The organism is Vibrio sp. zbq_1 (assembly GCF_043102935.1).
In the GTDB taxonomy this organism is placed as follows: domain Bacteria; phylum Pseudomonadota; class Gammaproteobacteria; order Enterobacterales; family Vibrionaceae; genus Vibrio; species Vibrio parahaemolyticus.
Map to the genome: position 1 here is coordinate 1 of NZ_JBICJH010000041.1, position 57,671 is coordinate 57,671.

50 protein-coding genes and 1 tRNA gene (1 of these 51 running past the window's edge) are annotated in these 57,671 nt (G+C 45.5%); 32 read left to right on the forward strand and 19 right to left on the reverse strand.

Annotated elements, in window-relative coordinates; genetic code table 11:
* Nucleotides 1-128: 128 nt before the first annotated feature.
* The 10 genes from ACF8CV_RS17915 (at nt 129) to luxS (ending at nt 11,343) form a co-directional block, all read left to right on the forward strand.
* A tRNA-Arg gene (locus tag ACF8CV_RS17915) sits at nt 129-205 on the forward strand.
* A gap of 569 nt (nt 206-774) precedes the next feature.
* Nucleotides 775-1,032 carry an oxaloacetate decarboxylase subunit gamma gene (locus ACF8CV_RS17920; protein ID WP_031851885.1) on the forward strand — a complete coding sequence of 86 codons (258 nt, stop codon included), beginning with the start codon at nt 775-777 and terminating at the stop codon, nt 1,030-1,032.
* Nucleotides 1,033-1,064: 32 nt separating this feature from the next.
* Nucleotides 1,065-2,852 (forward strand): sodium-extruding oxaloacetate decarboxylase subunit alpha, encoded by a 1,788-nt coding sequence (oadA, locus tag ACF8CV_RS17925; protein ID WP_025523569.1) that lies wholly within the window; start codon nt 1,065-1,067, stop codon nt 2,850-2,852.
* A 9-nt stretch (nt 2,853-2,861) separates the two neighbouring features.
* The gene (locus ACF8CV_RS17930) at nt 2,862-3,992 is read left to right on the forward strand and encodes a sodium ion-translocating decarboxylase subunit beta (protein WP_005462536.1); all 1,131 of its coding nucleotides are present in this window, start codon (nt 2,862-2,864) and stop codon (nt 3,990-3,992) included.
* 152 nt (nt 3,993-4,144) lie between these two features.
* Nucleotides 4,145-5,095 carry an NADP-dependent oxidoreductase gene (locus ACF8CV_RS17935; protein WP_005480898.1) on the forward strand — a complete coding sequence of 317 codons (951 nt, stop codon included), beginning with the start codon at nt 4,145-4,147 and terminating at the stop codon, nt 5,093-5,095.
* Nucleotides 5,089-5,550: a YqaA family protein gene (locus tag ACF8CV_RS17940; RefSeq protein WP_005462564.1), complete on the forward strand. Its 462-nt coding sequence runs from the start codon at nt 5,089-5,091 to the stop codon at nt 5,548-5,550. The genes ACF8CV_RS17935 and ACF8CV_RS17940 overlap by 7 nt, the downstream gene beginning before the upstream one ends.
* A 9-nt stretch (nt 5,551-5,559) precedes the next feature.
* Entirely contained in the window at nt 5,560-8,403 is a 2,844-nt protein-coding gene (locus ACF8CV_RS17945; protein ID WP_138938309.1) for a pitrilysin family protein, read from the forward strand.
* A gap of 156 nt (nt 8,404-8,559) precedes the next feature.
* Nucleotides 8,560-10,128: a glutamate--cysteine ligase gene (gene gshA, locus ACF8CV_RS17950; protein WP_015297257.1), complete on the forward strand. Its 1,569-nt coding sequence runs from the start codon at nt 8,560-8,562 to the stop codon at nt 10,126-10,128.
* A gap of 24 nt (nt 10,129-10,152) precedes the next feature.
* Nucleotides 10,153-10,758 (forward strand): hypothetical protein, encoded by a 606-nt coding sequence (locus ACF8CV_RS17955; RefSeq protein ID WP_171055965.1) that lies wholly within the window; start codon nt 10,153-10,155, stop codon nt 10,756-10,758.
* 66 nt (nt 10,759-10,824) lie between these two features.
* The gene (gene luxS / locus ACF8CV_RS17960) at nt 10,825-11,343 is read left to right on the forward strand and encodes an S-ribosylhomocysteine lyase (RefSeq protein WP_005462534.1); all 519 of its coding nucleotides are present in this window, start codon (nt 10,825-10,827) and stop codon (nt 11,341-11,343) included.
* A 61-nt stretch (nt 11,344-11,404) separates the two neighbouring features.
* Here the strand turns inward: luxS and ACF8CV_RS17965 are convergent, their stop codons facing one another.
* The gene (locus ACF8CV_RS17965; RefSeq protein WP_005462557.1) at nt 11,405-12,685 is read right to left on the reverse strand and encodes an HlyC/CorC family transporter; all 1,281 of its coding nucleotides are present in this window, start codon (nt 12,683-12,685) and stop codon (nt 11,405-11,407) included.
* A 125-nt stretch (nt 12,686-12,810) separates the two neighbouring features.
* A complete protein-coding gene (locus ACF8CV_RS17970; protein ID WP_005462565.1) occupies nt 12,811-13,605 on the reverse strand; it encodes an inner membrane protein YpjD in 795 nt (264 codons plus the stop codon).
* A gap of 212 nt (nt 13,606-13,817) precedes the next feature.
* Between ACF8CV_RS17970 and ffh the strand changes: the two genes are divergently transcribed.
* From ffh to rplS, 5 genes are all read left to right on the forward strand, one after another.
* Nucleotides 13,818-15,200 carry a signal recognition particle protein gene (gene ffh / locus ACF8CV_RS17975; RefSeq protein WP_005462555.1) on the forward strand — a complete coding sequence of 461 codons (1,383 nt, stop codon included), beginning with the start codon at nt 13,818-13,820 and terminating at the stop codon, nt 15,198-15,200.
* A 209-nt stretch (nt 15,201-15,409) separates the two neighbouring features.
* Nucleotides 15,410-15,658 (forward strand): 30S ribosomal protein S16, encoded by a 249-nt coding sequence (rpsP, locus tag ACF8CV_RS17980; RefSeq protein ID WP_005379962.1) that lies wholly within the window; start codon nt 15,410-15,412, stop codon nt 15,656-15,658.
* A 28-nt stretch (nt 15,659-15,686) separates the two neighbouring features.
* Complete coding sequence (gene rimM / locus ACF8CV_RS17985) at nt 15,687-16,235, forward strand: ribosome maturation factor RimM (RefSeq protein WP_005462552.1); 549 nt, start codon at nt 15,687-15,689, stop codon at nt 16,233-16,235.
* A gap of 27 nt (nt 16,236-16,262) precedes the next feature.
* Nucleotides 16,263-17,006, forward strand: a complete 744-nt coding sequence (gene trmD, locus ACF8CV_RS17990) for a tRNA (guanosine(37)-N1)-methyltransferase TrmD (RefSeq protein ID WP_005462562.1) — start codon at nt 16,263-16,265, stop codon at nt 17,004-17,006.
* Between the two features lie 41 nt (nt 17,007-17,047).
* Nucleotides 17,048-17,401: a 50S ribosomal protein L19 gene (gene rplS / locus ACF8CV_RS17995; RefSeq protein WP_005462554.1), complete on the forward strand. Its 354-nt coding sequence runs from the start codon at nt 17,048-17,050 to the stop codon at nt 17,399-17,401.
* Nucleotides 17,402-17,736: 335 nt separating this feature from the next.
* Here the strand turns inward: rplS and yacG are convergent, their stop codons facing one another.
* The 8 genes from yacG to nadC all read right to left on the reverse strand — a co-directional run bounded on the left by yacG (nt 17,737) and on the right by nadC (nt 24,864).
* Nucleotides 17,737-17,931, reverse strand: a complete 195-nt coding sequence (yacG, locus tag ACF8CV_RS18000) for a DNA gyrase inhibitor YacG (RefSeq protein WP_005462546.1) — start codon at nt 17,929-17,931, stop codon at nt 17,737-17,739.
* 68 nt (nt 17,932-17,999) lie between these two features.
* A complete protein-coding gene (gene zapD, locus ACF8CV_RS18005; protein ID WP_015297254.1) occupies nt 18,000-18,740 on the reverse strand; it encodes a cell division protein ZapD in 741 nt (246 codons plus the stop codon).
* A 27-nt stretch (nt 18,741-18,767) separates the two neighbouring features.
* Entirely contained in the window at nt 18,768-19,382 is a 615-nt protein-coding gene (gene coaE / locus ACF8CV_RS18010) for a dephospho-CoA kinase (RefSeq protein WP_005480887.1), read from the reverse strand.
* A complete protein-coding gene (locus tag ACF8CV_RS18015) occupies nt 19,383-20,252 on the reverse strand; it encodes an A24 family peptidase (protein ID WP_138938307.1) in 870 nt (289 codons plus the stop codon).
* A gap of 64 nt (nt 20,253-20,316) precedes the next feature.
* Entirely contained in the window at nt 20,317-21,540 is a 1,224-nt protein-coding gene (locus ACF8CV_RS18020; RefSeq protein ID WP_005462561.1) for a type II secretion system F family protein, read from the reverse strand.
* A 23-nt stretch (nt 21,541-21,563) separates the two neighbouring features.
* Nucleotides 21,564-23,249 (reverse strand): type IV-A pilus assembly ATPase PilB, encoded by a 1,686-nt coding sequence (pilB, locus tag ACF8CV_RS18025; RefSeq protein WP_021450017.1) that lies wholly within the window; start codon nt 23,247-23,249, stop codon nt 21,564-21,566.
* Nucleotides 23,249-23,713 carry a prepilin-type N-terminal cleavage/methylation domain-containing protein gene (locus ACF8CV_RS18030; protein WP_021450016.1) on the reverse strand — a complete coding sequence of 155 codons (465 nt, stop codon included), beginning with the start codon at nt 23,711-23,713 and terminating at the stop codon, nt 23,249-23,251. Before ACF8CV_RS18030 ends, pilB begins: the two co-directional genes overlap by 1 nt.
* Nucleotides 23,714-23,976: 263 nt before the next feature.
* Entirely contained in the window at nt 23,977-24,864 is an 888-nt protein-coding gene (gene nadC, locus ACF8CV_RS18035) for a carboxylating nicotinate-nucleotide diphosphorylase (protein ID WP_015297249.1), read from the reverse strand.
* Nucleotides 24,865-24,956: 92 nt separating this feature from the next.
* On the opposite strand from nadC, the gene ampD reads away from it, so the two are divergent.
* From ampD to lpdA, 5 genes are all read left to right on the forward strand, one after another.
* The gene (ampD, locus tag ACF8CV_RS18040; RefSeq protein ID WP_005462574.1) at nt 24,957-25,508 is read left to right on the forward strand and encodes a 1,6-anhydro-N-acetylmuramyl-L-alanine amidase AmpD; all 552 of its coding nucleotides are present in this window, start codon (nt 24,957-24,959) and stop codon (nt 25,506-25,508) included.
* A 405-nt stretch (nt 25,509-25,913) separates the two neighbouring features.
* The gene (gene pdhR / locus ACF8CV_RS18045) at nt 25,914-26,681 is read left to right on the forward strand and encodes a pyruvate dehydrogenase complex transcriptional repressor PdhR (protein WP_005462576.1); all 768 of its coding nucleotides are present in this window, start codon (nt 25,914-25,916) and stop codon (nt 26,679-26,681) included.
* A 48-nt stretch (nt 26,682-26,729) separates the two neighbouring features.
* Complete coding sequence (gene aceE, locus ACF8CV_RS18050) at nt 26,730-29,393, forward strand: pyruvate dehydrogenase (acetyl-transferring), homodimeric type (RefSeq protein WP_005462566.1); 2,664 nt, start codon at nt 26,730-26,732, stop codon at nt 29,391-29,393.
* Nucleotides 29,394-29,412: 19 nt separating this feature from the next.
* On the forward strand, nt 29,413-31,299 hold the full coding sequence (gene aceF / locus ACF8CV_RS18055; protein ID WP_031847487.1) for a pyruvate dehydrogenase complex dihydrolipoyllysine-residue acetyltransferase: 1,887 nt from the start codon (nt 29,413-29,415) through the stop codon (nt 31,297-31,299).
* 268 nt (nt 31,300-31,567) lie between these two features.
* Nucleotides 31,568-32,995 carry a dihydrolipoyl dehydrogenase gene (gene lpdA / locus ACF8CV_RS18060; RefSeq protein WP_005479684.1) on the forward strand — a complete coding sequence of 476 codons (1,428 nt, stop codon included), beginning with the start codon at nt 31,568-31,570 and terminating at the stop codon, nt 32,993-32,995.
* Between the two features lie 127 nt (nt 32,996-33,122).
* Here the strand turns inward: lpdA and opaR are convergent, their stop codons facing one another.
* Nucleotides 33,123-33,737 carry a transcriptional regulator OpaR gene (gene opaR, locus ACF8CV_RS18065; RefSeq protein WP_005479697.1) on the reverse strand — a complete coding sequence of 205 codons (615 nt, stop codon included), beginning with the start codon at nt 33,735-33,737 and terminating at the stop codon, nt 33,123-33,125.
* A 318-nt stretch (nt 33,738-34,055) separates the two neighbouring features.
* Between opaR and hpt the strand changes: the two genes are divergently transcribed.
* Nucleotides 34,056-34,586, forward strand: a complete 531-nt coding sequence (gene hpt / locus ACF8CV_RS18070) for a hypoxanthine phosphoribosyltransferase (protein ID WP_005479701.1) — start codon at nt 34,056-34,058, stop codon at nt 34,584-34,586.
* A gap of 73 nt (nt 34,587-34,659) precedes the next feature.
* Here hpt and can read toward each other — a convergent pair whose 3' ends face one another.
* Nucleotides 34,660-35,328, reverse strand: coding sequence for a carbonate dehydratase (gene can / locus ACF8CV_RS18075; protein WP_005462578.1), 669 nt, complete (start codon nt 35,326-35,328; stop codon nt 34,660-34,662).
* A 283-nt stretch (nt 35,329-35,611) separates the two neighbouring features.
* Between can and ACF8CV_RS18080 the strand changes: the two genes are divergently transcribed.
* The 4 genes from ACF8CV_RS18080 (at nt 35,612) to ACF8CV_RS18095 (ending at nt 40,281) form a co-directional block, all read left to right on the forward strand.
* Entirely contained in the window at nt 35,612-37,282 is a 1,671-nt protein-coding gene (locus tag ACF8CV_RS18080; RefSeq protein ID WP_138938306.1) for a SulP family inorganic anion transporter, read from the forward strand.
* A gap of 252 nt (nt 37,283-37,534) precedes the next feature.
* Nucleotides 37,535-38,452, forward strand: coding sequence for an ABC transporter ATP-binding protein (locus ACF8CV_RS18085; protein WP_024702450.1), 918 nt, complete (start codon nt 37,535-37,537; stop codon nt 38,450-38,452).
* Nucleotides 38,453-39,223: an ABC transporter permease gene (locus ACF8CV_RS18090; RefSeq protein ID WP_138938305.1), complete on the forward strand. Its 771-nt coding sequence runs from the start codon at nt 38,453-38,455 to the stop codon at nt 39,221-39,223.
* A gap of 128 nt (nt 39,224-39,351) precedes the next feature.
* Complete coding sequence (locus ACF8CV_RS18095; protein ID WP_138938304.1) at nt 39,352-40,281, forward strand: Kdo(2)-lipid IV(A) acyltransferase; 930 nt, start codon at nt 39,352-39,354, stop codon at nt 40,279-40,281.
* 51 nt (nt 40,282-40,332) lie between these two features.
* Here ACF8CV_RS18095 and panC read toward each other — a convergent pair whose 3' ends face one another.
* The 7 genes from panC to sfsA all read right to left on the reverse strand — a co-directional run bounded on the left by panC (nt 40,333) and on the right by sfsA (nt 46,376).
* The gene (panC, locus tag ACF8CV_RS18100; protein ID WP_138938303.1) at nt 40,333-41,238 is read right to left on the reverse strand and encodes a pantoate--beta-alanine ligase; all 906 of its coding nucleotides are present in this window, start codon (nt 41,236-41,238) and stop codon (nt 40,333-40,335) included.
* Between the two features lie 11 nt (nt 41,239-41,249).
* Complete coding sequence (panB, locus tag ACF8CV_RS18105) at nt 41,250-42,044, reverse strand: 3-methyl-2-oxobutanoate hydroxymethyltransferase (RefSeq protein ID WP_005454450.1); 795 nt, start codon at nt 42,042-42,044, stop codon at nt 41,250-41,252.
* A 24-nt stretch (nt 42,045-42,068) separates the two neighbouring features.
* Complete coding sequence (gene folK / locus ACF8CV_RS18110) at nt 42,069-42,554, reverse strand: 2-amino-4-hydroxy-6-hydroxymethyldihydropteridine diphosphokinase (RefSeq protein ID WP_005494002.1); 486 nt, start codon at nt 42,552-42,554, stop codon at nt 42,069-42,071.
* Nucleotides 42,551-43,918: a polynucleotide adenylyltransferase PcnB gene (gene pcnB, locus ACF8CV_RS18115; protein WP_015297242.1), complete on the reverse strand. Its 1,368-nt coding sequence runs from the start codon at nt 43,916-43,918 to the stop codon at nt 42,551-42,553. Before pcnB ends, folK begins: the two co-directional genes overlap by 4 nt.
* Nucleotides 43,919-43,999: 81 nt before the next feature.
* On the reverse strand, nt 44,000-44,884 hold the full coding sequence (gene gluQRS / locus ACF8CV_RS18120; RefSeq protein ID WP_021450009.1) for a tRNA glutamyl-Q(34) synthetase GluQRS: 885 nt from the start codon (nt 44,882-44,884) through the stop codon (nt 44,000-44,002).
* Nucleotides 44,885-45,076: 192 nt separating this feature from the next.
* Nucleotides 45,077-45,523: an RNA polymerase-binding protein DksA gene (dksA, locus tag ACF8CV_RS18125; protein ID WP_005490361.1), complete on the reverse strand. Its 447-nt coding sequence runs from the start codon at nt 45,521-45,523 to the stop codon at nt 45,077-45,079.
* A 136-nt stretch (nt 45,524-45,659) separates the two neighbouring features.
* Complete coding sequence (sfsA, locus tag ACF8CV_RS18130) at nt 45,660-46,376, reverse strand: DNA/RNA nuclease SfsA (protein WP_017447689.1); 717 nt, start codon at nt 46,374-46,376, stop codon at nt 45,660-45,662.
* A gap of 66 nt (nt 46,377-46,442) precedes the next feature.
* Here sfsA and hrpB point away from each other — a divergent pair, with 66 nt between their 5' ends.
* The 7 genes from hrpB to ACF8CV_RS18165 all read left to right on the forward strand — a co-directional run.
* On the forward strand, nt 46,443-48,911 hold the full coding sequence (gene hrpB / locus ACF8CV_RS18135; RefSeq protein ID WP_392416385.1) for an ATP-dependent helicase HrpB: 2,469 nt from the start codon (nt 46,443-46,445) through the stop codon (nt 48,909-48,911).
* On the forward strand, nt 48,904-51,276 hold the full coding sequence (gene mrcB, locus ACF8CV_RS18140) for a penicillin-binding protein 1B (protein ID WP_005494015.1): 2,373 nt from the start codon (nt 48,904-48,906) through the stop codon (nt 51,274-51,276). The genes hrpB and mrcB overlap by 8 nt, the downstream gene beginning before the upstream one ends.
* A gap of 87 nt (nt 51,277-51,363) precedes the next feature.
* Nucleotides 51,364-53,679, forward strand: a complete 2,316-nt coding sequence (locus ACF8CV_RS18145) for a patatin-like phospholipase family protein (protein ID WP_025504003.1) — start codon at nt 51,364-51,366, stop codon at nt 53,677-53,679.
* A gap of 268 nt (nt 53,680-53,947) precedes the next feature.
* On the forward strand, nt 53,948-56,545 hold the full coding sequence (gene acnB / locus ACF8CV_RS18150; RefSeq protein WP_005480203.1) for a bifunctional aconitate hydratase 2/2-methylisocitrate dehydratase: 2,598 nt from the start codon (nt 53,948-53,950) through the stop codon (nt 56,543-56,545).
* A gap of 98 nt (nt 56,546-56,643) precedes the next feature.
* A complete protein-coding gene (locus tag ACF8CV_RS18155; protein WP_138938300.1) occupies nt 56,644-57,012 on the forward strand; it encodes a YacL family protein in 369 nt (122 codons plus the stop codon).
* Nucleotides 57,013-57,200: 188 nt separating this feature from the next.
* Nucleotides 57,201-57,539 (forward strand): P-II family nitrogen regulator, encoded by a 339-nt coding sequence (locus tag ACF8CV_RS18160; protein ID WP_005386570.1) that lies wholly within the window; start codon nt 57,201-57,203, stop codon nt 57,537-57,539.
* 26 nt (nt 57,540-57,565) lie between these two features.
* Nucleotides 57,566-57,671, forward strand: the 5' end (the start) of a protein-coding gene (locus tag ACF8CV_RS18165) for an ammonium transporter (protein ID WP_005490371.1). It continues 1,124 nt past the right edge of the window; only the first 106 of its 1,230 coding nucleotides appear in the window; the start codon lies at nt 57,566-57,568; its stop codon lies beyond the right edge, outside the window.

The following is a 57,671-nucleotide window of genomic DNA, read 5'->3' on the forward strand; positions in this document are numbered from 1 at the left end:
TTAGCTCAGCTGGATAGAGTACCTGGCTACGAACCAGGCGGTCGGAGGTTCGAATCCTCCAGGACGCGCCACTTTTTAGGGTTTCCTTGTGAACTCCTGATATTGGTAATACTGATATCGAAAACTGCGCGTCCTTAGCTCAGCTGGATAGAGTACCTGGCTACGAACCAGGCGGTCGGAGGTTCGAATCCTCCAGGACGCGCCACTTATCAAAAAGCCTCGCTTATGCGAGGCTTTTTTTGTATCTGAAAAACAAACACTCGCTACTTATTCTCTAGTCTGCGCTGTCAAAGTAGGTTTCTTTTCTTATCTGATTGAACTGCAATGTCACTTTGCGTATCTAGTCAATCATCTCTAATAATTCATCATCGGTGCTCCATGCTTTCTTCGTTTCCAGCAAAATGATGACTAGCGTGATTTAAATAAAATATGTTAATCACATGTTGTAATGGTGTTTTTGTTTTGATCTTTACTCCTATCTTTTTGTTTTAATAGTTCTTTCTTTTAATCTCACTTGTTTTGTTTTGAAATCTTAATCGCAGTTTTCTCGTGCTCTTTGAATTAACCTGTTTATATATTGAGCATTCGTTCTAACTCGATGGTTTAAGTTTGAATTGTGATCTGGGTAGTGAATAAATAATCAATTATGGAGATTATTTAAATCCTTCCTTAAACAAAATTGACAAAATTTGACCAATCGAGATAATCCATTGGTCGGGATTTGACGCTAATAAAGTCCTGCACGTTGTCAGGATGACAAAGAAAGGAAGCAACATGACGAATATAGGAAGCCTGCTAGTAGATGCGGCCACCCTTATGGTTACGGGGATGGCGGTCGTATTTATTTTCCTCACCATTCTTGTTTATCTCGTTCGGCTATTGTCGAAACTGGTACCAGAAGAAGTACCAGAGCCGATCGCAGCACCAAAAAAAAATACCAAAGTTCAATCAACCTCTTCAGCTGTTAGTCCACAAGTAGTGGCAGCGATTTCAGCGGCGATTCATCAACATCGCGCTTCAATCGCGAAGTAGCCGAATATAGGATTAAAAAGGAGTTTAAGAGCATGTCTAAACCACTAGCTATTACCGATGTGGTCCTTCGAGACGCCCATCAATCACTGTTTGCTACGCGTATGCGTATCGAAGATATGCTGCCTATCGCAGCTGAGTTGGATAAGATTGGATACTGGTCCCTAGAAACCTGGGGTGGTGCAACGTTTGATTCGTGTATTCGATTCCTTGGGGAAGACCCTTGGGAGCGTCTACGTGAGTTGAAAAAGGCGATGCCAAATACACCAATGCAAATGCTACTTCGTGGTCAAAACCTTTTAGGATATCGCCATTATGCTGATGACGTAGTAGAGAAGTTCGTTGAGCGTGCTCATGCCAATGGTATGGATGTATTCCGTATCTTTGATGCGATGAACGATGTTCGCAATTTCCAAAAAGCGGTGAAATCGGCGGTAGATGTTGGCGCTCATGCGCAAGGCACCCTGTCATACACAACAAGCCCTGTTCACAATACGGATACTTGGGTTGATTTAGCAAAGCGTTTGGAAGATCTCGGTTGTCATTCTCTGTGTATTAAAGACATGTCTGGCTTGCTAAAGCCTTACGAAGCGCAAGAGCTAATCACACGCATCAAAGCCTCTTGTGATGTACCACTGGCACTCCACTGCCATGCAACCACTGGTCTTTCTACCGCTACGGCAATCAAAGCGGTAGAGGCTGGTATCGACATCCTCGATACGGCTATTTCTTCGATGAGCTGTACTTACGGGCATACCCCGACAGAAACGGTTGTAGCAATGCTGCAAGGTACTGAGCGCGACACCAACCTGAAACTTGATCAACTAGAACCTATTGCAGCTTACTTCCGTGAAGTACGTAAGAAATACGCGAAGTGGGAAGGGCAACTAAAAGGCGTGGATTCTCGTATCCTTATCGCTCAAGTGCCAGGTGGTATGTTGACGAATATGGAAGGTCAGCTAAAAGAGCAAGGTGCAGCGGATCGTATCGACGAGGTGTTAGAAGAAATCCCACGTGTACGTGAAGATCTTGGCTTTATTCCTCTCGTAACACCGACGTCTCAGATCGTTGGTACTCAAGCCGTCATTAACGTACTGACCGGCGAGCGCTACAAGAGCATCACTAAAGAAACCGCTGGTGTTCTCAAAGGTGAGTACGGTGCCGCTCCTGCGGCAGTGAATGCCGATCTACAAGCTAAAGTCCTTGAAGGCAAAGAGCCAATTACGTGTCGCCCTGCTGATTTGTTAGAGTCAGAAATGGAAGCTCTCACGGTGGATTTAATGGATAAGGCTCAGTCTGAAGGTATTAAGCTTGCGAGTGAACGCGTTGATGACGTACTTACCTATGCGTTGTTCCCTCAAGTTGGTCTGAAGTTCCTTAAAAACCGTGGTAAACCTGACGCTTTTGAACCAGCGCCTACATTGGAAAGTGCAAAACCAGTTGCAGCACCTGCTGCTCCAGTCGCATCTGGTAGCGTAGAAACTTACAGTGTTCGCGTTGATGGACAAGTCTACGAAGTTGAAGTGGGGCCAAAAGGACAATTGACTTCTGTGACGCCAAGTTCAGCTTCTGCACCAGTGGCCGCTCCCGTTGCTCCTGTGACGGCAAATGCGGAATCGGTTCCTGCACCGCTTGCAGGAAACATCTTTAAAGTGAACGTTCAGCCGGGTGCTGAAGTCGCGGAAGGTGATGTCCTACTGATCCTTGAAGCAATGAAGATGGAAACGGAAGTTCGTGCAGCTCGCGGTGGTATCGTTCAAGAACTGAACGTTAAAGAGGGTGATGCCGTTACTGTTGGTGCACCTCTTCTCAGCTTGGCGTAAGGGAGTATCATGGACGGATTGATGACCTTATGGTCAGAAACAGGGATCGCTAACTTTGAGTTTGGCCAAATCTGCATGATGCTGGTTGGCTGTACGCTGTTGTTTTTAGCGATTCGTAAAGGCTTTGAACCATTACTTTTATTGCCAATTGGCTTTGGCGCTATCTTAGCTAACATTCCTAATGCAGGCTTTACTGAGCCGGGCGGTTTGTTGTACTACGTCTACTATATCGGGATCGAATCGGGAGTTTTCCCATTGTTGATCTTTATGGGCGTTGGTGCGATGACGGACTTTGGCGCATTGATCGCGAACCCGAAAACACTTTGGTTAGGGGCGGCAGCGCAGTTTGGTATTTTTGCGACCTTGTTTGGGGCGATTTTGCTTAACTTTGTGCCGGGGATGGAATTCTCGATGGCAGATGCATCATCGATCGCCATCATCGGTGGTGCTGATGGTCCAACGGCGATCTTCTTGGCCAGCAAGTTGTCGCCAGACTTATTGGGGGCGATTGCGGTAGCGGCATACAGCTACATGGCATTAGTTCCGATCATTCAACCGCCAATTATGAAAGCGCTGACTACCAAAGAAGAGCGTGAAATCAAAATGGCACAGCTTCGTCATGTTGGTAAGTGGGAAAAAGTGTTCTTCCCGATGGCCGTGCTGTTGATGACAATTCTGTTCCTACCTTCTGCGACACCATTGGTTGGTATGTTTTGTCTCGGTAACCTGATGCGTGAAGCGGGTGTGGTGGATCGTTTATCGAAAACTGCACAAAATGAACTGATCAATATTGTGACTATCTTCTTGGGTTTAGGGGTTGGCTCGAAACTGCAAGCTGACCAGTTCTTAAACTTGGAAACATTAGGCATTCTTGGTCTAGGCGCTGTGGCGTTCAGTATCGGTACAGGCGCAGGTGTTCTCATGGCTAAGCTTCTTAATAAGTTCTCAGAAGAGGACATCAACCCACTCATTGGCGCGGCAGGGGTGTCTGCCGTACCTATGGCTGCGCGTGTGGTGAACAAAGTCGGGCTTGATGCAAACCCTCAAAACTTCTTGTTGATGCATGCGATGGGACCAAACGTAGCTGGTGTACTTGGCTCCGCGGTAGCGGCAGGTATTCTGTTGGCCTTGGTTGGATAAAGACTCTTGTAACACGTAAATATAGTTATCGTGTTGAAGATAAAATTATCAACCAATTTACATGCTTGCCATTAACTTGGTTAAACAAAATGGTTTATAGTCAAAGGGATGCTCCGGCATCCCTTTTTTATTTGTCCCTCAGGGAGTGAGTTATGGAACATAAACAGATTGTTATCACTGAGTTTGGCGACGCCAATGTTCTGGCGATTCAAAGCGCTGAAACTCCGATCCCTAAGTCTGGCGAAGTGTTGGTCAAGGTGCATTATGCTGGCGTTAATCCTATCGATGTCAAAACACGAGCGGGACTTGGCTGGGCTGCTTCCCAGAATAAAGACAAACTGCCTTGGGTGCCAGGTTACGATATTTCTGGGAAAGTCGCCTCTTGTGGTACTAAGACTTCTCGCTTTGCTGTGGGAGATGAAGTGGCCGGTTTTATTGGCTTTCCTCTCCAAGGTGGTGGTTATAGCCAATATGTTTGTGTTCCGGAGTCGGAGCTAAGTCACGTGCCAAGTTCGGTCACGCTAGAAGCGGCGGCGGTTTTACCATTGGCAGGGCAAACCGCTGCTCAAGCATTAAGCAAAGCGAATGTCAGCGAATGCGATAGAGTATTAATTCTCGCAGGAGCGGGTGGCGTAGGGCACTTAGCGGTGCAGATTGCTGTGGCGACAAAAGCCGAAGTGTTTACCACCTGCAGTGAACGAAATTTAGACTACCTCGCCACACTTGGCGCTCATGCAGTGAACTATCAATTTGCACCAGTGTCAGAACGTGTTGAAGGCGTTGATGTTTTAATTGATTTGGTTGGTGGAGATGCGGCTCTAGATGCTCTCAAGTGCCTAAAAGACAATGCCCGCGTGATCACGGTACCAACGATTAGCGCTGAATTAATTTGTGACAAGGCCAAGCTGTTAGGCTTCGAGGCAAGCGGTATGTTGGTTGAGCCAGATCCTTCACAGTTAGACACGTTGTTGTACATGGTAGGTGTGGGATTACTTAAAACAGAAGTGCAACACATTTACCCAATGGCTGAAGTTATCGCCGCACACCAACAAGTGGAATCGGGGCGAACGAGAGGCAAGGTATTACTTGATATGACATGCTAGACGCATTCAATTCAGCTTTTGAACATTTAGCCCTTTGGTTTTCTGATTCAGCATTGTGGGTGCTTTTTTTAACGGGCTTTCTGAGCGCCACCTTACTGCCTGGTGGCTCTGAAGCTGGGCTGATAGCAACTCTCTCACTCAATCAATATGCGGTTTCTTCTATTCTTTTGGTTGCCACAATAGGTAATACGCTTGGTGGCTTAACCAATTACTGGCTTGGGTTATGGATCCCCAATAAAACCCAAGAAGAAAAACATGGTCATACCGCTTTAAAGTGGCTAGCAAAATATGGCTACTGGGGATTGTTTTTCAGTTGGTTACCAATTATTGGTGATCCGTTGTGTCTCGCGGCTGGATGGTTAAGGATGAAATTTCTGCCGTGTGTGATTTTAATATTTTTAGGAAAAGCCGCTCGGTACAGCTTGTTGGCGGCCATTTATCTCGGATTATTTTAAGGAAAGTACATGAGAATGTTTTGGGTTGGCGCGTGCTCACTGTTAGTGATCACGGGCTGTGCATCAAATTTCCCTGTTTCATCGTTGCCAAAAGGGGTGACTTTCGTCGAATCATCGAAAGCAGAAGACGGCAAAGTTAAGATCCCATATCAAAAATACAAACTCGATAACGGCTTGACCGTAATTCTAGCGCCAGAGGGCTCTGATCCATTGGTACACGTTGATGTCACGTATCACGTCGGTTCAGCTCGTGAAGAAATCGGTAAGTCGGGCTTTGCGCACTTCTTTGAACATATGATGTTCCAAGGTTCAGAGAACGTTGGCGATCAAGAGCACTTCAAAATCATCACAGAGGCGGGTGGTACGTTAAACGGTACGACCAATCGCGATCGCACCAATTACTTTGAAACCGTTCCTGCGAATCAGCTGGAAAAAATGCTGTGGCTTGAATCGGATCGTATGGGCTTTTTGCTTGATGCGGTTTCACAGCGCAAATTTGAAATTCAACGATCTACGGTGAAAAATGAGCGTGCGCAACGTTATGACAACCGCCCGTACGGTTTGATTTGGGAACGTATGTCTGAAGCGTTATACCCAGAAGGTCATCCTTACTCATGGCAAACCATTGGTTACGTTGAAGATCTTGACCGTGTTGACGTGAATGATCTTAAAGCGTTTTTCCTGCGTTGGTACGGTCCAAATAACGCGACGATCACGATCGGTGGTGACTTAGATGTCGAGCAAACACTGGAGTGGGTAAACAAATACTTCGGTTCCATTCCTCGCGGTCCAGAGGTTGAAAACGCACCGAAACAACCAGCTAAGTTGCAAGAAGACAAATACATTACGTTGGAAGATCGTATCCAACAACCGATGGTAATGATTGCGTGGCCAACCACATACAGCGGCGAAGAGAGCCAAGCATCTCTGGATACGCTATCGGAAGTATTAGGTGGTGGTACCAACAGCGTGCTGTACCAAGATTTAGTGAAGACGCAAAAAGCGGTTGATGCGGGTTCCTTCCATGACTGTGCAGAGCTTGCGTGTAATTTCTATGTATACGCGATGGGAGATTCTGGAGACAAAGGTGATCTTTCGACCTTGTACGGTGAGCTCATGAAATCGATGAGCAAGTTTGCAGAGAAAGGCGTCACTGACGATCGTCTGGAGCAATTGAAAGGTAAAGCTGAAGCGGATGCGATTTTCGCGCTTGAAAGCGTGAAAGGTAAAGTCACACAGCTAGCGTCGAATGAAACTTTCTTTGGCCAACCTGATTTGATTGAAAAACAATTGGAACAGATTCGCGCCGTGACTCCTCAATCTGTTGAGAAGGTGTACCAAAACTTTATTCAAGGTAAGTCGAAAGTCACCTTGAGCGTGGTACCAAAAGGCAAAACGGATCTTGCTGTTAAGTCTGCGACATTTACAACGCCAGAACGTACCTTGCCAGAGTACAAAAAAATTACCGATGATCAGTTAGCCTATCGCCGCGCAACGGACAATTTTGATCGTTCAGTGCAGCCACCGGTCGGTGAACCAGTGAAAGCAACAATGCCAGAACTGTACAATGTGCACTTTGACAACGGCTCTGAACTACTCGGCACCGTGAGCAACGAAACTCCGACAGTCATGATGCAATTCAGCTTGCCTGCGGGCACGCGTTTTGTGGAAAAAGGCAAAGAAGGCCTAGCGCAACTGACGGCCGCTATGTTGCAAGAAGGAACGACCAAACGTAGCGTGGAACAAATTCAAGCTGAGCTCGATAAACTCGGCAGCATGATCTCTGTCGATGCCACAGGCTACACGACGAACATCAGCGTTTCTTCTTTAGAAAAGAATTTAGAGCCAACACTGAAAATCGTTGAAGAGATGCTGCTATCGCCAGCGTTCAAACAAGAAGATTTTGATCGTGTGAAAATGCAGGCACTCGAAGGGCTTGTGTACGAACATCAAAATCCAAGTTGGATGGCATCTCAAGCAAGTCGACAAGTGCTGTATGGCGATTCTGTTTTTGCACGCCCGAAAGACGGCACGCAGGCTGGTGTCGGTGCGCTAACGCTTGATGATGTGCGTGAGTTCTACGCTAAGCACTACACACCGCAGAGTGCACAAGTCGTGGTGGTGGGTGACATTGCTAAACAAGACATTGAGCAGAAGCTTGCATTTTGGGCTGAATGGAAAGATGAAGCGGCACCACTTTATGCTCCTCAAACAATACCAGCATTAGGTGAGCAGAAAATTCATCTTGTCGACAAACCAGGGGCACCGCAAAGTGTGGTTATGATGGTTCGTCAAGGCATGCCTTATGATGCCACGGGTGACTTTTATCTGAGCCAGCTCGCGAACTTTAACCTAGCGGGTAACTTTAACAGTCGCATCAACCAAAACCTGCGTGAGGACAAAGGCTACACCTACGGTGCTTACGGTTACTTCTCGGGGAATCCTGAAACCGGTTCGGTTGTATTTACCGCGCAAGTTCGTGCCGATTCGACGGTCGCATCGATTATCGAGATGGAAAATGAGCTGAATGAATACGCTCAATCTGGAATGACTGATGAAGAAATGAAATTTATGCGCCAAGCGGTCGGTCAAAAAGATGCACTGAAGTATGAAACGCCGACACAAAAAGCGGAACTCATTAGTGATATTCTCAAATACAACCTCGATCAAGATTACTTGCAGCAAAGAAACGCTATCGTTGAGAAAGTGGATAAGCAAACTTTGAATGCATTAGCTCAAAAATGGTTTGATCCGAATGACTATCAAATCATTGTCGTTGGTGATGCTAAATCACTTCGTCCTCAACTAGAAAAGTTGGGGAAAGACGTAGAAGAGCTTGAAATCATTCGATAGAGTACACATTTAATAGCGGAGAGTGATCTCTCCGCTATTCATCTAGATAAGCGACTTTTAATGGGTTGTTTATCTAGATGCATGAACTATCAATAACTTAGCTTTCACTTGTCCCGAGCGACAAGTGTCCTGCTCCTAATATAAGCGAACCTCATTTTGACTGATTTTGCTGCGCGACTAAAAAAAGTTGCATCAAACCCCGAAGTATTTAAGCAGTTTGGACGCGGTGTTGAGCGAGAAACTTTGCGCTATCGTCAGGATGGACACCTAGCAACAACACCTCATCCAGAGGGTTTGGGCTCAGCGTTCACAAACAAATGGATCACCACCGACTTTTCTGAATCGTTGCTGGAGTTCATCACTCCGGTTTCTCATGACATTCCAGAATTGATGGCGCAACTGAAAGACATTCACCATTTCACTCAAACCAAAATGGGCGAAGAAAAGATGTGGCCACTTTCTATGCCATGTTATGTCGGCAGTGAAGATGATATTCAGCTTGCTCAGTACGGTTCATCGAACTCGGCGAAAATGAAAACATTGTACCGTGAGGGGCTAAAACGCCGTTACGGCAGCTTGATGCAGATTATTTCTGGTGTTCACTTCAACTTTTCATTCCCTGAGTCATTTTGGGATGCGCTTTATGGTGAGCAGGATGAGCAAGCTCGCCAAGACACCAAATCAGCCGCTTACTTTGCTTTGATTCGTAACTATTACCGTTTTGGTTGGATGATCCCTTACTTCTTTGGTGCATCGCCAGCGTTATGTGGTTCGTTCATTCAAGGCCGTGAGACTAAACTCCCGTTTGAAAGCATCGGTGGGACTCTGTATCTCCCTAAAGCGACGTCTCTTCGCTTGAGTGATCTTGGTTATACCAACAGTGCTCAAAGCGTATTGAAAATTGGTTTCAACAGTATTGACCAATATCTTGAAGGTTTAGGTGATGCGATTCGTCGACCATCTGAAGAATTCGCAAAAATTGGAGTAAAAGTGGATGGTGAGTACCGTCAGCTCAATACCAACATTCTCCAGATTGAAAATGAATTGTACGCACCAATTCGTCCGAAACGCGTAGCGAAAAGTGGTGAGAAGCCTTCAGATGCTTTGAGTCGTGCGGGCGTGGAATACATTGAAGTGCGCTCATTAGATGTGAACCCATTCAGTGCCGTTGGTGTTAGCGAAGAGCAAGTTCGTTTCTTAGATCTTTTCCTAACGTGGGCGGCGTTGTCAGATTCTGACCCAATGGATAACTGCGAACTAGAATGCTGGCGTGACAACTGGAACAAAGTGATCATTTCTGGTCGTGAAAAAGGTTTGATGCTGCAGATCGGTTGCCAAGGTGAACGCTTATCTTTGCAAGATTGGGCGAAACGAGTATTCGTTGAGTTGCGCCAAATTGCAGTAGAGATGGATTCTGCGGCTGGTGGCGATGCTTACCAAGCTGTATGTGACAAGTTAGAAGCATGGATTGATAACCCTGAACTGACGATTTCTGGCCAATTGCTTGAGCTAACCAAAGAACTTGGTGGACTTGGCAAAGTAGGTTGTGCTCTTGGCATGAAGTTCCGTGAAGAAAATCTGGCTCACGGTTACCAACATTACTCGCAAGATATAATGGAAACGGAAGTGGCTTCTTCAGTTGAGAAACAGCGACAAGCGGAAGAAAGCGATACGTTATCTTTTGACGAGTTTCTGGAAAACTACTTCGCTTATCTAAAACAATAATCAATAAGTAAGGATTGGGTGGGATTGAACATTAAGCCGTTGGTTGTATCGGTTCTAGGAAGTGTGTTGCTTGCGGGATGTGCGACAGCGCCACCAAAACAGCAAGATAACCTATGTGAGATATTCCGAGAAAAATCTGGTTGGTATGATGATGCGAAAGATATGGAAAAAGAGTGGGGAACGCCCATTCATGTTGCCATGGCCATCATCAAGCAGGAAAGCAGTTTCCGCCATGATGCTAAACCACCCAAAGATTACGTATTGGGTTTCATCCCTTGGGGACGCGTAAGCAGTGCGTATGGCTATGCTCAGGCTCAAGATCCAGCTTGGGATGACTTCCAAGATTCCACCGGACAAGGTGGTTCGCGCACCAATTTTGATGATTCGATAATGTTTGTTGGGTGGTATACCCACGAGACTCGTCGCCAGTTAGGCATTTCATTGTGGGACCCTTATAACCAGTATCTGGCCTATCATGAAGGGCGAGGCGGTTATAAACGTAGAACTTACAAAAGAAAGCCTAGTTTGATGAAAGTGGCTCGGCGCGTTGAGCAAACCGCAAAGACTTATGGCTGGCAGCTGAAACAATGTCGTCAGGAACTGGAAGACAACAGCAGCTGGTTCTTTTAACCCCATTTGGGTATAAAAACCAAACCAATACCTCAAGGTGTTGGAATTACAATCAGGAGAGATGTAATGCCTTTACTCGATAGCTTCACCGTAGACCACACTCGCATGAATGCACCAGCAGTGCGTGTCGCGAAAACCATGCAAACTCCAAAAGGAGATACCATTACGGTTTTCGACTTACGCTTCACTGCGCCTAACAAAGACATTCTTTCAGAGAAAGGCATTCATACACTAGAGCACTTGTACGCAGGTTTCATGCGCAATCACCTAAATGGTGACAGTGTGGAAATCATTGATATCTCACCGATGGGATGTCGCACTGGTTTTTACATGAGTCTCATTGGTACGCCTTCTGAACAGCAAGTCGCAGACGCATGGCTTGCTTCTATGGAAGATGTGCTAAAAGTGGAAAGCCAGAACAAAATCCCTGAGCTAAATGAGTACCAGTGTGGTACTGCAGCGATGCATTCTTTAGAAGAAGCACAGCAAATTGCCAAGAACATTCTAGCCGCAGGTGTGTCTGTTAATAAAAACGACGAGTTGGCTTTGCCAGAATCAATGCTAAAAGAGCTGCGCGTAGACTAAGTTCTTTTGGAACGGCAACACAAAACAAAAAGCCTGACATGAGTCAGGCTTTTTGTTTTGGTTATTTGGACGTTGATTTTTTCTTCTTCGGATAGACTCGAACTAATTTGATTCGGTTTTCTTCGATTTCAACAATTTCCATCGGGTGGCCCGCGACACGGACACTTAAATGACTCTCTGGAATATCTTCTAGGTGTTCCAAAATCAGACCATTCAAGGTTCTAGGGCCATCGGTAGGTAAATCCCATTTCAAACCTTTGTTGATATCGCGGATATTGGTGCTGCCTTCAATTAAGAAACTACCATCGCCTTGTGGGCTGATTTCATCAGACAAACTAGGAGAAATAGACGTCGTGAACTCACCAATGATCTCTTCTAGGATGTCTTCAAGGGTGATTAGACCGATAATATCACCGTACTCGTCTACGATCAGACCGATGCGCTGCTTGTTGCGCTGGAACTTCAACATTTGTACGTTCAGCGGCGTGCCTTCAGGAATGTAATACACTTCATCTGCCGCGCGCAGTAACGTCTCTTTGTTAAACTCGTTCTTTTCTAGCATCAAACGGTACGCTTCACGTAAACGCAGCATACCAACCACTTCATCGATTTGGTCGCGATAAAAAACGATTCGACCGTGTGGCGAGTGTGTTAACTGACGAACAATGGATTTCCAGTCATCGTTAATATCGATACCCGTAATCTCATTACGTGGCACCATAATGTCATTTACAGTAACGTGTTCGAGGTCGAGAATAGACACCAACATGTCTTGGTGACGACGAGGGATAAGTCCGCCAGCTTCATTTACGACCGTGCGTAACTCTTCCGAACTTAGATGGTCCTCTACCGTGTGATCAGCTTTCACGCCAAGCAAACGAATGAAACCATTAGTAATAAAGTTCACCAGCATTACGAGCGGTGATAGCACTTTCATTAGGATAGTGAGCAAGATGCTGCTCGCGTAGGAAACACGCTCTGGATACAGCGCTGCAACGGTTTTTGGTGTGACTTCGGCAAACACCAAGACAACCATAGTTAGCGCACCCGTTGCGATCGCGACACCTAAATCGCCGTATAGGCGCATGCCGATGATGGTCGCAATTGCTGAAGCAAGAATGTTCACGAGGTTGTTGCCGATAAGAATAAGACCAATCAAGCGATCTGGTCGGTCTAATAACTTTTCGACACGTTTGGCGCCCTTATGCCCACTTTTCGCTAAGTGCTTCAAGCGGTAACGGTTCAAAGACATCATCCCTGTTTCTGAACCAGAAAAATAACCTGATATGACGATAAGACACGCGAGTAGCGCAAATAAGATACCCGTAGATATGTCGTCCAAAACGTAGCTGTTCCTTGTATGTTTTTGGCAATTCAACAGCAAAGTGAGCTGCGAATTCAATGAATTAATGCGTACTGTATTTTATCTGTCCGCGAATATAAAGGATTAAGGAGCCCGAGAGCTCCTTAATTCAAGATGATTTCTTTTACAAAACGACTGCCAAAATAGGCCAACGTTAATAACGTCGCACCAGCAACCGCAAACCACGTTACTTTTCGACCGCGCCAACCTTTATGGTAGTGGCCCCAAAGTAAGATGGAATAAACGATCCACGCAATGAAGGAAAGAATACCTTTATGCGCTTTGCCTTGCGCAAACATGTCTTGTACAAACACAAAACCAGTGATGAGTGTGCCTGTCAGCAGTAAGTTACCAATCAGAATGATTTTAAATAGCTGACGTTCAACCATTAAAAGCGGTGGTAAATTAGGGTTAATAGCCAGCGACTTCTTCGCTTTTAATTTGTGATCGAGCCAAGCCAATTGCAGCGCGTACAAAGCGCCGATGGTGAGCGTTGCATAAGAAAATAGTGCAAAAGAGATATGAATAAGTAGCTTCGGGTCATTTTCTAAGTGCTTGACAAACGTGCTTGGTAAAAATGTGGCAGCAGTTAAGTTGATGGCAGCAAAGCTATAAACGACAGGCAATAAAAACCACAGTCGGTTTTTCAACATTGCAATGCTCATGACCAGCGAAATAATAAAACTGATCAAAGACGCGACGTTAAGAATACTCAGGTTTTGACCAGAACCATCAAATATCAGGTCACTCAAAATCCACGCATGAAAAACAAGCGCACAGGCAGCACTGGCAAACACTGTTTTTGCTTTGATTCCTGACTGTTGAGAGAGTCCAGGTATGATGGTCGCAATCGCCAAAACGTAGAGCATGGCGGCCGCGATGGCAATTAAGCTATCCATGAATCCTAAATGTTGTTGTGCACGGTGACGAAATTATACCTTGCATTACTCTTTGGGGCTACGTTATATGCGTCATCAATCATGAGAGATGAGATATTGAAATTAACAAGTTAGCCCTCAACTTAGTTATAAGAGTAGTGTTCGGGTATGACTGTGACGTTGGCTAAGGTATACTCACCCTAATTAATCGCCATTTTAGCGAAGAGACAAAGATGTTTGAGAATTTAACGGATCGATTATCCAAAACGCTGAAAAATATCAGTGGCAAAGGTCGTCTGACCGAAGACAACATTAAAGAAACCCTACGTGAAGTTCGTATGGCCCTTTTAGAGGCTGACGTTGCACTTCCTGTTGTTCGCGAATTCGTAAACCGCGTTAAAGAAAAAGCGGTTGGCGTAGAAGTTTCTAAATCCTTAACTCCGGGCCAAGAATTCATCAAGATCGTTCAAGCAGAGCTTGAAGCGGTAATGGGTGAGTCTAACGAAGCGCTTAACCTAGCAGCACAGCCGCCAGCAGTACTTTTGATGGCAGGTCTACAAGGTGCGGGTAAAACCACATCGGTAGGTAAGCTATCTAAGCTTCTAAAAGAGCGCGATAAGAAGAAAGTGCTTGTGGTGTCTGCCGACGTTTACCGTCCTGCGGCGATCAAACAGTTAGAAACACTAGCATCAGACATCGGTGTCGACTTCTTCCCATCTTCACCAGATCAAAAGCCACTTGATATTGCTAACGCAGCAATCGACCACGCGAAGAAGAAATTCTACGACGTATTAATTGTCGATACCGCGGGTCGTTTGGCTATCGATGAAGAAATGATGGGGGAGATCAAAGATCTTCACTCAGCTATCAATCCTGTTGAGACGCTGTTCGTTGTTGATGCAATGACAGGTCAAGATGCGGCGAACACAGCAAAAGCCTTTGGTGATGCACTACCACTTACTGGTGTGATTCTTACTAAGGTTGATGGTGATGCGCGTGGTGGTGCTGCGCTGTCAGTTCGTCATATCACGGGCAAGCCAATTAAGTTCTTAGGTGTCGGTGAGAAAACTGACGCACTGGAACCATTCCACCCTGATCGTGTTGCATCGCGTATTCTTGGCATGGGCGATGTTCTGTCTTTGATTGAAGACCTACAACGCAATGTTGACCAAGAAAAAGCAGAGAAGCTAGCGAAGAAGTTCAAAGAGAAGAAAGGTTTCGACCTTGAAGACTTCCGTGAACAGCTAGGTCAAATGCAAAACATGGGTGGCATGATGGGCATGCTAGACAAGCTACCAGGTATGTCTCAGCTACCATCTGACGTGAAAGACAAAGTCGATGACAAGATGTTTAAGCAAATGGAAGCGATCATCAGCTCAATGACGATGAAAGAGCGTCAACGTCCTGAAATCATTAAAGGTTCGCGTAAAAAGCGTATCGCTGCAGGTTCAGGTGTACAGGTTCAAGATGTTAACCGTCTACTGAAGCAGTTTACCCAAATGCAGAAGATGATGAAGAAAATGCAGAAGGGCGGCATGAAAGGCATGATGCGTAACATGCAAGGCATGATGGGCGGTATGGGTGGAGGCGGCGGCTTCAATCCATTTGGTCGATAATTCATCGATGTGACTATAGTTTCAGGGTGTTAGCTGCGTCACAAACTTGAATTTCGATTTATGTTGGTGAAAAAGTAACTAAACCCTTGCATTGCTCCGGGATAAGAGTAAAATTCCGGAGCTTTATTTTGGCACGAGACCCCAGATTGTTCAGGTTATTGAACGGTTTTTGGGGTTAATTTTATTTTTGAGAAAGCAAAGAGGACGACATGGTAACCATTCGTTTGGCACGTCACGGCGCTAAGAAGCGTCCATTTTATCAAATCGTAGTAGCGGACAGCCGCAACGCTGCAACTGGCCGTTTCATCGAGAAAGTTGGTTTCTTCAACCCAACTGCTAAAGGTCAAGAAGAAGGTCTACGTCTAGACCTAGACCGCGTTAACCACTGGGTTGGTCAAGGCGCGTCTGTATCTGACCGCGTTGCTAAGCTAGTTAAAGACGCTCAAAAAGCGGCTTAATTTTTACTTCAGAAGTAGAAACTAGTTTATGTCGATGAAAGGTAAAGAAACAATGAGCAACGAAAAGATTGTTGTAGGCAAGTTTGGTGCTACTTACGGCATTCGAGGTTGGCTTAAGGTTTTTTCCTACACAGACAATGCTGAAAGCATTTTCGATTACAGCCCTTGGTATATTAACCAAAAGGGCAAGTGGGTTGAGTACAAAGTAGAAAGCTGGAAGCGCCATAACAAAGGTATGGTGGCTAAGCTGGAAGGCATGGATGTTCGTGAAGACGCGCATCTAATGACTAACTTTGAAATTGCTATTGACCCTGCAGTACTTCCTGAATTGTCAGAAGATGAATTCTACTGGCGTGAATTGTTTGGAATGCACGTAGTAACCACTAAAGGTTACGATCTAGGTGTCGTTACTGACATGCTAGAAACTGGCTCAAACGATGTTCTGGTTGTTAAAGCAAATCTTAAAGATGCTTTCGGGCAAAAGGAACGACTAATTCCGTTCCTTGAAGAGCAAGTGATCATCAAAGTTGATCGCGAAGCTCAACGGATCGAAGTTGACTGGGATCCTGGATTCTAATCTCCAAAATTACAGAGCGAGATAAACATGTGGGTTGGCGTTATTAGCCTTTTTCCTGAAATGTTCCGTTCTGTTACTGATTTTGGAGTAACAGGTCAAGCGGTTAAAAAAGGTCTTTTGTCGATTGAGACATGGAATCCTCGCGATTTCACTCACGACAAACATCGCACTGTCGATGACCGACCTTACGGTGGTGGCCCTGGTATGTTAATGATGGTTCAGCCTTTACGCGATGCCATTCATACCGCTAAGAAAGCCTCACCGGGTAAGACGAAAGTCATTTACCTATCTCCTCAAGGTCGTAAGCTCGACCAAAAAGGAGTCGAAGAACTGGCAACAAATGAGAATTTGCTTCTGATTTGTGGTCGTTATGAAGGGGTAGATGAGCGCATCATTCAATCTGAAGTCGACGAAGAATGGTCGATTGGGGATTTTGTGATGACGGGTGGTGAGATACCAGCCATGACGTTAATTGATTCTGTATCTCGGTTTATTCCGGGCGTATTAGGAGATTTTGCGTCAGCAGAAGAAGATTCTTTTGCTAATGGCTTGCTAGATTGCCCTCACTATACGCGTCCAGAAGTATTGGATGACAAAGAGGTGCCATCGGTACTGATGTCAGGCAATCACAAGGACATTCGTCAATGGCGACTAAAGCAGTCGCTGGGCCGAACTTGGCTTAGAAGACCAGAGCTCCTGGAAAACCTAGCTCTGACTGACGAACAGGAACAATTACTTGCAGAGTTCATTAGTGAGCATAATGCAAAGTAACCTAATTTATTTAGTATCAGTTTATTCTAGGAATTTTAAAAATGAGTAACATCATCAAGGCTCTTGAAGAAGAGCAAATGAAATCAGGCCTACCTAAATTTGCACCAGGTGACACTGTTGTAGTTCAGGTTAAAGTTAAAGAAGGTGACCGTGAGCGTCTACAGGCTTTCGAAGGCGTTGTAATCGCAATCCGTAACCGTGGCCTGCACTCTGCTTTCACTGTACGTAAGATCTCTAACGGTGAAGGTGTTGAGCGTACGTTCCAAACACACTCTCCAATCGTTGATAGCATCGAAGTTAAACGCCGTGGTGCAGTACGTCGTGCCAAGTTGTACTACCTACGTGAGCGTTCTGGTAAGTCAGCTCGTATCAAAGAGAAACTTGCTAAGAAGTAATGCTATAACTAGCGTTCTCATTAAACGGAGTCCTTTTGGGCTCCGTTTTTTTATGTTTGCCTCATAACTGGCTATTTCTCTTTCTACCGTTGTCATCGGTGCTCAGTACTGGCGTAAACTCCGTTCCTTATCCTTGCTATAGTAAAATACACCTTCGCTTAATCCTCTGAAATTAAGTCGAATTGCAGATAGAAAGGCTGTAAACCAAGAGAGAAAGAGAACTGTTTTTCGACAGGCAATAAAAAAGTTGACGCTTTCACGCCAACTTTCTCAACTTTTAGAACCTAGAACCTAGAACCTAGAACCTAGAACCTAGAACCTAGAACCTAGAACCTCTAGTATTGATCTTCTGACCAGCCGTCACTGTCTGACATATCTGGGGCGCCAGCAATGGCATTTTCTTCATCTGCCCATTCACCAAAATCGATCATTTGGCACTTTTTACTACAGAAAGGGCGATGAGGACTTTGTTCTCCCCATTCAACGTCGGTACCACATTGAGGGCATTGAACGATAGTAATTTTAGACATAGTTGAATCGTCCCATTGTAATCTTGGTATTAAAGCGAAGTATTTAGAATAATAGCCTGATGTTTTGATTAGCTACAAACGGCTAATTCAAACTCGACATCTTGTGTGCATGCCTGACCATTTTCAAAAGCCATAAATTTAATCGCAAAACGATTTTTATGACCTGAAATCATAGGGTAGACGCCATACTTCATAGGAATATGAAGTCGGAGGATATTTGCTTCATCTGCGTCACTTTGGAAGAATCCTGCGCGCGCGATTTGGGCTTTAAAATGGCCGGTTTCACGAGCAAGTTTTAGCCACAAGGTGAGCGCATCGGAAAGCGGTTTCAAACTCTTTTGCCATTGGTTGGCATCTTGCTTTTTACGTTCAATAGGCAGATGAAGCCAATAGTGTAATGCAGGTAAATCAAAGCAGCACGAGCCTCCTGGCAGATTGAAACGTTGGCGAATAGAGCTAAGGAAGCGATCTTCTTTTAACGCTTGACCAAAACGCTCCGCACCCATTAATTGACTATGAACCACATCAATTTCATTGAGTAACGAATTGAGGGCTTCTTGATCAACACCTTCTACATTTAGCCAATGGCGATAGGAGAGGCGCTGTTTCTCAAGATCTTTAGCCAATTCACTTTTTAGTTGGATCTGCTCGAAGATCTCTACCATGTCAAAAAGAGCACGGAAAAAAAGTTGATACTGGTGATTATCGGCAAAACCAGAGGCCAAGTGAGCCTGACGCAGCAGAGACTCTACTCTTAGATAAATACGAGTTTTCTCATTTAACGGATGTTCAAATTTGTGCGTGGTCATCGACATAAGCCTTGGTGAGTTTCATTCCTATTTTCGCAGATTTTTCTTACACATGGCTAGGTACTTTTCGTGCAAATCTGTGATTTGAAGCAAAAGATCTGGGTCATTTGGATTGTTTTTAACCACATCGTCAGCGATATCGAGTCTCTGCTGTCTCGAAGCTTGAGAGGCGAGAATCGCATGTGCTTGCTCTTCACTTACGTTGTCGCGTTTAACGGTGCGAGAAATTTGAGTTTCAGGTTCTACATCTACAACGAGGACACGATCGCACAAACTATCGAGGTTGTTTTCAACGAGTAATGGCACGACCAATAACGCATAATCCGACGTGACCTGTTGAAGGTCTTCTATCATTTTTTCTCGAATGATCGGATGTAACAATGCATTGAGCCAAGCTTTTTCTTCTGGATTAGAAAAGATTTTTTCGCGTAACTTGGCACGATCTAAGGTGTTGTCGTCATGCGTAATGTCTTGACCAAAATGTTGAATGATTGCATTTAACCCGGGAGTTCCAGGTTCGACGACTTCTCGTGCGACAATATCTGCATCGACAATATCAATTTTAAACTGCTGCTTGAACAGATTCGCTACGGTAGTTTTACCGCTGGCGATACCACCCGTTAAGCCTATTACCAAAGCCATTTACACCCCTAAAATTGACGTGAAGTACCAACTTAGAATTTGGTCGCCCCAGATTAAGCTTACCCATCCTGCAATCGCTAAATATGGGCCGAAAGGGAAAGCTCTCTCTATACCTTGTTTTTGTAGTCGTAACTGAACGAGCCCGAATATCACACCGACGACGGAAGAAAGTAGGATGATCATTGGTAATGATTGCCATCCTAGCCAAGCGCCAAGGGCAGCCAGCAATTTAAAATCACCGTAACCCATCCCTTCTTTACCAGTAAGCAGTTTGAAACCCCAATATACTGACCAAAGACACAAATAACCGGCAATCGCACCAATTACGGCGTCTTGTAGACTAACAGGGCTTATTTCTGTTAATGCTAACGCAATGCCAGCCCAAGTTAATGGTAATGTTAATTGGTCCGGTAGCAGCATAGTATCGAGATCGATAAAAGTCGCGGCTATTAAGACAAATGTGAAAAAGATTAACGCAACCGTAAAGTAGCTAAAGCCGAAATGATAAGCCACAAAACCAGCGCACGCTGCAGTGAGTAATTCTATCAGCGGATAGCGAGGACTAATTGTGGTATGACAATGATGGCATTTTCCTTTTAACAATAGCCAGCTGATTACTGGAATATTGTCTCGAATACGAATTGGCGTTGCGCAGTTTTGGCACGAAGAGCGAGGCACGCTCAATGTCAAAACTTCTTTAGGTGGCTTAATCTTATATTCAGGGAATGATTCGGCGCATTCACGGCGCCATTCTAATTCCATGATTTTAGGTAGCCGATAAATGACCACATTAAGAAAACTACCCACAATTAAACCGAAGATACTGGCAAACACAACGAATAGCCAAGGGTAGTACTGGAACACTTCCATATTTGTCTCTTGAGCGATAAGTCAAATCAGCAACATGCTGTTTTGAAGGGATTAACGGCTCATTCTAGCCCAATACACTCATTAAGTTAAAGATTGGCAAGTACATTGCTGTGACCAAGCCACCGACAACGATACCTAAAAAAACGATAATTAATGGTTCTAAGATTTTACTGAGGTTATCTACGGTGTTGTCCACTTCAAACTCGTAAATTGTGGCGACTTTATTGAGCATATCGTCAAGTCGGCCGGATTCTTCGCCGATCATAACCATTTGCAGCACCAACTCAGGGAACACGTTGCAATTGCGCATTGCAACATACATCGGCATTCCTGCTGCGGTATCGCGATAAACCTCTTCGATAGCCAATTGATAATGCATATTTCCGGACGTTTTCGAGGTGGTTTTTAAACTGGTTAAAATCGGAATGCCCGCCGTAAAGCTCGTAGCGAGGGTTCGACTAAATTTTGCGATAGCGGCTTTCGATAAAACTGCCCCAAGGACTGGAAACTTAAGTACAGATCGGTTGAGCATTAAACGAAAAGAATCTGAACGTTTAGAGAGTACTCTCGCGGAGATAAATAAACTGATGGAACCAAGTGCGATAAATGGGCTCCAGTTTTGTGTCCAAGCGGAAAGATCTAAGACTTGCCTTGTAAACCATGGCAGTTCAGCACCAAAGCCAACAAACATTTTTTCAAACTCGGGAATGACCTTGGTTAGCATGATAAACGATACTCCCAGTGCAACTAGAATAACCATGGCTGGATATATTAGAGCCTTGATCACTTTGGCTCTAAGCTGCTCATTTTTTTCCCTGTAGGTGGCTAAGCGTTCGAACACTTCGGCTAAGTTGCCCGATTGTTCTCCTGTCGCAATCAGGTCGGTATACAGCGGGTCAAAATGGTTACTGGCGGTACGCATCGCTTTGGACATCGGCGTACCCGCTTCAACAGCCCGAGTTACACTCATCAAAATGGATTTCATTTCCGCCTTTTTGTGGTTATCAGAGACCAATTTCAATGCTTGTACTAGCGGCACACCGGTTACTAGCATCGTTGAGATTTGACGAGTGAAAACCGTGATGTCTTTTCCTTTTACGCGATGGCTAAGTTTGGTCAAAAAAGAGATGCTGCTTTTCTTTAGCTTTTTGATTTTGATGTGCTGGGCATCTAAGCGCTCTCGTACTTCGATTTCGCTCATTGCCAGAGTTTGACCAGAGGTCTTTTTTCCTGAGCTGTTGACGCCTTTCCAACGGAAGTTCTTTAATTGTGGTGTCGTAGTTTTCATAGGGGTAACTGCTGATTAAAGGATTAGAAATAGAGCACGCGTTGTAACTCACTAAAGCTTGTGATGCCTTGTTTGAGTTTTTCTATTCCGGACATTTGCAAGGTGCTCATGCCGTTCGCAATGGCAAGCTTTTCCAGTTCATGTACCGAGGCTCCTTTAATAAGAGCTTCGGATAGAGATTCATCAAAGCGCATGACTTCATAGATACCTGTTCGGCCAGAATAACCATGGGTGCATTCGTTGCAACCATCTGGATTGGCTCTAAAAATGTTGTCAGTTGTTTGAATGCCGAGGTGCTGAAGTTGAACGGTATGCTCTTGCGGTTGTTTACAATATGGACAAAGTTTGCGAGCTAGGCGTTGGGCAATAATCAAACTAAGAGAAGAGGCGAGGTTAAAACTTTCTACGCCCATGTTTGATAAACGAATGATGGTTTCAGCCGCAGAGTTGGTATGCAAAGTAGAGAGCACTAAGTGACCGGTTTGGGAAGCCTTGATGGCGATTTCCGCAGTATCTAGGTCTCGAATTTCACCCACCATGACCACATCGGGATCTTGACGCAGAAAAGAACGTAGTGCTTCTGCAAAGCCAAAACCAATCTTAGGTTGGACTTGAACTTGGTTAATGCCCGATAAGTTAATTTCTACTGGGTCTTCCGCTGTGGAGATGTTGATCTCTGGTTTATTGAGAATATTTAGCCCAGTGTACAACGAAACGGTTTTGCCGCTTCCTGTTGGACCTGTCATCAGAATCATACCTTGTGGACGACGCAGAGCCTCTAAATACAGCTGTTTTTGTTGCTCACTATAACCAAGCTTGTCGATATCCAGTGATGCAGAGCTGCTATCGAGCAGTCGTAGTACGATCTTCTCTCCAAACAAGGTAGGTAGAGTGGATACCCGCATATCAATCGCGGTGTCTTGATTCAGTTTGAGTTTAATTCGCCCATCTTGTGGTAAACGTCGCTCTGCAATATCAAGTTTAGAGAGAATTTTGATACGAGCTGATAAGCGACGACTCAAGTGATTTGGCGGTTGCTGAGTTTCGATCAAAATGCCATCGCAACGTAGACGAACTCGGTACATCTTTTCATAAGGCTCAAAGTGGATATCGGATGCGCCTTTACGCACCGCGTCCAACAGAATTTGGTTGATGTAGCGGCTAACGGGCGACTCGTCTTGGCTCAAGTCTTCGATATTGTCGATTTCATCTGCACCGACATCCACCAGACTCGCTAGCTCTTCTTGGTTGATCTCTTTGAGTTGGGAGCGTTCCTGACCGATGGCACGCCCGTACAAGCGACGAATTGCCGCGCTGAGTTGACGAAAATCCGCCAACACCAATTCAACCTGTAAACCAGTGGCAAAGCGGAAATCATCTTCAGCTTGTTGATTCGTGGGGTCGGCAACCGCTAACAATAACGTTGAAGGAGTACGGCGGAGCGGGAGTGCATTATGTCGTGTGATTAATTCACGTAGGCCGAGCTGTTGGCAAAGCGAAGCATATTCATATTGAGATAACTCGGGCTGACTTAAGCCAAAAATAGAACTTAAGTGCTCTGCCAGTTCGCTTGACGTGAAGAATCCAGAACTGAGTAAAGCCTCCGGCATCGAGATGCCAGAAGCGTTGATTTGTTCTATTAACGATTCTTCCTGGGCTAAGCTAAGCAAGCCTGATTGGCGAAGAACGGTTGATAGATGATTAGACATTAGTTACCTGAACAGTCAATGCCGCGGCCAGGAGTAGTGTCGCTACATCCTGTACCGGCAATATCCCACTGAACGACACCGTTGCCAATAGTTGGAGTAAACTCAAGTTCTAGTAAAGTACCTGCATCATCAACACCTGTAGTTACCATTGTAATAACGCCGTCAGCGACGGTAACCGCATCTACATATGAAATAGTCGCGCCGTCATTACCAGTAGCGATTGTTGCTGGAATATCATTAGTAGCTTGGTCGCAGCCTGTAAGCTGGCCAAGATCCTGTGCGCACATTGCAACTGCTGTTTTGAAACCGCTAATACCAGCCGCGGCTCCGGCTACTCGCGTACGTTGTGTGTAGTCTGAGTATGCTGGGATAGCAAAAGCAGATAATACCCCGATAATCGCCACGACAATCATCAATTCAATCAAGGTAAAACCTTGTTGTTTTTTCTGTTTACTGTGTTTCATTTTCTTTCCTTCTTAATGAAATAAATAATGCCCTTGCATTAGCGAAGGATTATGGAGACTTCATAAAGGTTGAAAATGGGGAAGAGATGGGGTCTCGAGTGAGGTAAAACTCTTTGGTGGAAAGTTGCATATCGTATGCAGAGTTTTGCGAGTAGTGCTATTTTTTTAGTGGATAAAAAGAAAGGGCCTAGTGGCCCTTTTTAATGATGAATTACTCACAACTTACTGAGTTAGTTGAAGTAATTTAAATTTTGTTGCTTGTGTTATTTGAAGCGCATCGAAAGATCCATCGCTTTTAGATGCTTAGTTAGTGCGCCTACCGAAATGTAATCGACTCCGGTTTCTGCGTATTCAGCGATAGTATCTAGAGTGATGTTGCCTGAGTTTTCTAAAGCGGCACGGCCTGCGTTAATCTCTACGGCTTCACGCATCATTTCTTTGGTGAAGTTATCTAGCATGATGATGTCGGCACCTGCGTCGATCGCTTCTTGTAGCTCAGCCAGGCTTTCTGTTTCTACTTCTACTGGTTTGCCAGGATTGAGCTCTTTTGCTGTGGTGATTGCTTGAGTAATTCCGCCACACGCGATGATGTGGTTTTCTTTGATGAGGTAAGCGTCGAACACTCCGATACGATGGTTAAAACCGCCACCACAAGCAACGGCGTACTTCAGCGCACTTCGAAGACCTGGAATGGTTTTGCGAGTGTCTAACAAACGACAATCGGTATGCGCGATTTTTGCTGCATACTCAGCGGTTGTTGTTGCACAGCCAGAAAGGGTTTGAATAAAGTTCATTGCGTTGCGCTCGCCCGTTAATAGGTCACGAGCTGGGCCAGTCAGCGTGCAAAGTGTTTGGTTTGGCTCGACTTTATCACCATCTTTTACATGCCATTCGATAGTGACTTTGCCGCCAAGCTGTTTAAATACTTCATCTGCCCAAGCTTGACCACAAAACACACCGTGTTCACGAGTGATGATGGTTGCGGTATTCATTGCATCAGCAGGAATAAGAGATGCAGTGATATCTTGTGACGCATCCAACGTGCCACCTAGATCTTCTTTTAAGGTATCGGCGACAGAGCGGGTGATTTCTAAAGGAAGTTGTTGCTTGAGGTATTCTAGGCGTTCTTGGCTGTTGTGTGTGTTCTTCATCGCAAATCTAGTCTTGAAAGGGAGATGGCATCGAATGATACTCTCCGGTGTCAATAATTTCAGCAGTTAATTTGCAAACTATAGAGGTTGATATGTCCCCAATTATCGATAATGGATGGTTGACTCACGCAAAGCATGTTCCATCACCATTTTTTGATGCACGCAACAGCGAACACGATATCTCTCTATTAGTTGTTCATAACATCAGTTTGCCACCTGGTCAGTTTGGTGGGCCGTATATTGAAGATTTTTTCAGCGGCAATCTTGATCCTAACGCGCACCCATTTTTTGAGGTAATTCACAAAATGGGCGTTTCAGCGCATTGTTTAATTAAGCGCGACGGTGAGATTGTCCAGTTCGTTTCATTTCTTGATAGAGCATGGCATGCGGGGCAATCAAGCTTTGCCGGGAGAGACCGTTGCAATGATTACTCTATTGGCATTGAGCTAGAGGGAACAGAATTTGTGGCGTATACAGAAGAGCAATATCAATCACTTGCTCGATTAACTCAAGCCATCATGCATCAATATCCTCAAATCACCTTGCCACGAATTACCGGCCATCAATACATTGCTCCCTTGAGAAAAAGTGATCCTGGTCTAAGCTTTGATTGGGTTAAATATAGGCAGCTGGTTCAACGTTGATTTGTAGCAAAACTGTAAATTCAAAAAACGGAAATAAATAAGGCATACGATCAGGTATGCCTTTTTTTGATACGAGAAATATTAATGGTTGTTAAAAATTAACTACATTTTTACGACTAATGAGTTCGTTTTGGTGAATAAATAGACTGATCATTTTGTCATTTTTTGTATTTCTTTTCCAAAACCGCTAGCACGTCGAATTCCCATTTGTTTTGTTAATGTAATTGGTCAGACCAATTTTTTTGCCGTTTTAATAGTCAATTGTTATCAGACTGTTGGTTGCAAGTCCGTTCTATGATTTAGGTCAATTTTTGGCTGGACAGTTGCGTTTTAATTATGTTAATTTCTGCACCAACTTAAAATTGGTATTACCAATTACCTGCAAGAGTAGAAGAACAATAAATTATGGCTTATCAAAGGATTCGTCAGCCAAAGCTCTCTGATGTTATTGAACAAGAGTTAGAAAGGTTGATTGTGGAAGGAACATTGTCTCCGGGGCAACAATTGCCACCTGAGCGCGAACTGGCGAAACAGTTCGATGTGTCTCGTCCTTCAGTCCGTGAAGCCATCCAACGCTTAGAAGCGAAACGTTTGTTAACTCGTCGCCAAGGTGGCGGTACTTTCGTTAGCGAAAACATCTGGAAAAGCTTTTCCGATCCTTTGCTGAATTTGTTGTCTAGCCACTCTGAAACCCAACTTGATTTGCTTGAGTCACGTCATGCAATGGAAGGGATTTCGGCGTATTTTGCAGCTTTGCGTGGTACCGAAGAAGATTTTGCACGCATTCAAGGCTGCCTTGAGCGCATTAGTAAAGAGCAAGCAAACAACGATATCGAAGCGGAATCAGCGGAAGTTATGCAGTTTTTAATTGCCATAACAGAAGCGGCTCATAATGTCGTGTTACTGCACATTGTGCGTAGCTTAGCTCCTCTACTTGAGCAAAACATTCTACAGAATTTTAAATTACTACGTCGCCGCCCAGAGGCGGTCGAGAAAGTGAGTAAACACCGAGCTAACATTGTGGATGCGATTGTTTCTGGTCAGCCTGAAAAGGCTCGTGAGATGTCTCATTCGCACTTGGCTTACATCGAAGAAACATTGTTGGATTTGACTCGAGAAGAGTCTCGACGAGAGCGTTCTCTGCGTCGAATTCAGCAGGGTAACAACTCGTAAGAGTGTTACTTAAATAAGTAGATCCAACCAACAGAAGGATAGATCGCCATGTCTGATATGAAGCATGACGTAGATGCACTGGAAACTCAAGAATGGCTACAAGCACTTGAGTCAGTTGTACGTGAAGAAGGTGTAGAACGCGCTCAGTACCTACTAGAGCAGGTTCTAGACAAAGCACGTCTAGACGGTGTTGATATGCCAACAGGTATCACAACTAACTACATCAACACGATTCCTGCAGACCAAGAGCCAGCTTACCCTGGTGACACAACGCTTGAGCGCCGTATTCGTTCCATCATTCGCTGGAACGCAATCATGATCGTTCTTCGCGCATCTAAGAAAGACCTAGAATTAGGCGGCCACATGGCGTCTTTCCAGTCTTCTGCTGCATTCTACGAAACATGTTTCAACCACTTCTTCCGTGCGCCAAACGAGAAGGACGGTGGTGACCTAGTTTACTACCAAGGTCACATCTCACCGGGTATCTACGCTCGTGCGTTCGTTGAAGGTCGTCTAACTGAAGAGCAGCTAGACAACTTCCGTCAAGAAGTGGATGGTAAAGGTATCCCATCATACCCGCACCCTAAACTAATGCCTGAATTCTGGCAGTTCCCAACCGTATCTATGGGTCTAGGTCCGATCTCTGCGATCTACCAAGCTCGTTTCCTTAAGTACCTTGAAGGCCGCGGCATGAAAGATACTTCTGAGCAGCGCGTTTACGCGTTCCTAGGTGACGGTGAGATGGATGAGCCTGAATCACGTGGTGCTATCTCTTTCGCTGCGCGTGAGAAGCTAGACAACCTATGTTTCCTAATCAACTGTAACCTACAGCGTCTAGACGGCCCTGTAATGGGTAACGGTAAGATCATTCAAGAACTTGAAGGTCTGTTCAAAGGTGCTGGCTGGAACGTAGTGAAAGTGATCTGGGGTAACAACTGGGATTCTCTACTAGCTAAAGACACCACTGGTAAGCTTCTACAGCTTATGAACGAAACAATCGATGGCGATTACCAAACGTTCAAAGCGAAAGATGGCGCATACGTGCGTGAGCACTTCTTCGGTAAGTACCCAGAAACTGCTGCACTAGTTGCTGACATGACTGATGACGAAATCTTCGCACTTAAGCGTGGTGGTCACGAGTCTTCTAAGCTTTACGCTGCTTACAAAAACGCGGCAGAAACTAAAGGCCGTCCAACGGTTATCCTAGCTAAGACTGTTAAAGGTTACGGCATGGGTGAAGCGGCTGAAGGTAAGAACATCGCGCACCAAGTTAAGAAGATGGATATGACTCACGTACTACACCTACGTGATCGTCTAGGTCTACAAGACATCCTAACTGACGAAGCTGTGAAAGAACTTCCGTACCTGAAACTTGAAGAAGGTTCAAAAGAGTACGAATACCTACACGCTCGTCGTAAAGCGCTACACGGCTACACGCCACAGCGTCTACCAAACTTCACTCAAGAACTCATCGTTCCTGAGCTAGAAGAATTCAAGCCACTACTAGAAGAACAGAAGCGTGATATCTCTTCTACTATGGCATTCGTACGTGCACTTAACGTTCTACTTAAGAACAAGAACATTGGTAAGAACATCGTTCCTATCATTGCTGACGAAGCGCGTACATTCGGTATGGAAGGTCTGTTCCGTCAAATCGGTATTTACAACCCGCACGGCCAGAACTACACACCACAAGACCGCGACATCGTATCTTACTACAAAGAAGCAACGTCAGGTCAGGTTCTACAAGAAGGTATCAACGAGCTAGGTGCTATGTCTTCATGGGTTGCTGCTGCGACTTCATACTCGACAAACGACCTACCAATGATCCCGTTCTACATCTACTACTCAATGTTCGGCTTCCAACGTGTTGGCGACATGGCGTGGATGGCGGGCGACCAACAAGCACGTGGTTTCCTACTAGGTGCAACCGCTGGTCGTACAACGCTGAACGGCGAAGGTCTACAGCACGAAGACGGTCACTCGCACATCATGGCGGGTACGGTTCCTAACTGTATCTCTTACGACCCAACATTCGCGTACGAAGTAGCAGTAATCATGCAAGACGGTATCCGTCGCATGTACGGCCCTGATCAAGAGAACGTGTTCTACTACCTAACGCTAATGAACGAAAACTACGCAATGCCAGCAATGCCAGAAGGCGCTGAAGAAGGCATCCGTAAAGGTATCTACAAGCTAGAAACTTACACGGGCGATAAAGCGAAAGTTCAGCTAATGAGCTCAGGTACTATCATGAATGAAGTACGTAAAGCAGCTCAAATCCTAAGCGAAGAGTACGGTGTTGCTTCTGATGTTTACTCTGTAACGTCATTCAACGAACTGACTCGCGACGGTCAAGATGCAGAGCGTTTCAACATGCTTCACCCAGAAGCGGAAGCGAAAGTACCTTACATCCAAACAGTAATGGGTACTGAGCCAGCTATCGCAGCAACTGACTACATGAAGAACTACGCAGAGCAGGTTCGTGCATTCATTCCTGCTGAGTCTTTCAAAGTTCTTGGTACTGATGGCTTCGGTCGTTCAGACAGCCGTGAAAACCTACGTCGTCACTTCGAAGTGAACGCAGGTTACGTAGTAGTAGCAGCACTAACTGAACTAGCGAAACGTGGCGAAGTTGAGAAATCTGTAATTGCTGAAGCAATTAAGAAATTCGACATCGACACTGAGAAAACTAACCCGCTATACGCTTAATTAAGAAGGTAGATAAGAAATGGCAATCGAAATTAATGTACCAGACATCGGTGCGGATGAGGTTGAAGTTACTGAGATTCTTGTAAGCGTTGGCGACAAGGTTGAAGAAGAACAGTCTCTGATCACTGTTGAAGGCGATAAAGCTTCTATGGAAGTTCCTGCTTCTCAAGCGGGTATCGTTAAAGAAATCAAAGTTGCAGAAGGCGACAAGGTTTCTACTGGTTCTCTAATCATGATTTTCGAAGCCGAGGGTGCAGCTGACGCTGCACCTGCTCCTGCGGCAGAAGCGGCTCCAGCAGCGGCTCCAGCTCCAGCAGCAGCGGCAGAACTGAAAGAAGTTCACGTACCAGACATCGGTGGTGACGAAGTTGAAGTTACTGAAATCATGGTAGCAATCGGCGACAGCATCGAAGAAGAGCAATCTCTTATCACTGTAGAAGGCGACAAAGCTTCTATGGAAGTTCCTGCACCATTCGCAGGTACGCTTAAAGAGATCAAAGTAGCAGCAGGCGATAAAGTATCGACTGGCTCTCTAATCATGGTATTCGAAACTGCAGGTTCAGGTGCTCCAGCAGCTCCTGCGGCAGTTGAAGCTCCAGCGGCAGCAGCTCCAGCAGCGTCTGCGGCAAAAGAAGTTAACGTTCCAGATATCGGTGGCGACGAAGTAGAAGTGACTGAAATCATGGTTGCAGTTGGCGACACAGTGGAAGAAGAGCAATCTCTGATCACTGTAGAAGGCGACAAAGCTTCTATGGAAGTTCCTGCACCATTCGCTGGCACAGTTAAAGAAATCAAGATTGCAGCTGGCGACAAAGTGTCTACTGGTTCACTAATCATGGTATTCGAAGTGGCGGGCGCAGCACCTGCTCCGGCAGCGGCTCCAGCTCAAGCGGCAGCACCTGCAGCGGCTCCTGCTCCTAAAGCAGAAGCACCAGCGGCAGCAGCTCCAGCAGCTGGCGACTTCCAAGACAATGATGAGTACGCTCACGCGTCTCCAGTTGTTCGTCGTCTAGCTCGTGAGTTCGGCGTAAACCTTTCTAAGGTTAAAGGTTCTGGTCGTAAGAGCCGTATCCTGAAAGAAGACGTTCAGAACTACGTGAAAGAAGCGCTTAAGCGTCTTGAATCTGGTGCAGCAGCATCTGGCAAAGGCGACGGTGCAGCTCTTGGTCTACTACCATGGCCAAAAGTGGACTTCAGCAAGTTCGGTGAGACAGAAGTACAACCGCTATCTCGCATTAAGAAGATCTCTGGTGCTAACCTACACCGTAACTGGGTAATGATCCCGCACGTTACACAATGGGATAACGCAGACATCACGGCTCTTGAAGCATTCCGTAAAGAGCAAAACGCGATTGAAGCGAAGAAAGACACTGGCATGAAGATCACTCCACTTGTGTTCATCATGAAAGCGGCTGCTAAAGCACTTGAAGCGTTCCCAGCGTTCAACTCTTCTCTATCAGAAGACGGTGAGAGCCTAATTCTGAAGAAATACGTGAACATCGGTATCGCAGTAGATACACCAAACGGTCTAGTTGTTCCTGTATTTAAAGACGTGAACAAGAAAGGCATCTACGAGCTATCTGAAGAGCTAATGGCTGTTTCTAAGAAAGCACGTGCAGGCAAGCTAACTGCTGCTGACATGCAAGGTGGCTGTTTCACTATCTCTAGCCTAGGTGGTATCGGCGGTACGGCGTTTACTCCAATCGTAAACGCGCCAGAAGTTGGTATCCTAGGTGTGTCTAAGTCAGAAATGAAACCTGTATGGAACGGTAAAGAGTTCGAACCGCGTCTACAACTTCCACTGTCTCTATCATACGACCACCGTGTGATCGATGGTGCTGAAGGTGCGCGCTTCATCACTTACCTAAATTCATGTCTATCTGACATTCGTCGTCTAGTTCTTTAATAGAAGTTAGATGAATGAGAGGCGGCAATTTAGCCGCCTCTGCTAATAATAATTACCGGACAATTTGGTTATCTCCCTTATTCTCTACAGGGTTTTCACAATCGAATTGTTGTCTAGCTCACAGGCTAAATTGATTTACTTTTCACACCATTAACATCTCTGTAAACTGTTGGCGGTCTGAAAATAATTGTTTAAAACGAATAACTCTTAAACAGAAAAAATCGATACCCACTCAGCCTGTTAGGGATAATGACTACAAGAGGTCAAAATGAGCAAAGAAATTAAAGCCCAAGTTGTTGTACTTGGTTCTGGTCCTGCTGGTTACTCCGCTGCCTTCCGTTGTGCAGACTTAGGTCTTGAAACTGTACTTGTTGAACGTTACAGCACTCTAGGTGGTGTGTGTCTGAACGTGGGTTGTATCCCATCTAAAGCACTTCTACACGTTTCTAAAGTAATTGAAGAAGCGAAAGCGATGGCTGATCACGGCGTTGTGTTCGGCGAACCGCAAACAGACATCAACAAGATCCGTATCTGGAAAGAAAAAGTTGTTAACCAACTAACTGGCGGCCTAAGCGGCATGGCTAAGATGCGTAACGTAACAGTTGTTAACGGTTACGGTAAGTTCACTGGCCCTAACTCTATCCTTGTAGAAGGTGAAGGCGAGTCAACCGTTGTTAACTTCGACAACGCAATCGTTGCGGCTGGTTCTCGTCCAATCAAACTGCCATTTATCCCGCATGAAGACCCACGTATTTGGGACTCTACTGACGCTCTTGAACTGAAAGAAGTGCCAGAAAAACTGCTTATCATGGGTGGTGGTATCATCGGTCTAGAAATGGGTACGGTTTACCACTCTCTAGGTTCTAAAGTTGAAGTCGTTGAGATGTTTGACCAGGTAATCCCTGCAGCAGACAAAGATATCGTTAAGGTTTACACCAAGCGTATCAAAGACAAGTTCAAGCTAATGCTAGAAACGAAAGTAACAGCAGTTGAAGCGAAAGAAGACGGTATCTACGTTTCAATGGAAGGCAAAAAAGCACCTGCTGAAGCAGAGCGCTACGATGCAGTTCTAGTTGCTATCGGTCGTGTACCAAACGGCAAACTTATCGACGGTGAAAAAGCGGGTCTAGAAATCGACGAGCGCGGCTTCATCAACGTTGATAAGCAAATGCGTACTAACGTTCCTCACATCTTCGCGATCGGTGATATCGTTGGTCAGCCAATGCTTGCTCACAAAGGTGTGCATGAAGGCCACGTAGCGGCTGAAGTTATCTCTGGTAAGAAGCACTACTTTGACCCTAAAGTTATCCCTTCAATCGCGTACACTGAGCCAGAAGTGGCTTGGGTTGGTAAGACAGAGAAAGAAGCGAAAGCAGAAGGCATCAAGTACGAAGTGGCGACATTCCCATGGGCTGCATCAGGTCGTGCAATCGCATCTGACTGTTCAGATGGTATGACTAAGCTGATCTTCGACAAAGAAACTCATCGCGTAATTGGTGGTGCTATCGTTGGTACTAACGGTGGTGAACTACTAGGCGAAATCGGTCTGGCGATCGAGATGGGCTGTGATGCAGAAGATATCGCTCTGACTATCCACGCTCACCCAACTCTACACGAGTCTGTGGGTCTAGCTGCTGAAGTATTTGAAGGTTCAATCACTGACCTTCCAAATAAAAAAGCAGTTAAGAAGAAGTAAGTTCTCTTACTGAAAGAATAATAAAAACCGCTGAACTTCAGCGGTTTTTTTGTATTTGAATGTTCGAAGCGGACAAACATAGAAAAGCCCACCATGTGGTGGGCTTGTTTGTATTCAAATCGGAGCTTTAGTGTTCGCGATTGTAGATGCAAAGCATATCTAGGTAAGCGCTCACGAGCTCTTTCAACTCGGCTTCACCTTTGAAGCGGTTTGCTTGTACGAACAGCGAGTAACAAATACCGTGGAATAGATTTGCCAAGTGTTCTGAATCGTGTTGATCACACACTTCACCGCGTTCAATCGCTTTAATGAACATGTTTTGAACCAATAATTGGTTAGTGCGGTTGGTAGACACAAATAGAGGCCAAACTTCATCACGAGTTGATGCGCTCCACTCGAACCAAACTTTCAGCCAGTGACAATCTTGGCTTACAAGCTCGATCATCGCATTGGTGATGTTTGCGATGTTTTCACGAGCGTGTATGTCTAGGTCGATATTGTCCGAAAGGAAATTCGAGAACTGACGGACAACATGGTTGAGAACTTCATCAACCAAATCTTCGCGAGTTGGGAAGTAGTTAAAAACGGTTGCAACAGACACTTGCGCAATTTCAGCAATATCTGCGTGACCACCACGGCCAATACCACGGCGTGCAAATACTTCTAACGCGATTTCCATGAGTTGTTGCTTACGTTTAAGAGGAGAAAGCCTAGTTCTAGGTCTCTTTGCAATTGAGTCCATATCCATTTTCCTTGCCATTTGAGTTGTTGTTGGGGGTAACCCCCTAATTGATTATTTTAATAATTGCTTTAAGCAGTGATGAGTGTAATGGTGCATATGCACAAGGTCAACATCTGATGGATAATTTATAGACAGTAATGTCATTATTATTGATAAGTTTTGCTGTAAACTTTCGAAAATTTGGCAGCGCTCCCAAGAATTTTCCGCAAAAGGATGTGACTTTCAACCCACTCTTCGTGGTGATACACTACACGCCGTAAGATTAGGTGATCGTTTGCGTGCGACCTACCTCAACCCACAAACTAAATTGAGCACAGTATGAAACATACAATAGAAGTCATGATTTCTGAGCAAGAAGTTCAGGAACGAATTCGTGAATTAGGCAAACAAATTACAGAGCGTTACCAAGGCAGTGAAGACCTAGTTTTGGTTGGCTTGTTGCGTGGTTCTTTTGTATTTATGGCCGACCTAGCGCGTGCTATTGAACTGACTCATCAAGTTGATTTTATGACGGCATCAAGCTACGGCAACACGATGGAAAGCTCACGCGATGTACGCATCTTGAAAGATTTGGATGATGACATTAAAGGCAAAGACGTTTTGCTTGTTGAAGACATCATCGATACAGGTAACACGCTAAATAAAATTCGCGAAATCCTATCGCTACGTGAACCTAAATCTATCGCGATTTGTACGCTACTAGACAAGCCATCTCGCCGTGAAGTAAATGTGCCAGTTGATTGGATTGGTTTCGAGATCCCTGACGAGTTCGTTGTTGGTGTTGGTATCGATTACGCTCAAAAATACCGTCACCTACCATTCATCGGTAAAGTGGTTCCTCAAGAATAATTGAGTTCACTATTCGAAATACAAAAAAACGCCCATATAAATGGGCGTTTTTTATTTATTCAGATTTTATGGCTTAGCGACACAGAAGCTTATTGTCAGGGTTTAAAATCGTCGACAGTGCTTTCTGGTACGATGCTTCAACGGTCTCTTTAGAATTAGAGCGAATACCTAAATATTCAAGGCGACCATCTTCAATTCCGTATACGACACCATGAATTTCGACATCTTGCCCGCGCTCCCATGCGTTTTGCATGATGGTTGAATTGCCTAGGTTATAAACTTGTTCTGCAACGTTAATTTCACCAAGCTTGTCGGCACGATCTTCAACAGGCATTTGATCTAAGTAAGAACGATGCTTGAAGTAAAGATCTCTGATGTGCAGTAGCCAGTTATTGATAAGCCCGAGTTGAGGGTTATCTATCGCTGCGTTAACACCGCCGCAACCGTAGTGACCACACACAATAATGTGCTTCACCTTGAGTACATCAACGGCGTATTGAACAACGGAAAGGCAATTGAGATCTGTGTGAATGACTTGGTTTGCAACATTGCGGTGAACAAATAATTCACCGGAGTAAAGGCCGGTTAATCGTTCTGCGGGTACTCGACTATCGGAGCAGCCAATCCAAAGAAAATCAGGCTTTTGGCCTTCGGCGAGCTTAGCGAAATATTCAGGACGGTCAGATTTGATTTCTTCCGACCATTTTGAATTATTCTCAAATAACTGTTTAATTTCCGGCATCTTGCAAACTACTTCCCTTAAATGACAAAAGCACTCATCGCAATTGAAACATATCAAGCGATCAATGTTGTAACTATACACAATGTTACAATTTCGATCCCGTTAAATATGCGTCAGACAGGACTCATCTGACGTGTTCTTGGAAATAAATTCGTACAATTCAGACCGCTTATTAGATAACGAATTAAGCCATAATTTATTTATGGTTTAATTTTTCACATTCCTCGTTAAAGTAATGACATTTTACTTATTTAATTTTGAAGTTAATGCAGGGAGCTAAACGGTGTTCGGTAGTCGTTTTAAAGATATCAATTTCAAAGGGGATATATTTGGCGGGGTGACCACGGCCATTATTTCTCTCCCTTTGGCGTTGGCGTTCGGGGTTGCTTCGGGGGCGGGTGCAGAAGCTGGCCTTTGGGGCGCCATAATGGTGGGCTTGTTTGCCTCCTTATTTGGTGGCTCAAATACACTTATCTCAGAACCCACGGGGCCGATGACGGTGATCATGACAGCCGTATTGACCAGTATGATGGCGAAGTACCCTGAAACAGGTATGGCGATGACGTTTACTGTTGTCATGATGGCGGGTGCATTTCAGATCTTGCTTGGAACGCTGAAGATGGGTAAATACGTCACCTTAATGCCTTACAGCGTGATCTCCGGCTTTATGTCGGGTATTGGTGTCATACTCATCATTCTTCAATTGTCGCCACTCCTGGGGCACGCTGCGCCTACGGGAGGAGTGCTAGGGACATTGTCCGCGCTGCCTGAAACCATTTCTAATCTAAAATTTAACGAGCTTTTCCTTGGCTTGCTGACATTAGGCATTCTGTTCTTTTTCCCAAAGAAGTATCGCAAATATGTACCCGCCCAATTGGTGGCACTGGTCGCAGTGACCTTATTATCGGTGATGTTGTTTGATACGGAAGATATCCGCCGTATCGGGGAAATTCCGGCTGGCCTGCCATCTTTGGTCGCGCCACATATCGACCCCGATATGTTCGTTGAAATGGTCATCGATGCATTGGTGTTAGGTACGCTCGGTTGTATTGATACCTTGTTAACGGCGGTTATCGGTGACTCACTTACCCGTAAAGAGCACGATTCCGACAAAGAGCTTCGTGGTCAGGGCTTAGCGAATATGATTTCAGGTTTATTCGGCGCACTTCCAGGAGCTGGTGCGACGATGGGCACGGTGACAAACATCCAAGTTGGCGCTCGCTCTCCATTATCTGGTGTGGTGCGAGCCTTAGTACTGGCTCTGGTTGTTTTGGTGGCTGGTGGATTAACCGAACCTATCCCAATGGCAGTGCTAGCAGGCATCGCGGTGTACGTTGGCTTTAACATCTTAGACTGGAGCTTTATCCAGCGCGCGCATAAGGTCAGTTTTTCTGGCATGGCGATCATGTATGGCGTGATGCTACTGACAGTGTTTGTTGATCTCATTGTGGCCGTTGGTTTGGGTGTGTTTGTTTCAAACATCATGATTATTGAGCGCTTGAGTCGCGAACAAGCTCGTCAGGTAAAGGCCATCAGTGATGCCGACGAAGACGATGTGCCACTGACGGACAGTGAACGAGGATTGTTAGATCGCGCCAATGGGCGAGTGTTGTTCTTCTATCTCTCTGGCCCAATGATTTTCAGTGTGTCTAAGGCCATTTCTCGTCAACACACCAGTATTTCAGATTACGACGTGATGATCTTGGATTTGACCGATGTTCCTATGCTGGATGTTACGGTGGGCCTAGCACTCGAAAACGCCATTAAAGACGCGTTAGATGCTCGCTGTGAAGTGTACTTGTTGTGTCCGAATCAGCGTACTCGAGAGCAACTAGAGAAGTTTCATGTCATCGACCTAGTGCCGGATAACAATACGTATCAGTTCCGCTACGAAGCTTTGAATGCGGCTGTCGCGCATGTTGAATCGGATCACTACCAGCGAATGACAGCTTAATTTTCACGTTCTGTATGAAAGCGCTGCTCAGTCTGTTTAGCGGCGCTTTTTTTGTTTCCCCTTAACCCCCTCAATAGAAAACCTTGAAGATTACAAGGTTGATATTTCCAATATTGTCGAAAGGTTTAATTGTAATCATCGTTATTCGACGATAAACTAATGAAACTTTCTCCAGCTTCCTACTAAGCTTCAGGTGATGCTTATCTTGGAACTGGTCATCCCAATTCACTAACAGATGGCAATCATTACGCTATGTACGCATTAGAAATTGAACAATTACGTAAAACGTATGCGGGCGGCTTTGAAGCGTTAAAAGGCATCAGTCTACAAGTTAAAAAAGGTGACTTTTACGCGCTTCTTGGACCTAACGGTGCAGGAAAATCAACCACGATCGGCATCATCTCTTCTTTGGTTAATAAGACCTCTGGAGTGGCAAAAGTTTTTGGTTATGACATTGATACTGACTTAGAACTTGCCAAGCAAAACCTTGGTTTAGTGCCTCAAGAATTCAACTTCAACCAATTTGAAACGGTTGAGCAGATCGTCATTCAACAAGCTGGTTACTATGGTGTTTCTAAAATTCTGGCAAAAGAGCGAGCAGAAAAATACCTGAAGAAGCTCGATTTATGGGAGAAGCGCAAAGAGCGTGCTCGAAACTTATCGGGTGGTATGAAGCGTCGTTTGATGATTGCTCGCGCGCTCATGCACGAGCCAAAACTGCTGATTTTGGATGAGCCGACGGCTGGGGTGGACATTGAGCTACGTCGTTCAATGTGGGATTTCCTCAAAGAAATCAATCAGCAGCAAGGGATCACTATCATTCTTACTACGCACTATTTAGAAGAAGCGGAAATGCTGTGTCGCAACATAGGCATTATCAATCGCGGCGAGTTGATTGAAAACACCACCATGAAAGCGTTGCTCAGCAAGCTCAGCGTAGAAACCTTTATTCTAGATATCGAGACTGACGGTGAAGTGCCTGAGTTGAATGGTGTCAATCGTCAAAGCTTAATTGATGGCTCATTAGAAATTGAGTTAGATAAAAGCCAAGGTCTCAATGCGGTGTTTGCTCAATTAACGGAACATGGCGTGAAAGTGCTGTCGATGCGCAATAAAGCCAACCGATTAGAAGAACTGTTTGTCAGCATTGTCAGAGAGGGGGGCAAGTAAATGTACCAACTGTATTGGACGGCATTTCGTAGTTTGCTGGGTAAAGAGGTGACGCGTTTCTCGCGTATTTGGGTGCAAACCTTGGTACCACCAGCGATTACAATGACGCTGTATTTCATCATCTTTGGTAATCTGATCGGTTCTCGAATTGGTGAAATGAGCGGATTTAGCTATATGGAATACATCGTGCCGGGTTTGATCATGATGTCGGTGATCACCAACTCATATTCAAATGTCGCGTCTTCATTCTTTAGTGCAAAACTGCAAAAGAACATTGAAGAGTTGTTGGTTGCACCTGTGCCAAACTACGTCATCATCGCAGGTTATGTCATGGGTGGTGTAACCCGTGGCTTGCTGGTTGGTGCTATTGTGACGTGCGTGTCGCTGCTGTTTGTGGATCTACAGGTTGAGCACTGGGGTATCATTGTGGCGACGGTATTTATGACGTCGGTGGTGTTTGCTCTTGGTGGATTGATCAATGCGGTTTACGCAAAGACGTTTGATGACATCTCAATCATTCCTACGTTTGTCTTAACGCCGCTTACCTATCTTGGCGGTGTGTTTTATTCGATTAGCCTGTTGCCTGAGTTTTGGGAAGGTGTATCGAAAATCAACCCAATTGTTTACATGGTGAATGCATTCCGTTACGGATTTTTAGGCGTATCGGATGTCGGTATCGTGACTTCATTTAGTGTACTTGGTGTGTTTGTTGTGATGCTGTACGCCATTGCCCACTATTTGGTAACAAAAGGGATTGGGCTACGAAGCTAAGCCATGCTCATAAAGAAAAAGAGCAGCTATTTACGCTGCTCTTTTGCATGCACAACAATACATACCCATACAATCTTCCGGTTTTTATCATGATAGGTTTCAATCATTTGTAATAAATGAGTGATCCTATGAATATTGTCCCGCCGCCGCTTTTTTCCTATCAGTTACTTAAGCCCAAATATTGGTCTGTTTGGCTGGCATTTGGATCTCTAGCAATCATTGTTAATGTACTGCCGTATGTGGTTTTACGAATCTTAGGTAGAAGCATCGGTTGCGTTGCGATGCATTTAATGAAGCGCCGATACATGATCGCTTTGCGTAATCTTCAGCTATGTTTTCCTGATTACACAGATTGGCAATGCAAGGATGTGGTACGAAAAAACTTTCAATACACGGGAATGGCGCTCATCGAAACTGGTATCGCTTGGTTTTGGCCAGACTGGCGAATTAATCGCATAACTTCTATTGTTGGCAAAGATCGTCTGCTCACAGAGGAAAAGAACGGTCGCGGTGTATTAGTGGTGTGTAGTCACCATTTGAACTTGGAAATAACCGCTCGTATCTTCAGCCAATTTGCCAAAGGCTATGGTGTTTACCGTCCAAACTCAAACCCTGCTTATGAATTTATTCAACATCGAGGCCGAACTCGTTTTGGGCATCAAATGATCGATCGAAAAGACGTGAAATCAATGCTCAAAGTTTTGAAAAATGGCCATCGACTTTGGTATTTACCTGATCATGATTATGGTGCCAACCATTCTGTTTTTGCACCGTTTTTTGCCGTTGAACAAGCTGCGAGCACTGTGGGGTCTAGTGTGCTTATTGACGCAACAAAGTGCGCGGTCATATCAGGTGTCACAGTGAGCAGGAATCATCACTACACGTTGTATATTGGGAAGGATCTCAGTGAGTATTTTGAAAAGCGTAATGCGATGAAAGCGGCAAGTATCTTGAACCAAGAACTCGAAAAAATGATAAGACGCGATATTCCTGCGTGGATGTGGTTGCACAAACGGTTTAAAACACGTCCTGAAGGATTTGATTGCGTCTATACGTAGAACATAAAAAAGGTCGACACAAGGTCGACCTTTTTCTTTTGAGCGTTTGGCTTATTCAGCGTTTGCTGTGGTGCCATCATTAGATTCTGTTTCATCTTTCGATTCCACAACCATATCAACGGTTTGGTTGTCGATAAGACGAGCTTGACCTAAGAATGCCGACATCAGAATTACAGCTTGTGTCGTTTCTGGTGTGATCACTTGCAGAGTACGAGCATCACGAATGAAGATCTCATCAGGCTGAAGACCGGCAGCGCGTAGCTGATCATTTGCATCTTCAATGATGGATGCGTAATCATCGCGGCCACCACGAATGGCACTGCTGATCCAACGCATTGTACGAGCAAGCACTGGCGCACGTTGACGTTCATCCAATGTCAGCAGGCCATTACGTGAACTCATTGCTAAACCGTCCATCTCTCGTACGGTTGGTACACCAATGATTTCAATATCCATTGCTAGGTCATCAACCATCTTGCGGATAACAGCAAGTTGTTGGAAGTCCTTCTCGCCGAAGCATGCTACATCCGGTTGTACGATGTTAAATAGCTTATTCACAATGGTCGTCACGCCACGGAAGTGACCTGGGCGAGACGCGCCTTCTAGAATCGTTGAGAGGCCAGGAACATCGACGAAGGTTTGCTTATCCAGACCTTCTGGGTAGATGATTTCTGGAGTTGGCGTGAATACCACATCGACGCCTTCTGCCGTCAACTTGCTTAAGTCTTCTTCAAGCGTACGTGGGTAGTTATTTAAATCGTCTGCACGATCAAATTGCATCGGGTTTACAAAGATGCTTACGACAACGATATCAGCGTATTCGCGTGCTTTACGCACTAAAGTTAAGTGACCTTCGTGAAGGTTGCCCATTGTAGGGACGAAGGCAATTTTACGACCTTCACGTTTAAAGGTTTTAAGGTGTTCACGAACAGCTGAGATTTCCGCAAAAGTTTGCATGCTTTTATCCTCTAGGCAATGGTATGAGCGTCGTCTGGGAATACACCGTTTGCTACATCTTCAATGTATTTTGCAACGGCTTTGCGCATATCACCTGTTTCAGCAAGGAAGTTTTTGGAGAATTTAGGCATGTAGTTGGCAGAGATGCCGAACATATCATGCATTACAAGAATCTGACCATCCGTTACGTTACCCGCACCGATACCGATGACTGGCACGTCGAGTACTTTAGTAATGCGCTCTGCCAGTTCTGCAGGCACACATTCTAGTAGGACGATTTGAGCGCCTGCTTCTTGTAGCGCTAACGCATCTTTTACCATGCGATCCGCTTTTTCTTGATCGCGACCTTGGATTTTGTAACCACCAAAAATGTTAACAGACTGAGGGGTTAAGCCAAGGTGAGCACAGACTGGCACTGCGCGTTCAGTAAGCATCTTAACGGTATCAACTAGCCAGTCGCCGCCTTCGATTTTTACCATGTTTGCGCCTGCGCGCATCAATTTTGCCGCGTTCTCACACGCTTGCTCTGGTGTTGCGTAGCTCATGAATGGCATATCGGCCATTAGCAAGCAATTCGGGCTGCCAGCACGCACACAGCGAGTGTGGTACACGATGTCGTCTACCGTTACTGGTAGCGTATCGTTTTCACCTTGCAATACCATACCAAGTGAATCACCAACTAAAAGAACGGGCATTTCTTGGCTTTCAAAAAGTTGTGCAAAGCTCGCATCGTAAGCGGTTGAAGTAGCAAATTTACGACCTTCTTGCTTCCACTTGATAAGGTCGTTGATGGTCATCTTTTTCATTGTTTTATCCTTACTAGGAGCTGGCTATGACTGCCAAATTCTGAGGCCGTTTCTATCTACTTGTTCCAGTAGTTCAGAGACCTCGGTCCCATCAGGGAGTTGTAAACTTGGTGCAATTTCCGCAAGAGGGTAGAGTACGAATTCGCGCTCTCGCATTCCGTAATGAGGAACAATAAGTCTTTCGGAATTAATCACCTCATTGCCGTAAAGAACGATATCAAGATCCAAGGTTCTTGGTCCCCAACGTTCGTCTTTTCGGACACGCCCTTGCTCTTGCTCAATTGCTTGAGTGCAATCAAGTAGCTCAAGAGGCGTCAAATTTGTTTTGATCGCCACAACCGCATTGATGTAATCCGGCTGATTTTGTGGCCCCATAGGCGTGCTGCTGTATAGCGAAGACGCTTGTACAAACTCAGAGTTTGGTAACGTTTTTAGAGCCTCAATCGCTTGCTGAGCTTGGCTGACAGGATCAGCCAAGTTACTGCCTACCGCAATGTACGCTGTGATCATGATTTCGGCTTACTCTTTTTCTTGCGAAAGGTTTTGCGGCGACGTTGGCCCGATTTTGGTGCTTGACCATCTAGGTCTGCGGCCATCGCTTGGCGCATTTCTCGGCCTGCATTTTGGAAAGTTTCCCACCACTTAGCAAGCTTCAGAGTGTCGCCACCCTCAATTTCACCGCGCATTTCAAGAAAATCAAAGCCAGCTCTAAATTTGTTGAGTTCCATTAGGCGGAACGCACGTTTGCCATTGCGTCGTGGAAGGCGCAATTGCAGCTGCCAAATCTCACGGATGGTCGCAGTATGGCGACGTGGAATTGCGATGGTGCGAACTTGATCATCAAGAATGATGTTGCTCGCTTCCATGATCGCGTCGTAATGACACAAGTTATGTTGATCCATGAGTTTGTCTGCTAGTGCACACAGCGGGTACCACAGCATCGCAGCAAACATAAATGCTGGGTTAATGCGCTTGCCATCTTCAATACGCATGTCTGTGGAATCCAACACAAGATCGAGCATTTGTTCAGTATGCGACGAGTAGTCTTCTGTGAAGTGCTCCGAAATGGCTGGGAACAGCTGTTGGAATAAGTTGTATTCACGTAGCAGGTGGTATGTCTCTAGACCATGGCCTGACTGCAAGAGTTTGAGTGACTCTTCGAAAAGACGAGCGGAAGGAATTTCACGCAGTAGCGGCGCCATCTCTTCGATTGGTGCTGCGGTGTCTTCTTCAATATCAAAGTCCAGTTTCACGGCAAAGCGAACCGCACGCAGCATGCGCACTGGGTCTTCACGGTAGCGTGTTTCTGGATCGCCAATCAGACGAATCAGACGATCTTCTAAATCTTCGATACCGCGCGCGTAGTCGTGGATCGAGTAATCAGCGATGTTGTAGTACATCGAGTTGATCGTAAAGTCACGGCGCTCAGCGTCTTCATCAATGGTGCCGTACACGTTATCGCGTAGCAGCATACCTTCTTTAGATTGCTGAGAGATGTTTTTGTTCTTTTGCTCTTGATGGTGACCGCGGAATGTCGCCACTTCGATGATGTCTCGGCCAAACATAATGTGTGCCAGACGGAAGCGTCGGCCAATCAAGCGGCAGTTTCTAAATAGCTGCTTGATCTGTTCTGGCGTTGCGTTGGTCGCAATATCAAAGTCTTTCGGTTTTTGTCCAAGCAGTAAGTCTCGAACCCCGCCACCCACAAGAAAAGCATCGAAACCAGCACCGTTTAGTCGGTACAGCACTTTCAGTGCGTTGTCACTGATCTGCTTACGCGAAATGTTGTGCTCTTCACGAGTTATTACATTGAGAGCGAGCTCTGGAACTGTGGCAGGTTCGCTTGGTGTATAGTCGTTTGTATTCATGTGCATCTGGCAATAACTGGGTTTAATCCAATCTTGCTTTGGTTAGTTATCTGCGCCTCTAGGGCTGATTTTGCGGCTAATGATAGCCTACACAGTGCCATTTGAGAATCGCGGTGTGATCTCGATCTCTGATGGCAGTTGTTCTAAGCGCCAATTTTCGCAGCCCCAACGAAGAATTTCGTTCATGCTGGCGGCTTTTATTTCTTCAGGCACATCAAAGCCTAAAAACGTCATGGCATGCAATAAAGCTGGCTTAGGGTTTTCGATATCAATAGCTGTCGCGTGATTTTGTTTCGACAATTTGTTGCCGTTGTCATCCATCGCCAATGGTAAATGCAAGTAGCTAACTTCAGGTTGTCCAAGGATTTGGTACAAACTGATTTGGCGTCCTGTTGGTTCAATCAGGTCTGCACCTCGAACCACTTCAGTAACCCCTTGGTCGATGTCGTCCAATACTACCGCAAGATTATAAGCAAATAATCCATCTCGACGTTTAATAATGAAATCTTCATTAACCAATTGCTCTGGAATCTCAATCATTCCATGTTTCTGATCGAGGAAGCGGGCGACGGGTTTGGTCATTTTTAGGCGAATCGCGCCTTCTTTCAAGTTTTTATCTCGGCAAGTTCCCGGATAAAAGCCACCGTGCTCTTTAATTTGCTTGCGAGTGCATTGGCAATAATAGGCGTCACCGTTGTCGAGCCAAGCGTCGATCTGTGCTTGGTAAAGGTCATGACGCTCGCTTTGATACACCACTTCTCCATCCCAATGCAACTGGTAAGCTTTAAGCGCTTCTAGAATCAGTTGCGAAGCGCCGGGCATTTCTCTTGGTGGATCAAGATCTTCAATGCGTACTAACCAAATTCCGTTGTTTGCTTTGGCTTGAAAATAACTGCCAAGCGCAGCAATCAATGAGCCAAAGTGTAATGGGCCAGAAGGGGATGGGGCAAATCGACCTACGTAGCGTGCCATGGGTGTATCTCGAATTTATTAGATGTACAGTTTAGTCATCGTAAGTAACGCTTCAGCTAGGTTTTGTAAACACGAAGTGGCAATAACGTTTTGCCTGCCGTGAGTGTTTGTGGTTCTGAGCGCTTACGTGACTGATATTAGCCAAAACAAAAAGGGAGCCTTAGCTCCCTTCAGTAATCAAATGCGTGGTGATTAACCTTGCATCTGCTTCTCTTTGATTTCTGCAAGTGTTTTACAGTCAATACAAAGGTCTGCAGTTGGACGTGCTTCAAGGCGACGAACGCCAATCTCAACGCCACAAGACTCACAGAAACCAAAATCATCTTCTTTGATTTTGTCTAATGTTTTTTCAATCTTCTTGATCAAACGGCGCTCACGGTCACGATTACGCAGTTCTAGGCTGAACTCTTCCTCTTGAGAGGCGCGGTCAACTGGATCTGGGAAGTTTGCTGCTTCGTCCTGCATGTGGTGAACGGTACGATCTACTTCAGCTCGTAGTTGGTCACGCCAAGCTGTTAAGATTTTCGTAAAGTGTTCAACCTGCGCTGGTGACATGTATTCTTCACCAGGCTTCTCCTGATATGGCTCCACGCCGGCAATGGCTAGGATGCCGATCGTTTTCTTCTTTGCTTCTGGCATACAGCATCTCCTACTTACACCTAGTCAACTGCTACGCAGTCAATTTAAGGCGGGTATCTATAGCAAAAAGAGGCGGTGCAAGCAAACACTGAATCGCAAAGTTGTCGTCAATGTGAAGACGACATCATTTTTTCTCTTAATTGATAAAATCAATAGCGGAAATTAGCTTCATTTCAGTATTGCTCAGTTCGGCTTTATAGCAGAGAACTTCTACTCCGGCGTCTTGTGCTTGTTTGAGTAATAGTGAATATTTCGCGTCTATATGGTGTGCCGCGGATACTTTTTCAATACCTGAATGTAAAACAGTGAATAAAAGTATGGCTCTACTTCCATTTTGTGCCATTTCTGTGAGCTCTCTCAGGTGCTTTTGACCACGAGTCGTGACGGCATCTGGGAAGTATCCTTGTCCAGCAGAGCCTGTCTCATCAAGAAGAGTGACGCTTTTCACTTCTATATAGCACTTTGGCTTGTCGCTTGCGCTGAGCAAGATATCAATTCGACTATTTTCATTGCCATATTTCACTTCAGTTTGAAGTGTGTCATATCCGCAAAGCTCTGAAATGACATTATTTTCAATAGCCTCAACGGCTAATTGGTTGGCGCGGGCAGTATTGATACAAATACGATGCCCTTGCGCGGTTTCACTTAGCTCCCAGCTGTTGGGGTATTTGCGTTTTGGGTTGTCGGACGTTGAAAACCAAACTTTATTACCGGGTGTCGCGCAACCTGTCATCGCACCGGTGTTCGCACAGTGGATGGTGCGCAGCTCACCATTATCAAATTCGATATCAGCAAGGAAGCGTTTGTAGCGTTTAAGTAGAGTGGCTGACTCTAAAGCGGGTTTGAATTGCATTTGCTTATTTAGACGGGAATGTTTTTATGTACAATGTTGCCACCATTACACCACAAGGTATTTCCTTTGTCACAATTGCCGATTGAAGCCGTGATGCCCCAGCTACTTACGGCGGTCAAACATCAACATCAGGTTATTTTAAAAGCCGCGCCTGGTGCGGGTAAATCGACGTACTTCCCTTTACAACTTATCCAGAACCAAGTGGTGACTGGGAAAGTCATCATGCTTGAACCAAGACGATTAGCCGCGCGCAATATCGCGAGATATTTGGCCGAGCAACTTGGCGAGCAAGTTGGCCAGCGAGTTGGGTATCGCGTTCGTGGCGAGACAAAGGTAAGTGCTTCTACTCAGTTAGAAATTGTGACTGAAGGAGTCATGACTCGCATGATCCAAAATGACCCTGAGCTAGATGGCGTCGATTTGCTGATTTTTGATGAGTTCCATGAGCGCAGTATTCATGCCGATACGGCTTTGGCGCTTAGCTTGGAAGTTCAAGAAGCATTGCGAGACGATCTTAAGCTGGTGGTGATGTCGGCAACGTTGGATCAAGAAGCGTTGCAATCTTTACTGCCGGAAGCTTGTTATATTGAATCAGAAGGGCGCAGCTTTGCTGTGGAAACTCGCTATGTTCCGCTTACTGCCAACGATCATCTTTCAACGGTAATGGCAAAAAATATAGAGAGTTTGATGAATAAAGAGTCAGGCTCTCTGCTTGCGTTTCTTCCCGGTGTGGCGGCCATTAAGCAAGTGCAAGGGCGTTTATCGCACTTACCGGACGATGTTGAAGTATGCCCGTTGTATGGTCAGTTGAGCTTTACTGAGCAACAGAAAGCCATCTCTCCTGCAGAAAAAGGTAAGCGCAAAGTCGTATTGGCAACCAACATTGCGGAAACCTCTCTGACAATTGAAGGCATTCGCCTTGTGGTGGATTCTGGTTTGGAGCGCGTTGCGCGTTTTGACTTGAAAAATGGCCTTACACGATTGGAGCAAACGCGTATAGCTCAATCGTCAGCCATCCAGCGAGCTGGTCGTGCTGGGCGAATTGAAGAGGGGATTTGCGTTCGCCTCTATTCAGAAAGCCAACTCAAGCAACAGCCACAAGTGCCACAACCTGAGATTTTGCATTCCGATCTTGCGAGCTTGGTAATGGAGCTGGCGTTTTGGGGGACGACCGATATTCATGAGCTAAAATGGCTCGATATTCCTTCTGCTGCCGCGCTGCAACAAGCTAAGCAGTTGTTGTTTTCATTAGGGCTTATTACCGAGCAAGGACAACTGACTGCGGAAGGAAAGCAGGCTCATGACTTGGGGGTAGAACCTCGCGCGGCAGCGATGTTAATTAAATCGCAATTCCACAGCGATAAGATGGTAAACGTCGCTTTGGCGGCGGTCGCCCTAATTGAAGAGCCAGAGCGTAATGTAACGAATATCGCACATAGCTTGCATCGTTGGTTGTCCGGTTCTCATCCGAAAAAATCGTTGTTATTGAAGCGCGCACAATCTCTTGCGCATAAACTCGATACCACGTTTAGCCTTAGAGAAGTGGATGAAGATGCATTACCGTTGGTGTTGAGCTTGGCGTTTCTCGACAGGATCGCTCAGCAACGCGCCAATCAATTTGGTCGCTTTGCACTAGCGAATGGTCATGGTGCAGAATGTCGTCCTGACGATATGTTAGGCGGCTGTGAGTACTTGGTCGCGATTGATCTGATGCGGTCTCATTCCAATTCGAACCAAATACATTTAGCGTGTGAATTGGACGTCAATATATTGCAAACGACTTTTGATTCGCTATTTTCTACTGAAGAAGTAGTGGATTGGGATGAAAAGAAAGGGCGTTTAGTGGCCGAGAAACAACGAAAACTCGGTCAATTGGTGATTGAAAGGGTGTCATTACCTAATCCGGGCAAAGAAAAAATGACACAAGCTTTACGCACTTATGTCCGCCGTCAGGGCTTAAGCAGTCTAAACTGGACGCCGGCAGCGGAAAGCCTGCTTGAACGTATTCGCTGTGCGGTGGATTGGTTACCTGAGCAAGCATGGCCAATGTTTGATGAAGCCAGTTTGTTGGATTCATTAGACGAATGGTTAGAACCGTACATGACGTCGGTCGCTTCGGTGAAAGATCTGAGCAAGATAAACTTGGTCGAAGCGCTTAATGCTCGATTAGGCTGGCCACTCAATCAACACTTGGATGAATGGTTGCCAGAACATTATCAGTTACCGACTGGGACTAAAAAGCGCATTCGTTATCAACATGGGCATGAGCCCGTATTGTCAGTGCGAATGCAAGAAGTGTTTGGGGAAAGTACGTCGCCAACGGTGGCCATTGGCCGCAAGCGTTTGGTGCTTGAACTACTTTCTCCCGCACAACGTCCATTGCAAGTGACGTCAGACTTGGCGGCTTTCTGGAATGGAAGCTACAAAGACGTTCAAAAAGAGATGAAAGGGCGCTACCCAAAACACGTTTGGCCAGATGACCCGGCAAACCACGTAGCGACAACGAAAACGAAAAGACAATTGAATAATGACTGACAGTAAGAAGCCAAGCGCTAAGAAAGCGCCTGCGAAGAAAAGTACAGCCAGCAAAGGCACCACAAAACGCCCTCGTCGCACGCCGAGTAAAAAGCCAACCAACGAGAAACGTTCTTGGCTCAAAGTGTTGTGGTCTTTTAGCTGGAAAGCCGGCGTTGCTCTTGCCGCGGTGTTGCTGTTTGTTGGTATTTACCTAGATAGTGTGGTTAAAGAACGCTTTGATGGGCAGCTATTCGAATTGCCTACCGTTGTGTACGCGCGCATTTTGAACCTCAATCCAGGTGAAAACATCACCATTCAAGAACTTCGCAACGAATTAGATGTACTGAACTACCGCAAGGTAAGTCAGCCTCGTTACCCTGGTGAGTATTCTTCTTCTTCGACTCGTGTTGAACTGATCCGCCGTCCTTTTGAATTTGCTGATGGCCCAGAACCGGATCGCCACGTCATGCTGCATTTCTCAGACAGCGGTTTGCAGCGTATTCAATCTTTAGAATCAAAAGGCGATCTGGGCTACTTGCGCCTTGAGCCAAAGATGCTGGGGATGCTTGAAAAAGATCGTGATGAGCAACGTCTGTTCTTACGTCGTGACCAATTCCCTGAAATTTTAGTTGATGCCTTGTTGGCGACAGAAGACCGAGACTTCTATCAGCATGATGGTGTTTCACCATTGGCTATTGCCCGTGCTTTAGTGGCGAACATCAAAGCGGGTCGCACCGTTCAAGGTGGCAGTACCTTAACGCAGCAGCTAGCGAAAAACTTATTTCTAACCCGTGATAAAACGCTGTGGCGTAAGGTGCGCGAAGCTTATATTGCGCTTATTCTTGATTACCGTTACAGCAAAGACCGCATTTTAGAAGCCTACCTCAATGAAGTGTATTTGGGTCAAAGCGGCGGCGAAGCGATCCACGGTTTTGGCTTAGCATCACGCTACTACTTTGGGCAGCCAATCCAAGAGTTGCGAATTGATCAACTTGCGATGCTGGTGGGCATGGTGAAAGGACCGTCGTACTACAATCCTGTTCGCTATCCTGAGCGCACCAAAGAGCGTCGAGACTTGGTGCTTCGATTGCTGATGCAACAAAACATGCTCACATCGCAGCAATATGAACAAGCTGTGAGTCGACCTCTTGATACACAAAGCAAACCACGTATTGCGAGCCGTCAGCCTGCATACTTCCAGCAATTGAATATCGAGCTGAAAGAGAAGGTAGGTGATCGCTTCAAGGCTGAAACTGGTCTGCGCGTGTTTACGTCTCTTGATCCTGTATCTCAAAGTAAAATGGAGCAGGCGATCGCGAAGAAAATACCGGATTTAGCGAAGCGAGGCGGTAAAGAACTCGAAGCTGCTGCCGTGGCTGTTGATCGCCACAGTGGTGAAATTCGTGCCATGGTTGGTGGTAAACGCGTGGGTTATGAAGGCTTTAACCGTGCGCTTAATGCTAGTCGTCCAATTGGTTCGTTGGTCAAGCCGGCAATTTACCTGACCGCGCTTGAACAGCCAGACAAATACAATTTGGGGACGACGCTGCACGACACCCCTCTAAGTTTGAAAGGTAGCAAAGGCTCGGTATGGACTCCGCGTAACTACGACCGTAAATATCGTGGTGATGTGCCACTTTACCTTGCGCTTGCGAAGTCATTGAATGTACCAACGGTAAGGTTGGGGATGGAGCTTGGTATTCCTGAAGTATCTGGCACACTTGAACGCTTAGGCGTCAACAAAGATGAGATTCGTCCTGTGCCTTCTATGTTCTTGGGCTCGTTTTCATTGACGCCATTTGAAGTGGCGCAAATGTACCAAACACTGACTAACTCGGGTAAACGTGCTAAGTTGACCGCGCTTCGTTCCGTCATCGATATGGACGGTAACGTGCTTTATCAATCGTTGCCTCGCTCCTCTCGCGCGGTTGATGAACAAGCGGCTTGGCTAACGACTTACGCGATGAAACAAGGTGTCGCACAAGGTACGGGCCGCTACCTTCAAAGCCAATTCGCTTGGGCTGCGTTGGCGGGTAAAACGGGCACCAGTAACGATACTCGTGATAGCTGGTTTGTCGGGATTGATGGTCGTGAAGTGACGACCATTTGGCTAGGCCGTGATGACAACAAGCCAATCAACCTTACGGGGTCAAGCGGTGCATTGCGTGTTTACGCGGAATACTTGGCGCAGCGAATTCCTGAGCGTTTGGAGCTGCCTTGGCCTAAAGAAGTGACGACGCTTGGCTTTAAACCGACCTCCAACGGTGGTTTAGAGATGAATTGTCGCAGCGATTACAAACTTCCAGTATGGGATAAAACGGGTCAAATCAAACAACAGTGTGAGAAAAAATCTAACTGGTTGAATAGTTTGTTTGATTGGTAGGATCTCCAAATCAACAACATGGACTTGTTTCACTGGTCAATTCTTAGTACATATTAGTGATCAAGTATTCAGTAAAGGAAGAAGTGGATGTTCAAAACGCTGTCATCAAGCCCGATGTCGCGCTATTTCGCGTTGTGGGTAAGTTTGTTTTTGATAGCCACTCCTTCTGTTGCTCAAGTCAAAAATGAGGATACTCCGACTCGTCCTAAAGTCGCGGTTGTTCTCGCTGGTGGCGGCGCAAAAGGTGCTGCCCACATTGGTGTCCTCAAGGCTCTAGAAGAAATGCACATTCCTGTCGATATCATCACAGGGACAAGCATGGGAGCTTATGTTGGCGGCTTGTACGCGACAGGCATGAGCGCCGATGAAATCGAAAGTTTTATCTATTCTGTTGATTGGAACAGTGGTTATCGTGATCGCGTCGATCGCAGTCAGCGTCGCGTTCGTGACAAAGAATATGAAGACCGCTATCAAATCACGACCGACCTTGGTTTACGGTTCGGCGAAGTTCGTGCTCCAACTGGTGTGGTTCAAGGGCAAAACATGTTGCGTGTGTTGCGCGAGACCACAGGTAACCTCGGACGTTTTGAGTCCTTTGATGAGCTTGCCATTCCTTACCGTTCCGTCGCGACAGATATTTTAGAACTGGACGAAGTGGTGATCGGCAACGGTTATTTAGTTGATGCCATGATGGCCAGTATGTCTGTACCCGGCGCACTCCCTCCGTATAAGTTAAATGGCCACATGCTTGTTGACGGTGGCGTGGTCAACAACATGCCAGTGGATGTTGCGCGTGCGATGGGCGCGGATGTGGTTATCGCGGTAGACATCAGTACCGACTACAAAACCGAAGATGATTTTACTGGGCTGTTTACCGTTGCAGACCAACTCTCCAACTATCTGGTGCGTCGCAGTACCCAGCAGCAAGTCGAAACCCTGCAAGAACACGATGTTTACATTCGTCCCAATGTCGGCCAAATGGAAACCGTTGAGTTCGACAAAATGCCTTGGGCTTTTCAATCTGGTTATGACATCACCAAAGAAATGGAGTCGAAGCTAGCGGGACTGCGTTTATCAAACGCGGAGTATCAAAAGTACATCGACCATAAGCAGGAAGTTCGCAAAAAGCTCGTTTATGGTGACGATCGCGTAGTGGATGAGATTGTGATTGTAAACAATACCCACTATAGCGATGTTTTGTTGACCAACCGTTTGGAACTGGAAACTGGCCGTAAAATCGAAACGGCTGAAATCGAAAAAGCGGTAGAAAACCTCTATGCATTGGACCGATTTGAGTTAATTACTTATCACTTTGAAGAAGTCGATGGTTCGAATTTATTGGTGTTTGACGTTAACGAAAAATCTTGGGGGCCAAACTACCTTAACTTCCGTTTCTTCCTCGAAGATGACTTTGATACCGACAGCCAATACGGCATAGGGATGTCGACTAACTTTACCAACTTAAACTCTCACGGTGCTGAAATGGCACTCAACGTTGAGATGGGCACAGATAAGCTCATTGAGGCGGAGCTGTATTCTCCGGTCCTGTCGAGCCAAGAGTTTTTTGTTGCTGGTAAGGTGGCGTACAGCAGTGAAGGGCGAAACTTGCCAGTCAGTGATGATGACTCGAGTTTAAGTTCGGTGAACGATTTTTTGCCAGTGTCTTATACCGAGTTTGTTTCCGAGATAGCGATTGGTATTCAGCCTACGTTGTGGCAAGAGTTAAGATTGGGCGGTCGATACTCTTCGGGTAGCATTGAGTTATCGACATTGGCGTCTGTAGGTAATCTAGATTTTGAGCGAAGAGGCTTGTTTGCCAATTACCGCTTAGACACCCTCGATGATTTTGCTTTTCCTACGCGAGGTTTGTTGGTCGACCTAGAATATTTGGTTTCTCACGATACCAGCCCTGAAGAGATAGGTCAGTCCAAGCCTAAAGATATTGTGGAAGATACAGTGTATGAAATTGACGCTCGATTTAAGGGGGCAATGAGCTATCAGCGTCATACTTTAGTCGGACAAGCAGAATATAGCTTTGTGCAAAGTAAAAACTCGTCGATAACGCTGGACCCTCGTGAGTTAGGGGGCTTTTTGCATTTGTCAGGCATACCGAGAAACAGCTTGATAGGGCAAAACTTATTCTTCAGCAGTTTGGTATATCGCTACAAATGGTTCGACAATGATTTTGGATTGTTTGAAGCGCCAGTTTATGTAGGCGCGTCGCTAGAACATGGCGGTACATGGTCAGACAACGATCTGAAATTGAATGAAGCACCATTGTATAACGCTGCATCAATTTTCTTTGGTGTGGACTCGCCAATTGGACCTATTATGTTGGCATACGGTCGTACGGAGCAGGATATGGAAGCTGTGTATTTGATCGTAGGAACGTCGTTTAAATAATTGGGCTGTAGAAAGCAAAACCTTGGCATATTTGGTCAAAATTAGCAGGACTTTAGTCGTAAGTTGCTATGTTGGTCAAAATGATAAGATTTTAATTTAAGGTTAAATTTGCTATTCTTTTGCCCACAGTTTGGCCTCTACGGCGCTGTTTCTCAATCAGAATTGAATGAAAACAAGGGCAATGGAGAGCCAAGTTTCCAAGGATGTTCACTCCTTTACTTTAACAATAGTAATAATAGAGGAGGAACCGCAATGAGAGGAAAAAGTCGTGCTTGAAGCCTACCGTAAACACGTCGAAGAGCGTGCTGCCGAAGGAGTTGTTCCTAAACCGCTAGACGCAGAGCAAGTTGCTGGACTTGTAGAACTTCTGAAAAATCCCCCGCAAGGTGAAGAAGAGTTCATTCTTGACCTACTAGAAAACCGTATTCCACCTGGTGTAGATGAAGCTGCTTATGTTAAAGCTGGTTTCCTGACTGCAGTAGCAAAAGGTGAAGTGTCTTCACCGCTTGTAAGCCGAGAAAAAGCGGCTGAGCTACTGGGTACAATGCAAGGCGGTTACAACATTGCACCGTTAGTTGAGCTACTAGACGATGAAGCCTTGGCTGAAATCGCTGTGAAAGCTCTGTCTCATACGCTACTGATGTTTGATGCTTTCTATGATGTAGAAGAGAAAGCAAAAGCAGGCAATGCTCATGCACAAAAAGTGCTTCAATCTTGGGCGGATGCTGAATGGTTCCTATCTAAGCCTAAGCTTGAAGAAAAAATCACGCTGACTGTCTTTAAAGTGACAGGTGAAACGAACACGGATGATCTTTCTCCAGCTCCTGATGCATGGTCTCGCCCTGATATTCCAGTACACGCGCTTGCGATGCTGAAAAACGAACGTGAGGGTATTAACCCTGACCAGCCAGGCACCATCGGTCCAATCAAACAAATCGAAGAGCTAAAATCAAAAGGTCACCAGCTAGTGTATGTTGGTGATGTTGTTGGTACTGGTTCTTCTCGTAAATCTGCAACTAACTCAGTGCTATGGTTCATGGGCGATGATATCCCTTACGTACCTAACAAACGCGCTGGTGGTTACGTGCTTGGCGGTAAAATTGCACCTATCTTCTTCAACACAATGGAAGATGCGGGCGCGCTGCCTATCGAAGTTGATGTAACGAAGTTGAATATGGGCGATGTTATCGACGTTTACCCATACGAAGGCAAAGTATGTAACCACGAAACAGGTGAAGTACTTGCTGAGTTTTCTCTAAAAACAGACGTGCTGATTGATGAAGTACGTGCTGGCGGTCGTATCCCATTGATCATCGGTCGTGGTTTAACAGATAAAGCGCGCCAAGCTCTAGGTCTTGAGTCTTCTGATGTATTCCGTAAACCTGGTGAAGTTGCTGATTCTGGCAAGGGTTACACGCTCGCACAGAAAATGGTTGGTAAAGCATGTGGTGTAGCAGGTGTTCGTCCGGGCACTTACTGTGAGCCTAAGATGACAACTGTAGGTTCTCAAGATACAACGGGTCCTATGACGCGTGATGAGCTTAAAGACCTTGCGTGTCTTGGCTTCTCAGCAGACCTAGTTATGCAGTCGTTCTGTCACACATCTGCGTACCCTAAACCAGTTGACGTGAATACTCACCATACACTTCCTGATTTCATCATGAACCGTGGCGGTGTTTCTCTACGTCCAGGCGATGGCATTATCCACTCGTGGCTAAACCGTATGCTACTGCCAGATACTGTCGGTACTGGTGGCGACTCGCATACTCGTTTCCCGCTAGGTATTTCATTCCCAGCTGGTTCTGGTCTGGTTGCATTCGCAGCGGCAACAGGCGTTATGCCATTGGATATGCCTGAATCAATTTTGGTTCGCTTTAAAGGCAAGATGCAACCGGGTATCACACTTCGTGACCTAGTTCATGCCATCCCTTACTACGCGATTCAACAAGGTCTACTGACTGTTGAAAAAGCCGGTAAAGTGAATGAATTCTCTGGCCGTATCCTTGAGATTGAAGGTCTAGAAACACTAACGGTTGAGCAAGCATTCGAACTGTCTGATGCGTCAGCTGAGCGTTCTGCTGCGGGTTGTACCGTTAAGCTATCTCAAGAATCAATCGAAGAGTATCTAAATTCGAACATCGTGATGCTTAAGTGGATGATCTCGGAAGGCTACGGTGACCGCCGTACAATCGAGCGTCGTATCACTGCGATGGAAGAGTGGTTGGCGAAACCTGAATTGATGTCAGCGGATTCAGATGCGGAATACGCGCATGTGATTGAAATCGACATGGCCGAAATCCACGAGCCAGTACTGTGTGCACCAAACGATCCAGATGATGCTCGTTTGCTATCTGAAGTACAGGGCACTGCGATTGATGAAGTGTTCATCGGTTCTTGTATGACGAACATTGGTCACTTCCGTGCTGCAGGTAAATTGCTTGATAAGTTCAATGGTCAGTTAGCGACGCGCCTTTGGGTAGCGCCACCAACGAAGATGGATAAAGACCAACTGACAGAAGAAGGCTACTACGGCATCTTCGGACGTGCAGGGGTTCGTATTGAAACTCCAGGATGTTCACTATGTATGGGCAACCAAGCACGCGTTGCTGACAAATCGACAGTCATGTCTACGTCTACGCGTAACTTCCCGAACCGTCTAGGTACTGGCGCGAATGTTTACCTATCTTCTGCTGAGTTAGCAGCAGTAGGTGCAATCTTAGGTAAGATTCCAACCAAAGAAGAATACCTAGAATACGCGAAGCAAATCGACGCTACGGCAACAGATACTTACCGCTACTTGAACTTCCATAAAATGGAACAGTACACCAAGAAAGCTGATGAAGTTATCTTCCAAGAGCCAGCATAAGCAAAGCTAAACGACGAAAAGCACCTCACTTGAGGTGCTTTTTTTATGGACGTAATTCGTTATACTCCGCACCAAATTGATACGAAAAGGCAACCTCGATGGAATTTGAATTCATCCGTAATACGTTGATGGGCGAGTACTACGTAAAATGCAGCATGGGGCATGAGATCGTAGGGCGCTGGTTACAAGAAGAAATCGGAAAAGATCCAGTGAGGATTGCTCAAGTAGAAGCTTTAATTGATAAGGCGTTTTCTCTTCCTTCTCAAGAGCATACTTTAACAGGTACTGAGATCAGCTTGATGATTCAAGGGGATGAAGTTCTGGTGCAGGAGAACGCTCTATCGCACGATTACGATGTAGAGATGGAAAGTGAGTTCGATTTCTATGATGCAGAGAGTACAGCAAGCTGCGGCATTGAAGACTTTGTTGCACTGATTGAGCAATGGAAAGACTTTTTGAACATTTAATGCACAGTTTTGGGTAATTCCATCGGGATTGCTTTATATTTGTGAAAAAGGCGCACCATATCGGTGCGCCTTTTTTGTTTATAAACCTGTAAATTACTATAAATACATTTAATTCAATAGCTTAAAAACTTGGCACGCAGATTGGATTATTAGAAGTGTTTCAGGATGAAAGCTTCGGAGAGAATTGCATGAAAATAATCAACGCCATTATTAAGCCGTTTAAGTTAGACGATGTTCGCGAAGCATTGGCTGATGTCGGTATCGAAGGGATGACAGTATCAGAGGTGAAAGGCTTTGGTCGCCAGAAGGGTCACACTGAGTTGTACCGCGGTGCGGAGTACCAAGTGGACTTTCTACCGAAGGTCAAAATAGAAATTGCGACACATGCAGACAATGTTGATCGCGTCGTAGAGGCGATCACAAAAGCGGCGCAGACCGGAAAAATTGGCGACGGTAAGATTTTTGTGTACGACCTGAACCAAGCGGTGCGCATCCGTACGGGTGAAATGGACGCAGAAGCACTTTAAGTATTCAAGGGATTGGAGACACTATTATGGAATTAGCAACAACAGTAACCGAGTTACGTTACGCACTCGACACCTTTTTCTTCCTCATTTCCGGTGCGTTGGTAATGTGGATGGCAGCAGGTTTTGCCATGT

Coding starts and splice junctions, on each gene's coding strand:
- ACF8CV_RS17920 (WP_031851885.1), top strand. CDS start 775: ATGACGAATATAGGAAGCCTGCTAGTAGATGCGGCCACCCTTATGGTT.
- oadA (WP_025523569.1), top strand. CDS start 1,065: ATGTCTAAACCACTAGCTATTACCGATGTGGTCCTTCGAGACGCCCAT.
- ACF8CV_RS17930 (WP_005462536.1), top strand. CDS start 2,862: ATGGACGGATTGATGACCTTATGGTCAGAAACAGGGATCGCTAACTTT.
- ACF8CV_RS17935 (WP_005480898.1), top strand. CDS start 4,145: ATGGAACATAAACAGATTGTTATCACTGAGTTTGGCGACGCCAATGTT.
- ACF8CV_RS17940 (WP_005462564.1), top strand. CDS start 5,089: ATGCTAGACGCATTCAATTCAGCTTTTGAACATTTAGCCCTTTGGTTT.
- ACF8CV_RS17945 (WP_138938309.1), top strand. CDS start 5,560: ATGAGAATGTTTTGGGTTGGCGCGTGCTCACTGTTAGTGATCACGGGC.
- luxS (WP_005462534.1), top strand. CDS start 10,825: ATGCCTTTACTCGATAGCTTCACCGTAGACCACACTCGCATGAATGCA.
- ACF8CV_RS17970 (WP_005462565.1), bottom strand. CDS start 13,605: ATGGATAGCTTAATTGCCATCGCGGCCGCCATGCTCTACGTTTTGGCG.
- ffh (WP_005462555.1), top strand. CDS start 13,818: ATGTTTGAGAATTTAACGGATCGATTATCCAAAACGCTGAAAAATATC.
- rpsP (WP_005379962.1), top strand. CDS start 15,410: ATGGTAACCATTCGTTTGGCACGTCACGGCGCTAAGAAGCGTCCATTT.
- rimM (WP_005462552.1), top strand. CDS start 15,687: ATGTCGATGAAAGGTAAAGAAACAATGAGCAACGAAAAGATTGTTGTA.
- trmD (WP_005462562.1), top strand. CDS start 16,263: ATGTGGGTTGGCGTTATTAGCCTTTTTCCTGAAATGTTCCGTTCTGTT.
- rplS (WP_005462554.1), top strand. CDS start 17,048: ATGAGTAACATCATCAAGGCTCTTGAAGAAGAGCAAATGAAATCAGGC.
- yacG (WP_005462546.1), bottom strand. CDS start 17,931: ATGTCTAAAATTACTATCGTTCAATGCCCTCAATGTGGTACCGACGTT.
- zapD (WP_015297254.1), bottom strand. CDS start 18,740: ATGACCACGCACAAATTTGAACATCCGTTAAATGAGAAAACTCGTATT.
- coaE (WP_005480887.1), bottom strand. CDS start 19,382: ATGGCTTTGGTAATAGGCTTAACGGGTGGTATCGCCAGCGGTAAAACT.
- ACF8CV_RS18015 (WP_138938307.1), bottom strand. CDS start 20,252: ATGGAAGTGTTCCAGTACTACCCTTGGCTATTCGTTGTGTTTGCCAGT.
- ACF8CV_RS18020 (WP_005462561.1), bottom strand. CDS start 21,540: ATGAAAACTACGACACCACAATTAAAGAACTTCCGTTGGAAAGGCGTC.
- pilB (WP_021450017.1), bottom strand. CDS start 23,249: ATGTCTAATCATCTATCAACCGTTCTTCGCCAATCAGGCTTGCTTAGC.
- ACF8CV_RS18030 (WP_021450016.1), bottom strand. CDS start 23,713: ATGAAACACAGTAAACAGAAAAAACAACAAGGTTTTACCTTGATTGAA.
- nadC (WP_015297249.1), bottom strand. CDS start 24,864: ATGAAGAACACACACAACAGCCAAGAACGCCTAGAATACCTCAAGCAA.
- ampD (WP_005462574.1), top strand. CDS start 24,957: ATGTCCCCAATTATCGATAATGGATGGTTGACTCACGCAAAGCATGTT.
- pdhR (WP_005462576.1), top strand. CDS start 25,914: ATGGCTTATCAAAGGATTCGTCAGCCAAAGCTCTCTGATGTTATTGAA.
- aceE (WP_005462566.1), top strand. CDS start 26,730: ATGTCTGATATGAAGCATGACGTAGATGCACTGGAAACTCAAGAATGG.
- aceF (WP_031847487.1), top strand. CDS start 29,413: ATGGCAATCGAAATTAATGTACCAGACATCGGTGCGGATGAGGTTGAA.
- lpdA (WP_005479684.1), top strand. CDS start 31,568: ATGAGCAAAGAAATTAAAGCCCAAGTTGTTGTACTTGGTTCTGGTCCT.
- opaR (WP_005479697.1), bottom strand. CDS start 33,737: ATGGACTCAATTGCAAAGAGACCTAGAACTAGGCTTTCTCCTCTTAAA.
- hpt (WP_005479701.1), top strand. CDS start 34,056: ATGAAACATACAATAGAAGTCATGATTTCTGAGCAAGAAGTTCAGGAA.
- can (WP_005462578.1), bottom strand. CDS start 35,328: ATGCCGGAAATTAAACAGTTATTTGAGAATAATTCAAAATGGTCGGAA.
- ACF8CV_RS18085 (WP_024702450.1), top strand. CDS start 37,535: ATGTACGCATTAGAAATTGAACAATTACGTAAAACGTATGCGGGCGGC.
- ACF8CV_RS18090 (WP_138938305.1), top strand. CDS start 38,453: ATGTACCAACTGTATTGGACGGCATTTCGTAGTTTGCTGGGTAAAGAG.
- ACF8CV_RS18095 (WP_138938304.1), top strand. CDS start 39,352: ATGAATATTGTCCCGCCGCCGCTTTTTTCCTATCAGTTACTTAAGCCC.
- panC (WP_138938303.1), bottom strand. CDS start 41,238: ATGCAAACTTTTGCGGAAATCTCAGCTGTTCGTGAACACCTTAAAACC.
- panB (WP_005454450.1), bottom strand. CDS start 42,044: ATGAAAAAGATGACCATCAACGACCTTATCAAGTGGAAGCAAGAAGGT.
- folK (WP_005494002.1), bottom strand. CDS start 42,554: ATGATCACAGCGTACATTGCGGTAGGCAGTAACTTGGCTGATCCTGTC.
- pcnB (WP_015297242.1), bottom strand. CDS start 43,918: ATGCACATGAATACAAACGACTATACACCAAGCGAACCTGCCACAGTT.
- gluQRS (WP_021450009.1), bottom strand. CDS start 44,884: ATGGCACGCTACGTAGGTCGATTTGCCCCATCCCCTTCTGGCCCATTA.
- dksA (WP_005490361.1), bottom strand. CDS start 45,523: ATGCCAGAAGCAAAGAAGAAAACGATCGGCATCCTAGCCATTGCCGGC.
- sfsA (WP_017447689.1), bottom strand. CDS start 46,376: ATGCAATTCAAACCCGCTTTAGAGTCAGCCACTCTACTTAAACGCTAC.
- mrcB (WP_005494015.1), top strand. CDS start 48,904: ATGACTGACAGTAAGAAGCCAAGCGCTAAGAAAGCGCCTGCGAAGAAA.
- ACF8CV_RS18145 (WP_025504003.1), top strand. CDS start 51,364: ATGTTCAAAACGCTGTCATCAAGCCCGATGTCGCGCTATTTCGCGTTG.
- ACF8CV_RS18155 (WP_138938300.1), top strand. CDS start 56,644: ATGGAATTTGAATTCATCCGTAATACGTTGATGGGCGAGTACTACGTA.
- ACF8CV_RS18160 (WP_005386570.1), top strand. CDS start 57,201: ATGAAAATAATCAACGCCATTATTAAGCCGTTTAAGTTAGACGATGTT.